Origin of the sequence: Massilia polaris (genome assembly GCF_012927275.1) — a bacterium.
GTDB lineage: Bacteria > Pseudomonadota > Gammaproteobacteria > Burkholderiales > Burkholderiaceae_D > Telluria_A > Telluria_A polaris.
On sequence record NZ_JABBGG010000005.1, the window covers coordinates 284,527 to 339,629 of the forward strand.

A 55,103-nucleotide genomic window follows, 5' to 3' on the forward strand; every position below is an offset into this window, starting at 1 on the left:
TCACCAGCAGCGACATGGCGATCGATAGCAGCACCAGCACGGCAAGCGTGAAACCGAAGGTGCGGAACTCGGCCTTCGCCGCCGCGTAAGCGCCTTCGCTCAGGCTCTTTTCCAGCGTGGCGAGTTGCGCCAGGTGGCCATTCAAGACTCCGAATTCCTTTTCCGCCTTCTGCATCGAATTGGTCGCGATCGACTGGTCGACCTGCGCCAGCTCGATGGTTTCGGCGACGCTCTTGCGGTAGGCTTCGAGCGCCCTGGCCGACGCGTCGACCAGCTTGCGCTCGGCCGGGTCGGACACCGCGGCCAGCGCGTTAAGCTGGCTCTTGATCGCGGCCTGCTTCTTGCCGATGTCGGCGGTGAGTGCATCGAGGCGGTTCTTGGCGAAGCTGCCGTTGATCCAGGCCAGCAGCTGGTAAATGTTGGCGTGTGCGTGCCTGGCGTCGCCCGAGACATCGGCCGCGGCCTTCAGGCGCGCCGCGCGTACCTGGACCATGTTCTCGAGCGATGCGTTCTGCCGCACCATCCCGTAATAGGCGGCCGCCGACAGCAGCAGCAGCAGGGTCAGTACCATGCCCGGGGCAAGCAGCAGCTTTGGGCCAATTCGCAGTTTGTTCAGCATGCACACACCCCCGGCAGGTCGTCAAGCGGGCAGCCGCGCTGCCCGCGCTTTGTGCGTCACTTCTTGTAGATGCCTGCTTCCAGCACGACGCCATCGACCAGCTGGATGTAGGTGGTCTTCGGCTCGATCTTGCCGCTGGTTGGATTCTTGTAGTGGTAGTCGACCCAGCCCTTGTTCGACCTGGCGGCCAGCTCGATGATCTCGCGGCGGTACTTCTTGCCGGTCGCGTCGGGGACGTCGGTCAGGTCCTTGCCGACGATCGACTGGTTGATCGGATGCGCCAGCACGATGCCGGTTTTGGCGTCGCGCATATCGATGTACAGCGAGCCCTGGACATAGTCGGGATCCTTGGCGTTGATGCGCTTGATCATTTCGTCCTTGCCCTTCGACTTGACCAGGGCGACGCCGCGTTCGACCATGGCAATCGCGTCTTTTTCGGTTGGCTCGGAAGCGGTGGCAGTGGCGGCGGCAAGGGCGAGGCACAGGGAAGTAGCGGTGATGAGCAGTTTCATGGCGGTTTCCTCTCGGTTGATGCGTTGGTTAAACATTGCTTAGGTGCATTGCGTAATCTACGCGCCCGACCATGCACCGATTTGCGCTACCGCAAGCGGCGCGCACCATGCAGCGCAAGGAGCCACATCAATTTCCCGAAGGTATTTGTGCCACTTGGAAACCTTCCCGCCATTCAATTGATACGCGGCAATTGCATTCCGGACGGCAAGCCTAAGATGACTTCTCTTCCAGTAATTCCCTAGTTCTGTAGGAATACCCCGACCCCGATTTCTAATAAAAGGAGACCGCCGTGACTACCGATACCGCGCCAGCAAGATTCAAGCCCTACACCCGCCAGACCATCAGCCAGGCGCGCCAGTGGCAGTGGATGCCGGCCGATTTGCAGGAAGCCGTGCAGGTCGTGTCGCATGTGCTGCCGTTCCGCGCCAACGAATATGTGATGGAGCAGCTGATCGACTGGTCGAACATCCCGGACGACCCGATCTACCGCCTGGTTTTTCCGCACCGCGACATGCTGCACGCCGGCGAGTACGAAACGCTGCGCGACCTGGTGCTGTTCAAAAAGGACGACGCCGCCATCGCGAAGGCGGTACACGCGATCCGCATGCGCATGAACCCGCACCCAGCCGGCCAGATGACGCACAACGTCCCGCGCGTGAACGACGCGCCGCTCAAGGGCCTGCAGCACAAGTACAAGGAGACCGTGCTGTTCTTCCCCAGTTCGGGCCAGACCTGCCACGCCTACTGCACCTTCTGCTTCCGCTGGCCGCAGTTCGTCGGCATGGACGACATGAAGTTCGATGCGCGCGAAACCACCGAGCTGGTGGCCTACCTGAAGACCCATCAGGACGTCACCGATGTCCTGATCACCGGCGGCGACCCGCTGATCATGAATACCCGCTCGCTGACCGAATTCATCGAGCCGCTGCTGGCGCCCGAACTGGCGCACATCCAGAACATCCGGCTCGGCACCAAGTCGGTCGCCTACTGGCCGCAGCGCTTCGTCAGCGACAAGGATTCGGACGACCTGCTGCGCCTGTTCGAGCGTGTCGTCAAGGCCGGCAAGAACCTGGCGATCATGGGCCACTACAGCCATGCGGTGGAGCTGCGCAACGAGATGGCACAGCGCGCGGTCAAGCGCATCGTCTCGACCGGCGCCACCTTGCGCATGCAGGGTCCCCTGATCCGCCACATCAATGAAGATCCCAGGAGCTGGGCCGAGCTGTGGACTACCGGCGTGCGCCTGGGCGCGATCCCGTACTACATGTTCGTCGAGCGCGACACCGGCCCGAGCGAATACTTCTCGCTGCCGCTGGCGCGCGCGCACGAGATCTTCCAGGCCGCCTACCAGATGGTGTCGGGCCTGTCGCGCACGGTGCGCGGTCCGTCGATGAGCGCCTTCCCGGGCAAGGTCGTCATCGATGGCGTGGTCAGCATCAATGGCGAAAAGCTGTTTGCGCTGCAGTTCCTGCAGGCCCGCAATCCGGACTGGGTACGCAAGCCGTTCTTCGCCAGGTTCGACCCGGATGCGACCTGGCTCGATCACCTGGTGCCGGCCTTCGGCAAGCAGAAGTTCTTCTTCGAATCCGACGAAGACGACGGCCATCACCCGCTGGCGGCCAAGGTGATCCCGATCTCGGTGGCGCAGCGCGCCCAGGGCAAGAGCTGCGACAACGCCCACACCGCGGCCTGACGGCGGAGCTGCGACCATGGGCGGCGACCAGCCAGCATTGCGCTTATCCGGCAAGGAAGTCTTCTTTTATGTATTCCTGCCGTTCGCACTGGGTCATTACCTGTCGGCGCTGCTGCGCACCGTGAACGCGGTGCTGGCGCCCGACCTGGTCGCCTCGCTCTCGCTTAGCCCGGCCCAGCTTGGCCTGCTCACCAGCGCGTTCTTCGTATCGTTCGCGCTGGTGCAGCTGCCGGTCGGGATTGCGCTGGACCGCTACGGTCCGCGCAAGGTGCAGCTGGTGCTCCTCGTCGTGGCCGCTGGCGGCGCGTTGATGTTCGCGTTTGGCGACAGCTTCCTCGAGCTGGTGCTGGCGCGTACCGTGATCGGCTTCGGGCTTGGCGGCTGCTTCATGGCGGCGGTCAAGGCCATTTCGACCTGGATCGATCCGGCGCGGCTGCCGTCGGTGCAGGGCTTCCTGATCGCCATCGGCGGCCTTGGCGCCGCGTCGGCAACGGCGCCGGTCCGCAAGGCCCTGGAGCATATGGACTGGCGCGGCTTGTTCGTGCTACTCGCGCTGCTGTTGGCGTGCACCGCCTTCCTGATCTGGTCGGCCACCCCGCGCGTGGCGCAGGCCCCGAAGCCGAAGGCCAACGTGCCGGTCCTCGAATCCATCGCCGCGGTCTACCGCGATGCCCGCTTCCGCAAGACGATCTCGCTGATCCTCATCCCGCATGCGGTGTTCTTCGGCATCCAGGGCCTGTGGATCGGCCGCTGGCTGGCCGATGTGGCGCGCTTTCCCGATCACGCGGTGGTCTACCTGCTGTACCTGTCGATGGCGGCGGTGATCTTCGGCGCCATCGCCGTGGGCATGATCACCGAGTGGGCGGGCAAGCGCGGCATCAAGCCGCTCGACGTCGCGGGTATCGGCATCGCGCTGTTCGTCGCCGTGCAGGTCGCGATCGTGTGCAACTGGAAGCCGAGTTTCCAGCTGCTGTCGGTGCTGTTCACGCTGATCGGAACCATCACCGGCATCGAATACGCGATCGTCGCCCAGAACATGCCGAAGTCGCTGACCGGGCGCGCAGCCACCTGCCTGAACCTGCTGATTTTCGTTGGCGCGTTTGTGGTGCAGGCGGGATTCGGGTTGATGATCGGCCTGTGGGAGCCCAATCACCTCGGGCACCATCCTGCCATCGCCTACCGCGTCGCGTTCGGGGTGCTGGTGCTGCTCCAGTTGCCCGGGCTGGTGTCGTTCGCGCGGCGGCGCCTGACTCAGACGCAGCCGTCCAGCATCAGCAGCGGCAGCGTGGTCCATGCCACTCCCATCAGTCCCAAAATGCCGGAACCGAGCGCTGCCCAGTCGTGCAGCGCCGGGTTTCCGTCCGCCGCGCGCACCGTGCGCAAGGCGCGCCAAAACAGCAGTCCGCAGATTCCCAGCGCCGCTGCCGACAAAGCGGACAGCATCCACACGCTCGGCGCACCTCGCGTAATGGCCGCAGGGCTGCATTGCCCGGCCACGAGGAAGTAGCTGACGAAGAAGTGCGCCGCCCACACGATCAGCGGCAGCGTGCCGTGCAGCGCGCGTACGAAGAAGCGGTCGCGCATGCTCATCCCATCACCATCGGCACGAAGTGGATCGCGGCTGCGGCGGCGATGCCCTGCAGCGTCGTGTAGTGCCACATCAGCGCGACGTTGTCGATGGTGGCGCGGCTTGCGTGGCCGACGTAGCCGCACCATCCGCGCGCGGCGAGGAACAGCCCGGACAGCGCCAGCACCACCACATGCAGCCCCTGGTAGGACACGATGGCGGCAATCGCCGCGCTCCAGGCATGTTCCTTCGGGTCGAGGCCGGCCAGGCGGTATCCGTTCAGGTCGAAACCGAATGCGGCCGCCACGCACGCCAGCGCGACGAGCACCAGCAGCGGCATCGGCCAGCTACCGATAAAGCGCTTCGACAGCGCGATCAGTGCCGAACCGGCCACCAGCAAGCCGCACGACAGCAGCGGCCACACAGGATCGGGCAGCGCGGCGCCTGGCGGCGGGCACACATTCAGGCGCATCGAAATGTGAATGTAGGCGAACACGAAGGACGCGAAAATGGTCGCGTCAACCACCAGCATGATCATCGTTCCCCACCACGATTGCGACGCGGAGCCGGTAGCGCCGACCGGAAGCACCAGCGAATCCGACACCCTGGCGCGCGCCATCGGCTGCTCGCGATCCAGCTGCCACAGCCAGGCCATGGTCGCCGCCACCGCTGTGATCCCGCAGATCCATGCGATCCCGATCATCTTGATCGTCAGGAGCAGGAAGAAGCCGGCGGTGCCCGCCGCCGCGATCAGCGGCCACCAGCTGTCGCCGGGCAGGATCATCAGGTAGCGCGGTTCCGCCGCGACCGGACTGGTGGCGATGGTCTCGCGGCGGCCGGTGGCGGTGAAGGGCAGGTAGTGCTGGCCCGCTTCGACTTCCGGCGACAGCGAAGGCTGCTCCCACAACGGGTCGTCACTGGTAATCATCGGGATGCTGCGGTTTCCATAGTCTTCCGACGGCAGCCATTCGAGCGTCGGCGCATTCCACGGGTTACCCGCTTCTTTTTCCGGCTTGCGCAGCGTGAGCGCCAGGTCGACGATAAACAGCAGCACGCCGGCGGCGAGGATGAAGGCGCCCACGGTCGACACCATGTTCAGCGCATTCCAACCGAGTCCCGCGTCGTACGTGTACACGCGGCGCGGCATGCCGAGCAGCCCGGTGATGTGCATCGTAAAAAAGGCGATATTGAAGCCGCCGAACATCAGCCCGAACACCCAGCGCGCGACGCGCTCCGACATTTTCTGGCCCTTGATCAGCGGGAGCCAGTAGTACAGCCCGGCGAACACCGGGAATACCATGCCGCCGATCAGGACGTAGTGCAGGTGCGCCACGATGAAGTAGGTGTCGTGCACCTGCCAGTCGAACGGCAGCACGGCCACCATCACGCCGGTCAGCCCGCCGAGCACAAAAATGAACATGAAACCGAGCAGGAACAGCGTCGGCGCGTTCACCCGCACTTTGCCGCGCCACAGCGTCGCGATCCAGGCGAACACCTGGATGCCGGTAGGTACCGCGACCGCCATGCTGGCGGCCGACACGAAGCTCATTTCCATCACGCCCAGGCCGGCGGTGAACATGTGGTGCGCCCACAGCGCGAAGCTGAAGAACCCGACCGCGACCAGCGCCACGATGATTGACTTGCGGCCCACCAGAGGCGTGCCGGCGATGGTCGGGATCATCGTCGACACCATGCCGGCGGCCGGCAGGAAGATGATGTACACCTCCGGGTGGCCGAAGAACCAGAACAGGTGCTGCCACAGGATCGGATCGCCGCCGCGGTCGGCGATGAAGAACGGCCAGTCGAATGCGCGCTCCATCTCCAGCAGCGCGGTGCCGGCGATAATGGCGGGGAAGGCGAACACGATCATCACGCCGACCACCAGCATCGCCCACGCGTACACGGGCATGCGCGACAGCGTCATTCCCGGCGCGCGGGTGAACAGGATGCCGACGATCAGTTCGATGGCCCCTGCGATGGCGGAGATTTCGATGAAGCCAATCCCAAGCAGCCAGAAGTCGGCGTTCAGTCCGGGCGAATACTCCATGCCGGTGAGCGGCGGGTACATGAACCAGCCGCCGTCCGGCGCAAGGCCGACAAACAAGGTGCAGAAGAAGGCCAGCCCGCCGATCGCGTAAGCCCAATAGGCGTAGGCGGACAGGCGTGGGAACGGCAGGTCGCGCGCGCCCAGCATATTGGGCAGCAGGTAGACGGCAAGCGCTTCGACCACCGGTATCGCAAACAGGAACATCATCACCGTGCCGTGCATGGTGAACACCTGGTTGTAGGTCGAGGCGCTGAGCAGCGTGTTGTCCGGCACCGCAAGCTGGGCGCGCATCATCAATCCCAAAATACCGGCCAGCACGAAGAACAGCAGCGCGGTGCCGATGTACAGCAGGCCGATATTGGTGTTGTTCACGCTCGAGAAGAAGCGCCATCCGGTCGGCGTTTTCCACACCGCGTCCAGGCGTTCCAGCTCGTCTTCCGGACGCGGCAGGGAACTGGGCAAGGTCTGGTGGTCGGTACTGGTCATTTCAGGTGCTCAAGGTAAGCGGCGAGCGCGCGCAGCGTCTCGCCGTCGATGTCGTTCGCCGCGGGCATGCGCGCTCCCGGCTTGATCGATTGCGGGTCGGCGATCCAGCCTGCCAGCGTGCCGCGGTGGTTGCGCAAGGTGCCAGCCGCGATGTGCAGGCGGCTGCCGACGTGGGTCAGGTCCGGCCCGAGCCGGGCGTCTCCTGCCACGCCACGGATGGTGTGGCAAGCGGCGCAGCGCTGGCCGATGAAGGCCTGGCGGCCGCGCTCGAGGAAAGCATCGCCTGGCGCGGCGGCATCCTGGCGTTCGCGCGCCAGCCACGCATCGAACGCGGCCGGGGTCTCGGCCACCACGTGCAGCGCCATGCGGGCGTGCTGCGCGCCGCAGTATTCGGCGCACTGGCCGCGGTAGACGCCCGGCTTGTCGGCGCGCAGCGTCAGCCCGGTCATCCGGCCGGGGACCATGTCGCGCTTGCCCGCCAGCGCCGGAACCCAGAGGCTGTGGATGACGTCCGTGGCGCTCAGGGCCACGTAGACGTCGCGGCCTGCGGGAATGCGGATCTCGTTGGCCGAGATGATTTCGCGGCCGGTAAGCGGATCGTGGTAACGCACCTCCCACCACCACATCTTGGCCGTCACGGAGATCACCAGCGAGGCCGTCGACGACTGCGGCGCCAGCTCCGCGCTGCGCCACGTGCTCCACACCAGCAGCGCGGACAGCACCACCAGCGGAAAGGCGATGCCGGCCCCGGCGATCCAGCGCAGCGGCCGCACCTGGCGCGGCGCGCGCTTCACGGCTAGGGCCAGCAGCACCATCACACCGATGAAGATCACGGTCCCCGCGCCAAACATCACCCAGGCGAACTGGCTGATGATGACAGCGTCCGGCCCGGCCGGGTGCAGCACCGACTGCAGCTTGTCCGTCATCGGAGGGTGTACAGGAAAGCGGCCATGTGGCGCGCGTCGTCCGGCGAGACGCCGAGGCCGGGCATCAGCGTGCCCGGCTTCATGGCGGGCGGATCGACCAGCCAACGCGTCAGCGCGCCGGCCTCATTGGGGAAGCGTCCGGCGATGTAGCTGCGCCGGCCGAAGCCTTCGAGGTTCGGGCCGGTGGCGCCGCGCGCGGCGGCGACATCGGGGATCGCATGGCAGGAACCGCACTGGTACTGCTCGACCAGCTTCTTGCCGACCCTGGCGTCGCCGCCTGCGATGCGCGGTGCGTCGTCCTGTTTACCGCACGCGGCAAGGGCGAAAATGCATACGGCGGCCACTACCGGCCTTGCGATCGACATCGAAAACACGCGCACGGTTGGATCCTGCGAAAGCCTGATGGATATATATAATACAAGAAAAAAATAATGGCATTTTTTCAACAGAACGCAGATCCGGCCGCCCTGAACATGCCCTCAAACCGCACCCGCCTTATCCTCAAAACTGCTGCCGCGACACTGCTTGCGGCCGCGGCGCTGGGGGCGGCGGGCGGCTACGTGGTGTTCATGGCCGGCTGGTACAACATCGGCGCGACCGCGCAGCATACGCAGCCCGTGCACGACCTGCTGGAGCAGGGAATGCGCGCGTCGGTCGAACGTCGTGCGCGCGGCATCGATGCGCCGCCAGGGCTGATGGCCGCGCCGCGCATCGCAGCCGGCGCGGTGGTTTACCGCGACAAGTGCGCCCAGTGCCACGGCGCGCCTGGTTTCGCCCAGTCCGACCATGGCAAGGCGATGCAGCCGGTGCCAGGCCCGCTGGTCGACGTCGCGCGCCGCTGGAAGCCGGGGGAGCTTTACTGGATTACGCGGAACGGCATCAAGATGAGCGGCATGCCGGCCTGGGAGTTCCACCTGGCCGATGACGAATTATGGGACGTGGTCGCGTTCATGCAGCAGATGCCGATGCTGACGCCGGCTGCCTACCGCAACATCACCGCCGCCAGCGCCGCGCGCCCCGCAACGCCGGCTGCCGGGCCATCGCTGCCGCCGGACGCGAAGCGCGGCCGCATCGCGCTGGCGCAGCATGCCTGCCAGTCCTGCCACATCGTTCCCGGAGTGACCGGGCCGCGGGTGTTCGTCGGACGTTCGCTCGATGGCCTGGCGAAGCGCAAGTTCATCGCCGGCACGCTGCCGAACACGCAGGACAACCTGGTGCGCTGGATCCGCGACCCGCATGGCGTCGACCCCCACACCCCGATGCCTGTGCTGGGCGTGTCCGAAAGGGACGCGCGCGACATGACCGCTTACTTGCTAACCCGGTGAAAAAACCATGAACGATCAAGACGACCAACGCCAGGCAAGCGAACGAAAATTCCTGCACCGGGTCGCACTGGTGGACGGCCTTGGCCTGGTGTTCATCCTGGTGCTGGCCGCGCTCTGGTTCGCCGCCGATGCGCTGCTGCTGATATTCGCCTGCATCCTGTTCGCCATCCTGCTATACGACGCCAGCCGCAGGCTGGTGAAGCTCGTTCCGATACCGCGCCAGGTCGCCCTTGGCATCGTGGTGTTCATCCTGCTGACGGTGATCGGCGGTGGCGGCTGGCTGATGGCGCCGGCGATTTCCGACCAGGCCGACAAGATGGCCGCGCTGGTGCCCAAGTCGATCGAGCAGCTACAGGAATCCCTGAAGCGCTACGACTTCCTCGAAAGCATACTGGGCGGGATGCCGACGGCGGCACAGATGCGCAGCACACTGGGCGACATGCTGCCGCGCGCCGGCCTGTTCTTCTCGGGCGTGTTCGGCGCGCTCGGCAACGTCTTGATCATCACCTTCATCGGCATCTACTTCGCCGCCCAGCCTTTCCTCTACATTAACGGCATCGTCACGCTGGTCCCGAAGGACAAGCGCGTCCGCGCCCGCGAGGTGCTGGACGAAATCGGCCTGACCCTGTCCAGGTGGCTGTTCGGGAAAATGTGCTCGATGCTGCTGGTGGGCGCAGCCACCGCCATCGGCCTGACCATGCTCGGCGTCCCGCTCGCCCTGATCCTCGGCATCATCGCCGGCCTGCTCGACTTCATTCCTTACCTCGGACCGCTGATGGCGGGCGTCCCTGGCGTGCTGATCGCACTGACCATCAGTCCCGAGCTGGCGATGTACACTGTCGGCCTGTTCATATTCATCCAGCTGGCCGAAGGCTACCTGCTGCAGCCGCTGGTCGAGAAAAGGACGGTGGCGCTGCCGCCGGCGCTGACGATCACCATGCAGGTGCTGCTCGGCGCCCTGTTCGGGCTCGCCGGCGCTGCGCTCGCGACGCCGCTGACGGCGGTGCTGGCGGTGCTGGTCTCGATGCTCTATGTGCAGGACGTGTTGGGTGATAATGTGATGACGCCCAGCGAACTTAGCGATCAAAAAAAGTAGGTAACAACAGATGAAATTAGTGCGATACGGCCGCCCGGGCAAAGAGAAGCCTGGCATGCTCGATGACGAAGGCCGCCTGCGCGACCTGTCCTCGCTCGTCGACGATATCGACGCTTCGGTCTTGTCCGACAAGGCGCTGCGCAAACTCGCCAAGGTCGATTACAAGACGCTGCCGCTGGTGCGCGGGAACCCCCGCTTCGGCGTGCCGGTGCGCGGCATCGGCAAGTACATCGGCATCGGCCTTAACTACGCCGACCATGCGGCGGAAGCCGGCCTGCCGGCGCCGAAGGAACCGATCGTGTTCATGAAGGCGACCAGCTGCCTGTCCGGGCCGGACGATGCGGTGATGCTGCCGCAGGGCTCGAAGAAAACCGACTGGGAAGTGGAGCTCGGCGTGGTGATCGGCACGCGCGCGCAGTATGTCAGCGAGGCCGACGCGCTCAAGTACGTGGCCGGCTACTGCGTGGTGAACGATGTGTCGGAGCGCGCCTACCAGTTTGAAGGCGGACCGCAGTGGGACAAGGGCAAGGGCTGCGATACGTTCGGGCCGGTGGGGCCGTGGCTGGTGACGCGCGATGAGATATTCGACGAGCAGGACCTCGACCTCTACCTGGAAGTGAACGGCAAGCGCATGCAGACCGGGAATACCGGAACGATGATCTTCACCGTCGCGCAGTTGGTCAGCTACGTGTCGCGCTACATGACCCTGGAGCCGGGTGACCTGATCGCGACCGGCACGCCGCCGGGAGTGGGGATGGCGCGCAAGCCGCAGCGGTTCCTCAAGCGTGGCGACACGATCAGGCTGGGGATTCCCGGCCTGGGCGAGCAGCAGCAGGAAGTGGTGGCGTCCGCAAAGCCATAAACCGGTTTGGGGTGGATGCGTGCTTCGCGCGCCATCCACCCGACCTCGTCACGCAAGCTTCAACGCCGCATCGACCGAGTCAACCAGGCGCGAAACAATCTCCGCCAGATCCTTGTCGGCCGCAATAAACGGCGGCGCAAGGAGGACATGGTCGCCGTACTGCCCATCGATCGTTCCTCCCATCGGATACACCATCAGCCCGTGCGCCATCGCCTGCGACTTGATCGCGGCGTGCAGCTTGCGCTCGGGCGCGAACGGCTGTTTGGTTTCGCGGTCCTGCACCAGCTCCAGCGCCAGCAGCAGCCCGCGTCCGCGGATGTCGCCCACATGTTCATGCCGGCCGAAGGCATCCCGCAGCATCGCCATCATCGACTCCCCGCGCATGCGCACCGCCGCCAGCAAGTCATCCTTCTCGATCACTTTCTGCACCGCCAGCGCGGCCGCCGCCGCCACCGGATGCCCGATATACGTATGCCCATGCTGGAAGATGCCGCTGCCGCGCCGCAGCCGGTCCACCAGCCAGCCCTGCGCCAGCACCGCGCCGATCGGCTGGTAGCCCGCGCCCAGTCCCTTGGCCACGGTGACGATGTCCGGCGCCACGCCATCCTGCTCGATCGAGTACATGGTGCCGGTGCGGCCCATCCCGCACATCACTTCGTCCGCGATGAACAGCACGCCGTACTTGTCGCAGATCGCGCGCACGCCACGGAAGTAGCCGGGCGTGGGCGGAATCGCACCGCCGGTAGCGCCCACCACCGGCTCGGCGCAGAACGCGATGACGTTTTCCGGCCCGGCTCCGAGGATCTTCGCTTCCAGCTCCTGCAGCAGCATCGCGGTGTAGTCGCCCTGCGCCTGGCCTGGCGCGCGGTCGCGGTATTCGTAGCAGGGCGCCACGCGCGGCACGTCCATCAGCAGCGGCGCGAACGGCTTGCGGCGCCACTCGTTGCCGCCGACCGCCAGCGCGCCCAGCGTATTGCCGTGATAGCTCTGGCGCCGCGCGATGAACACGCTGCGCCGGGGCTCGCCGGTTTCGACAGCGTACTGGCGCGCCAGCTTCATCGCGGTCTCCATCGCTTCCGATCCGCCCGACACGAAGTACACCTCCGACAACCCTTGCGGCGCGCTGGCCACCAGCCGCGCCGCCAGTTCCTCGGCCACGTCGGTGGTGAAGAATGCGGTGTGGGCGTAGGCGATGGTGTCGATCTGGCGGTGCATCGCCTCCAGCACGGCCGGGTGGGCGTGCCCCAGCGAGGACACGGCCGCGCCGCCGCTGGCGTCGATGTAGGTGTTGCCGCTGCTGTCGCGCACCAGCATGCCCTCGGCGCTGACGGCAACGGGCGGGGTGTGGCGGAGATTGCGGTGAACGATGTGGCTCATCGGGAATCCTCAAGGAAAGAAGATGGTTGATGAATGACAATAATCTTGAAGCGGGGCGATTCTTTTGATTTTTCCCCGAAGCTATGCGAATATTTTTTTCAGCACAACAGTGAAAGTCTCTCATGGCGCAGGACCGGCTCGGCCCCATCGCAACGTGGCACATGACGCCCGCCCAGCAGGCCGCGGCGCAAGCCATCATCGACGGTCCGCGCGGCGCGGTGTACGGCCCGTTCGTGCCGCTGCTGCGCAGTCCCGAACTGATGGGCCATGCCCAGCGAATGGGCGAGTACCTGCGCTACCGCAGCGCGATCGGCACGAAGCTGTCGGAACTGGCCATCCTGGTGACCGCGCGCCAATGGGACCAGCAAGTGGAATGGGCGATCCACGCGCCGATCGCGGCGCAGTCGGGCATCAGTGCGGCCGCCATCGAGGCGGTGGCGCACGGACGTCGGCCGGACGGCATGACCGACGAGGAAGCGGCGGTCCACGATTTTTCGCTGGAGCTCAACCGCGACAAGCGCGTGTCGGACCCCAGCTATGCCCGCGCGCTGGCGCTATTTGGCGAACGCGGCGTGGTCGACCTGATGGCCATCAACGGCTATTACACCTTCCTGGCCATGGTGATGAATGCAGCGCAGACCGCCGCGCCGGAGCCGCCGGCGGCAAGCATGCCAGAACGATAATATGTTGTTTTTTTTGTCGAGGCTTAGCCGCCACGCGCGACCAGTTGTAAACATCTTCCTTTTGCCGCATTGCAACAATGCAGCTTGAAATTGAGGCAGCGGGCGCCAACTGGCGCCCGGTTTTCGCCCTGCTTCCTCATTAGTCCTAGGAACAAGCAATGTCCTTCTCCAATCTCAAGATCGGCGCCCGCCTGGGCCTCGGTTTCGCTCTCGTGCTGGCGCTGCTGGCGCTGCTGGCCGCCGTGGCCGGTGTCGGCCTCGCGTCGATGGCGCGCATCGAAACGCGCCTGACGCAAATCGTCGATGACAACAACGTCAAGATTTTCTCAATAAGTAATGTCGCCGACAACTTCCGCGATATTTCGCTGGCCGTCTCGAACATGGTGGTGCAGGAAAATCCGGCCGAACTGCAGAAGCAGGTCGACGCACTGGCCGCGGCACGCGCCCGCTACGGCAAGGCGAAGAAGATATTCCTGGCCACTAACCTGAATGAACAGGAAAAGACTTTGCTGGCCAGGCTTGACGCCGCAATCGCGTTCGCCACGCCGAAGGTCGACAAGACAGTCGAACTGAGCGTGGCCGGTTCGCGCGTCGAAGCTGCCCAGAGCATGACGATGCATTCGGCCCCAGGTACAGCGGCGGCAATCGCTGTCATCGACGAGATCGTGCAACTCGAAAAAGACCAGGCAGGCCAGGCGGCGGCGGACGCCAAGACGGCCTACGCCAGCGCGCGCAACCAGGTGCTGCTGATCGCCCTGATTGCGGTGCTGGCCGGCGTGGCGGTCGCATGGTTCATTACCCGTTCGATCACCCGCCCGATCCGTGCCGCTGTCAAAGTAGCCGAGACGGTCGCCTCCGGCGATTTGAGCAGCACCATCGACGTCTCCGGACGCGACCAAACCGGCCAGCTGATGCCGGCCCTGAAGAACATGAACGACAGCCTTAACCGCATCGTCGGCGATGTCCGCGGCGGTACTGACTCGATCGCGCTCGGCTCCGATGAGATCGCCCGAGGCAACCTCGACCTGTCGGCCCGCACCGAACAGCAGGCCAGCGCGCTGGAAGAAACCGCGTCGTCGATGGAAGAACTGACCTCCACCGTCAAGCAGAACGCCGACAACGCGCGCCAGGCCAACCAGCTGGCCGTATCGGCGCAGGAAGTGGCGGTCGAAGGCGGCCAGGTGGTCTCGCAGGTGGTCGACACGATGGGCGCGATCAACGAGTCGGCGCGCAAGATCGTCGACATCATCGGGGTCATCGACGGCATCGCCTTCCAGACCAACATCCTCGCTCTGAACGCGGCGGTCGAAGCGGCGCGCGCGGGCGAGCAGGGACGCGGCTTTGCCGTCGTCGCGACCGAAGTGCGCAACCTGGCGCAGCGTTCGGCCGCGGCGGCGAAGGAAATCAAGGTCCTGATCGGCGACTCGGTCAACGCGGTGGAAACCGGCTCGCGCCTGGTCGACCAGGCCGGCACCACGATGGACAAGATCGTCGCCAGTGTCGAACGGGTAACCGACATCATGGGCGAGATCACCGCGGCCAGCCGCGAGCAGGAAGCCGGCATCGAACAGATCAACCAGGCGATCGGCGACATGGATTCGGTCACGCAGCAAAATGCCGCGCTGCTGGAAGAAGCCGCGGCGGCGGCGCAGTCGCTGCGCGAGCAAGCAGGTAACCTGACGCACGCGGTCAGCGTGTTCAAGCTCGATGTGCAGTCGGTGAAGGCGCCGGCCAGGATGGTGTCGGCGCCAGTGCGTGCGCCGGCGAAAAAGGCGGCGCCGGTGCGCCTCGCGGCAGCGGGAGCTGCGCGCGACGAGTCGGAAAGCTATTAAGCCAGCGCTTCTTTCGCCGCTTCTTCGGGAGTCAGCCCATCGTAGAACTGGTCGGTGAACCACTCGATCTGTTCTTCGATGTGCTCCTGGGCCTGATCGACGGTCGCGCCGCCGGCCACCAGGAATCCCTCGACCTCGATGCACCAGTTAATCAGTGCCATCGTCTCTTCGTCGAGTTCCTCAGGTTTTTTCTTTGCCATGCTGTCCTCCGGTCGGTCAGGCCGCAAGGCCCTTGGCGAGGAGTTCGGCCACCGTCTCATTCAGGTCGGTGCCGCGCTCTTTTGCCAGCGCCTGGATCTGCTGGACCAGGTCACCATTCAGCTTGACTGCAAACGGCACCAGGCCAAGCGCCTGGTCGCGTTTGCGCTGCTCGCGTCGGTCGACCACTGCCGTATCGGCATTGCCAAAACCGGCGGCTCCGGGAGCGCTCATCTGGCCCATCAATTTTTTGGCGTCGCTCTTTGCCATTCCGGTTTTTTTCATTTGCTGCTTTCAGTTGCTCAGGCCAGGACTTTTTTAAGCCAGGCGCCGATGTCGTTAATTTCTTCAAGACACAGCGAATGCTGCATCGGGTATTCGTGCCACTCGACCTGGTAGCCCAGGGCTTTGAGCAGGTCGCGCGACTGGTGGGCCCTGGCGACGGGAATTACGCCGTCATGGGTGCCATGGACCAGGAAGATCGGCATCTTCAGGCTGGCTTCACTGCGTTCGTTCGAGATCTTGTCGGCCAGCGGCACATAACCAGACAGGCACAGAAGGCCCGCCAGCTTTTCATCGTGGCGCAGCCCGGTCTGCAAGGTCATCGCGCAGCCTTGCGAGAAGCCGGCCAGGATGATGCGTTCGGCCGGGATGCCGCGCGACTTTTCGCGCGCGATCAGCGCTTCGACGTCGACCTGCGATGCACGCAGGCCGGCTTCGTCTTCACGGCGCGCGATGTCGGTGCCGACGATGTCGTACCAGGCGCGCATCACGTAGCCGTTATTGATCGTCACCGGCATCGTCTTCGCATGCGGGAAGATGAAGCGGATGCCCGGCAGTCCGGCCAGGTCAAGCTCGTCCACCAGCGGGACGAAGTCGTTGCCGTCAGCGCCCAGGCCGTGCATCCAGATCACCGCTACCGGTGGATTGGGAGCGGTTTCGATTTCGATATTCTCGAGCAGTTCGTTCATTGCGCGTTGTCTTTCGCAGCCGCGGGCGGGCGCTGCGCCGTCTTCGGGCGCCAGGCCTTGCATACCGCAGGGTCGGTTTCGATGTAGGGGCCGCCGATCAGGTCGAGGCAGTAAGGCACCGCCGCGAAGATGCCGGCGACCAGCTGCTGGCCGTCCGCGTCCTTCAGGCCTTCCAGCGTTTCCTTGATGGCCTTCGGCTGGCCGGGCAGGTTCATGATCAGCGCCGCGTGATCGTGCGTCTCGCGGATCACCGCCACCTGGCGCGACAGGATCGCGGTCGGCACGAACTGCAGGCTGACCTGGCGCATTTGCTCGCCGAAGCCAGGCATCTCCTTGGTGCCGACAGCCAGCGTGGCTTCGGGCGTGACGTCGCGCCGGGCAGGCCCGGTGCCGCCGGTGGTCAGCACCATGTGGCAGCGTGCGCCGTCGACCAGCTCGATCAGCGTCTTTTCGATCTGTTCGCGTTCGTCGGGGATCAGGCGCGGCTCGATGCGGTAAGGCGTGGTGAGGACCTGCGCCAGCCAGTCGGACAGCGCGGGAATCCCTTTGTCTTCATAGATGCCGCCGCTTGCGCGGTCGGACACCGACACCAGCCCGACGACCAGCATGTCCGGGTCAGTCGTCTTCTGGGTCTTCATCGGTGATGTAGTCTTCGTCGTCGTCATCCGGTTTGGCGGCAGCGCCTTTCTTGGACAGGTCCTTGAGGATCTGGAAGATCTCGCGGTAGGCCTTCGGCGGCTTGTTCTCGGCCTGCTCCTTGCGGGCGTTGCGGATCAAGGTGCGCAGCTGCTGCACGTCGAGCTCAGGATGCTCGGCCATCAGCACGGTCAGCGCGTTGTCGTCGGCCAGCAGCTTGTCGCGGCGGCGTTCCATCGCGTGCAGGAAGGCGGTGTCGGATTTCGACATACCTTTCCAGCTGTCGATGGTGCGACGGATGACGGCCAGTTCTTCCTCGTCGAGCGTGCGCATTTTTTTGCCGACGAACTGCATCTGGCGGCGACGGCCTTCGTGGTTGGTGATGGTCTGGCACATCAGGATCGCGTCCTTGACGTCGTCCGGCATTGGCACGCGCTTGACGCGGTCGCGCGGTTCGGCCACCAGTTCTTCGCCGAGCTTTTGCAGCTCGCTCATCTGGCGCTTCAGCTCGGACTTCGACGGGCGTTCGTACTCTTGTTCGAACTCATTGGACTGGAACCCGCAGGCACCGCGGTTTGGATTTGGCATGATAGGGAAATCCGGTACAGGCGCACGGCCTCCCGGTAAAAACAGTAAACGACTGCTATCATACCCGTTTAACCGGATAGCCGAGAAAAACACGACATGAACGACTCCGTCTTTATCCATACCCAGGACCAGCTCAAGCAGCTCGCCAGCGATGTGCTCGGCTTTGCAAAGGAGCAGGGCGGCTCCGATGCGTCGGTCGAGATCAGCGAGGGCAGCGGTTTATCCGTTTCAGTGCGCCGCGGCAAGATCGAGACGATCGAGCAGAACAAGGACAAGGGCATGGGCGTGACGGTCTACATCGGCCAGAAGCGCGGCAACGCCAGCACCTCCGACTTTTCGCCGGCCGCGCTGCGCGCCACGGTCGAAGCGGCCTACAACATCGCCCGCTTCACCGCCGACGACGACTGCGCCGGCCTGGCCGACGAGGACATGCTGGAGAAGAACCCGCGCGACCTGCGCCTGTGCTACCCGTGGCAGATATCGGCCGAAGAAGCAGTGGTCATCGCCCAGCGCGCCGAAGCGGCCGCGTTCGAAGTCGACCCGCGCATCACCAACAGCGAAGGCGCCAGCGTCTACGTGCAGCAGTCGCACTTCGTATCGGCCAACTCGCGCGGCTTCTCCGGCGGCTACCCGTTCTCGCGCCACACGCTGTCGGTCGCGCCGATCGCAGGCAAGGGCGCCAAGATGCAGCGCGACGACTGGTACACCTCGGTGCGCGATCCCAAGAACATGGCCAAGCCGGAAGCCGTCGGCCGCTACGCCGCCGAACGCGCACTGGCGCGCCTGAACGCGCGCAAGCTCGACACCCGCACCTGCCCGGTGCTGTTCGAAGCGCCGCTGGCCGCTGGCCTGCTCGGCTCCTTCGTGCAGGCCACGTCGGGCGGGGCGCTGTACCGCAAGTCGACCTTCCTGCTCGATTCGCTCGGCCAGTCGATCTTTCCGTCGCATATCCACGTGCTCGAAGACCCGCACGTGATCGGCGGCGTCGGCTCGGCGCCGTTCGATGAAGAAGGCGTGCGCACGGTGCGCCGCAATGTCGTCGAAAACGGCGTGCTGAAGGGGTATTTCCTGTCCTCGTACTCGGCGCGCAAGCTGGGCATGAAGACCACTGGCAATGCGGGCGGTTCGCACAACCTGTCGCTGACCTCGTCGCATACGAAAAAGGCCGACGACTTCGCCGGCATGCTGCGCAAGATGGACCGCGGCCTGCTGGTCACCGAACTGATGGGGCAGGGGACCAACTACGTCACCGGCGACTATTCGCGCGGCGCGTCGGGCTACTGGGTCGAGAACGGCGTGATCCAGTATCCGGTCGAGGAGATCACCATTGCCGGCAACATGAAGGACATGTTCCAGGCCATCGTCGCCATCGGCAATGACGTACTTACGCGCGGTAACAAGTCGACCGGGTCGATCCTGATCGAGAAGATGGTCATCGCCGGCAGCTAACTGCTGAGTTCGGCTCATATTTTCGTTGCAAGCTTGAGCAGTCGGCAATACACTAAGTCTCAGCTGGTGTATTGCCGGTTACACAAAAACTCAGGAGACAAAAATATGGAACGTCGTTCCTTTATCAAGAAGGCTGCGGTTGGCGCTTCGGCTGCCGCAGTTGCTGCACCGGCACTGGCGCAATCGCTGCCGACCATTAACTGGCGCCTCGCCAGCAGTTTCCCAAAGTCCCTCGACACCATCTTCGCTGCATCGGACACGCTGTCCAAGCGCGTATCGCAGCTGACCGGAGGCAAATTCAACATCCGCACCTTCGCCGCTGGCGAAATCGTGCCGGGCCTGCAGGTCATGGACGCGGTCCAGGCCGGCACGGTCGAAATGGGCCACAGCGCGTCGTACTACTACTTCGGCAAGGACCCTACCTTCGCGTTCGACTGCGCAGTGCCGTTCGGCCTGACCTCGCGCCAGCACACGGCCTGGTTCGACCAGGGCGGCGGCCGCGAACTGACCCGCGAATTCTTCCGCGGCTACGGCATCGTCAACTTCCTGGGCGGTAACTCCGGCACCCAGATGGGCGGATGGTACCGCAAGGAAATCAAGTCGGTTGCCGACCTGAAGGGCATGAAGATGCGCGTGGCAGGCTTCGCCGGCCAGGTGCTGACCCGCCTGGGCGTGGTGCCGCAGCAGCTGGCTGGCGGCGACATCTACCCGGCGCTGGAAAAGGGCACGATCGACGCGGCTGAGTGGGTTGGACCGTACGACGACGAGAAGCTGGGCTTCTTCAAGGTCGCACCGTTCTACTACGCACCGGGCTGGTGGGAATCGGGCGCGAACTTCTCGTTCTACGTCGGCGTCAAGGAATGGGAAAAGCTGCCGAAGGAATACCAGGCTGCGCTGGAAGTGGCGACTTACGAAGCGCACGTCGTCATGCAGGCCGAGTACGACACCAAGAACCCGGCAGCGCTGGCGCGCCTGCTGAAGAACGGCGTCAAGCTGCGCACCTTCTCGCGCGACATCATGGATGCCTGCTACAAGAATGCGCAGGCGGTGATGAACGAAGAAGCTGCGAAGAACGCCAAGTTCAAGAAGATCTACGAACCATGGAAGCGCTTCCAGCGTGACCAGAACATGTGGGCGTCGGTGTCCGAGGCCAGCATGCAGGACTTCCTGATCCGCGCGGGCCGCGCTAAGTAAACTGCTCTACAAGTAGAAATGCCGCCATGCTTGCCTGGCGGCATTTTTTTCACGTTCGCAGTTACCGGCATGCGATGTCGACGTTGTTTTGCCCCGCGTGTTCACCCTTGCGGTAGCTGACCTTGCATGTTGACGTTGTATTAGGTAGCCGCTTCGACAGGATGAGCTGGTTTAATGTCCCGTAACTGCATTCAAGCCATTTCCCTCGCGGGAAATCGCCTTCCAGGTTATAGGTGACCTTCCACGACGTTTTGCCTTCGGCGTACGTTGAGTTTTCCGGTTTTAACTGGCCGTGGCTATCGGGCGGCCCAGCCGCGGCCCCCGCACCGTGAAGGAAAATTGGTCGCGCGACGTGTGGAGTCCATTGGCCCGGAACGTCCACCAGCTTTAATGACGATTGCTGAATTTCAGAGGGACACGTTACATTGTCCGCTGCGACAGCAGCAAGTGGCGAAAACGCCAACGACGCTAGCGAATGGACTAGCCTTGTACAGATCGTTCGCATATTGAGGGCGCCCTATTTGATAACGCTGAACGCGTCTGCATTGTTGCTAGGGTTGATGAATTTCCCGCTTTCGTCCTTGCCGAGCCCGGGAATATATCGCTGAGAAATGTTTGGCTTCTGAACGGTGTCGCCTGGCCATTGGTCAACCACGTAAATTCCGTCGGAGACTTGGTAAAGGTAAAGCGCCGTGTGATTGCCGGTCTTTTTATTTGGATATCTCCCATCCTCGAAGGTTGCGATTCCAGTCCCGCTGACAATCGACGTATTGCCGATAACTGTTTCGCCCGCCCTCCAAGTGCTCGAGGGCGGTGCTTTCGTGAAGTGGCGCACGAGCGCAACGCATTGTTTGTCACCGACCTTTTCCTTGCCGTTCAGCAATCGGGCATGCGGGTAAATGTAGGGCATTGGACACCTCCGAGCAGTAGTGAAGACCGCTTGAATATGCCCGAGCTTGATGACTAAGCATTGCTTGAACGCAAAACCTTGCTTTTCGCGATGCAACGAATCAGCATTCAACGTGACAACGCCCCGGCACGCCAGGACGTTGTCAGGCGTGGACGAAAATTACTTCGCCGCGCGCAGTGACTGCAGTATTGGCTGCAGCACAGCCGCGCCAAGGCGCGCGCTGCGGGCGCCGTCCCAGCCGGTCTGTGCATCCGGATCGTTGGCGTTGTCCTTGAACGGCAGTTCCAGCGTCAGCGACAGGCAACCAAACGCGTGGGTGATGTGCGGCGAGCCCATGGTGATGGTCTCTTCGGTGTACGGCGATTCGCCGTAGCCGTGCTCGTCCTGGAAGTCCGGGCTGGCGATCTTGAAGTCGTCCGAGAACTTCTTCTCGGCAGCCGCCTGTTCGGCGGTAAAGGTCGGCAATGCGCCGCTGCCGGCCACGAACACGTACGGCAAACCTTCGTCGCCGTGCACGTCGAGGAACAGGTCGCAGCCGGTTTCCTTCATCTTGTTCTTGACCAGGAACACCTCAGGGCTGCGCTCCATCGTCGGCGTGTTCCACTCGCGGTTCAGGTTCGCGCCTGCCGCATTGGTGCGCAGGTTGCCGCGGAACGAGCCGTCCGGGTTCATGTTCGGCACGACGTACATCACGCATTCCTTCAGGACCTGGCGGCCGAAGGCGTCGGCCGGATCGAGGAGGGCGTCCAGCATGCCTTCGACGAACCACTCGGCCATCGTCTCGCCCGGGTGCTGGCGCGCGATGACCCAGACTTTCTTCTTCGCTTCAGGATCGCCGATGACCAGCATGTTCAGGTCGCGGCCGTCGACGGTGTTGCCCAGGTCGACCAGGCGGACGTGTTCGGACATCTGCGCGCGGTCCAGCAGCTCGAGGTGGCGCTCCCACGAATACGGCTCGAAGTAGGCGTAGTAGACGCTGTCCATGCCCGGCGTGTGGGTGATCGTCATGACCTGGCCGTCGAACTCGGTCGGCACGCGGAACCAGTTCACGCGGTCGTAGCTGGCCATCGCATCGTAGCCTTCCCAGCCGGCCGGGTAGGCGGCCTGGCCCGCGTTCAGGAAGCGGATCGTGCACGGCTCGCCCTGCGCGCCTTGGAGGCGGAAGTAGAACCACTGGGTGATGTCCGCGTGCGAATCCTGGCGGATGTTCAGGTCGATGGCGTTGGCGCTGGTGGCGCTGACGATGTCGATGGCGCCAGCGTCGAACTGGCTGCTGATCTTGATAGACATGGTAAGTCCTGTGAAGAAAATCGGGTAAAGAGGTCGATGATACTAAATTCCTTGCAGCAGGTCGGCGGAATCGCGCACGCTGCGGCTACAATTGACGTTCAGGCAAACTTCTAAAACCATCTGGAGACACCCCATCATGCAACGTCGGTCCTTCCTGAAGAACACAGCAGTCGGCGCCGCCGCTGGCGCTGTTGCAGCTCCCGCGCTGGCACAGGCAACCCAGCCGGCGATCACCTGGCGCCTGGCCTCGAGCTTCCCGAAAACGCTGGATGCGATCTACGGCCCGGCCGACGCGTTCACCAAGCGGGTGTCGCAGCTCACTGGCGGCAAGTTCACGATCCGCCAGTTTGCCGCCGGTGAAATCGTGCCGGGCCTGCAGGTGATGGATGCGGTCCAGGCCGGCACCGTGGAGATGGGTCATACGCCTTCCTACTATTACTACGGCAAGGACCCGACCTTCGCGTTCGACTGCGCGGTGCCGTTCGGCCTGACCTCGCGCCAGCAGACGGCGTGGTTCGACCAGGGCGGCGGGCGCGAATTGATGCGCGACTTCTTCAAAGACTACGGCATCATCAATTTCATGGCTGGTAATACCGGCACGCAAATGGGCGGCTGGTACCGCAAGGAGATCAAGACCCTGGCCGACGTCAAGGGCCTGAAGATCCGCATCGCCGGTTTCGCCGGACGGGTGATGGAGCGCATGGGCGCGGTGCCGCAGCAGATTCCTGCGGGCGACATCTATACGGCGCTGGAGAAGGGCACGATCGACGCTGCTGAATGGGTCGGCCCGTACGACGATGAAAAGCTGGGGCTGGCGCGCGTGGCGCCGCACTACTACGCACCGGGCTGGTGGGAAGCCGGGCCGCAGCTGTCCTTCTACATCAACATCAAGGAGTGGGAGAAGCTGCCGAAGCAGTACCAGGCGGCGATTGAGGCGGCGAGCTACGAGTGCCACGTCAGCATGCAGGCCGACTACGACGCCAAGAACCCGGCGGCACTGGCGCGCCTGATCAAGAACGGCGCCAAGATGCACTTCTTCTCGCGTCCGATCCTCGAGGCTGCGTACAAAATCTCGAACGAGGTGATGGAAGAGGAAGCGGCGAAGAACGCCAAATTCCGCAAGATCTACACGCCGTGGAAGCGCTTCCGCCAGGACCAGAACATGTGGGCGTCGGTGTCCGAAGCGAGCATGCAGAACTTCCTGATCGCGGCCGGACGGATCAAATAAGTCATCCGTGCTGTCTAAGGTAGATTCCAGCAGGCTTTCCGCCTGCTGGAAATCTCGCCCCGGCCGACCAACGCAGGAGCGGTTGCGATTCCGCTTCTGGGGGAAGGTCGATGCAGATCGAAATCAAGGACAGCGCTCTTGCCGGTTTCAATGACCTGGCAAAACGTGAGTTGACCAAGGCCACGCTCGTGTTTGCCGACGACCTTTTGAAGGAGTCTATCCGGATTGAGGCGTCGAACAACTCGGCGGGCAGCACCCGACAAATTACCAGCGGCATGGTTGTAGATGCTGCCATGGTGATTCGCCGTCACCTAGCCCGGCCAAGACAAAAGTTGGGAGTCAAGCTGGTGCGAATCGGCGCGGCGGTGCTGTCAATGGTGGTAGGCTTTACCTACAACGCCACGCGGTTGCAGGATGAACTCTATATGGTGATGTTCCTGGTCGTGGCGGCTATGGCTATTTTTTTGGTCATCCTTTCTACGATGCTGGAGTGAGGCATGAACATCGATAGACAACAGGACATGCGGGAGTTCAACGGCGATCTTTGGGAGGTGGAGGCCAGGCAGCGGGCGTCGAGGACCTTCCAGCAGGCAGTCGAAGTGACCGCGGCCGTCGGGGTGCTCACCGGGCTAAATGCACTGGCTTACTACGTCTTTCGACAGACGGAGGTTGATTTATGGGGCGCGGACAGATTTATTCTGGCGCTTGCATGGATGGGCTTCGAGCTGGCAACGATCGCGGCGCTATTCCTCTATTTTAAGAAACAATCCAACGTTGTTCGGCAGGAGCGGCGCCGCTACCTGGCCATCGCATCCGAATTTCTTGCTCAATGGACGCGGTTTGAAATCCTCGGACAAAGCAAGCTCAAATCCATGGCGATCGAGGTCTATCCTTGGTCTGTTCGCGAGATCATCCGGACGCTAGTGTCTGTGAACGCGATGGGCGCAGACGACATGGCGATGGTCGAGGAGGCCCTCCGCACGAGAGATGTCCTGGTGCACGTGCGAGCACAAATTGACGCGGCCGACTTGACGCGGATTTCCGACCGATTGCGCGAGCTCGCCACGCGTCTGGACTCAAAATGATGAGTGTCGGTCGCTCGACCCAATGCCAGCGGAAGTCGAGCGCCAGTTCCTTATTTAATCCTTGTGATGGATCTGGCCCGACAGCTTGACGTCGCCCATTCCCGTCATCATGTCCTGGCCGCCGGTCAGCGCGCCGCCGCCGCTAGCCTTATGATACTTGCCGCTGCCGCCGGTGATCTGGAAGGTCGCGCCGCTGAAGATGTATTTTGCGCCAACGCCGGTCGGAACGAACTGGCCGTTGTATTCAGCAAAAATCTGGTCGCCCGAGGTCGTCATGATGATGAAACGGCCCTGGCTGAAATTGAACAGCGGGCCCGCAGGGGTAATGCAGTCGGTCGCGACGAAGGCCACGCGGCCGATTTGGGCGCTGTTGCCGTGGCCGGTGATCGTGCCGCCAAATTGCGATGGGCAACGTGCGGCCGGTCCAGCCTGCTCCATGAGGACACCCGAAATTTCAAACGCCTTGGTCGTTGCCGGGGTCGCATAGGCACTGGCCGATGCAATCAAGATGGCGGCGCTCGTGGCGAGGCGCAGGATGGGTGGTGTCATGGGAACTTCTCCGAATTAAGTAAAATTAACTCAATAATATAATTTCTACATCACTCGCCGCGCACGGCTGAACAGGCGGCAAGAAATTCCCGTGTCACGTAATATTCGGCGATTGATCAGCCGTTTATTTCTTATGCACACAGCTCCGTTCCTCAAGCCCGTCGCCAGTTTTCTGGTCCTGTCCGCCGTCTCGCCGATCCTGTACGCCGCCCCGGCATCGCTCGCCGATTGCATGAAGGTGAGCGACAACAACGCGCGCCTGGCCTGCTTCGACCAGTTGGCCGCAGCCAGCGTTGCGCAGCCGACGCCCGTCGCGTTGTCGGACGCCGATGCTGAAGACATCGCGGACGCGCAGGCAACGGCGACGGCCCCGTCGCGGCTGGCGGACCATTGGGAACTGGGCGACCTCGACAACCGGGCGCTGCGCTTCCGTCCGCACCACGCGAGTTACCTGATCGCCACCTACAGCCACGCTCCGAACGGCGATCCTTACCTGCCGTTCCGTTCCTTGCTGAAGCAGGAGGAGGGCCTGTCGCACGCCGAGCTGGCGTATCAGCTGAGCTTCAAGATCAAGATGATCGAACAGGCGTTCAACAAGCCGCTCGATCTGTGGTTCGGCTACACGCAGAAGAGTTTCTGGCAGGCGGCCAACCACGCTGCGTCGAGCCCTTTCCGCGAGACGAACTATGAGCCGGAAGTGATGGCGGTGGTTCCGCTGAAGGGCTCGCTGTTCGGCGTGAATGCGCGCTTCGCCGGGCTCGGTTTCGTGCACCAGTCGAACGGCCAGGCAGGTTCGCTGTCGCGCAGCTGGAACCGCACCTATGCGCAGCTGGGCGTCGACAGTGGGAACTTCTCGCTGGTAGGGCGGGTCTGGAAGCGCGTCAACGAAGCGGCCGACGACGACAACAACCCGGACATCGTCGATTTCATGGGACGGGGCGACCTGATGGCCGCCTACCAGTGGGACAACGGCCAGGAACTGACCGCGAATGTGCGCTACAACACGTCGACCAGCAAGAGCGGCGTGCAGATCGGCTACACCTACCCGATCGCGGGCAAGGTGGGTGCTTATGTGCAGCTGTTTTCGGGATACGGCCAGAGCCTGATCGACTATAACTACTTCCAGCGCTCGATCGGAATCGGCTTCAAAGTGTCACCCTGACCGACTGTTGCTGCGCCACCTCAAGGCGCAGCGCTGCCATTTTGATACCTTCTTCGGGTCACTCCGATCACGAAGGAACCGCAATGACAGCCATCCGCATTTCGTGCGCACAGGTCACCAGCATCAACCAGCACGGCTTCTGGCTGCAGTGCAGCGGTGAAGAGTTATACCTGCCGTTTGTGGAGTTTCCCTGGTTCGAACACGCAACGATCGCCCAGATCTGCCGCGTGCAATGTCCGAGCGCCAGCCGGGTCTACTGGCCCGACCTCGACGTCGACCTTACGCTGGATGCGATCCGCTTCCCGATGGCGTTTTCGCACGCCGCCCTGAATTCCGACTGCTAGCCCGGCAAGCCGCCGAAGCGTTGGTAAAACGATTCTTCCGCCGGCTGCGCCTGCGTATCCGAGCGCAGCAGGGTCGTCATGATGTGTTCCTCGGCGGCGCGATACGTCGCCAGATATAGCGCGCGGGCCACGTTGTAGGCTTCCACTCCCGGCCATGGCTGCGGCAGCAGTTCCACCGGCAGCATCGGATCGTGCAGCTGCACGCGGCGGTAAGCGTGGATCAGCAATGTGCGGATCACGAAGGCCTGCTCCGGCACCACCCTTTCGGCCAGCAGCGCCTGCAACGGCGCGAATTCCTCGATGAAGTGGCGGTAGCCTTCGGCCACGTCGGACAGGTCCCAGCCTTCATCCACCAGCTCGCGCAGCGGGCGCGAACCCACCTGCGGCAGTTCAGCGGCACTGAACACATACAAGGTGTCGCGCACGCCTGCGCGGCCAAGGATTTCGTCAAGCACCGCCGGGTCGCCGGCCGGGTGGCCGAATACGCCGGAGCCGATCAGGGCGTAGCCTTCCCACAGCAGCTGCTTGCGCAGCGAGGCGCGCCCGGGCGCGTCCATCCCACCAGGGCCGGCCATCAGCAAGGTCCACGTGCCGTCCCAGTTCACCGCCGGCACATCGTAGATGCGGCGGTAGGCGCGCTCGAAGCGGGGCAGGGCTTCCGGCAGGATCGCGTACGAACTGCGGCGGCCGTCGCGGTTGGCGACCAGCCAGCCTTCCTGCGCCAGCCGGAACACGCTGGTGCGCAGCGCGCGGTCGTTGACGCCGAACGGCGCCAGCAATTCAATCAGGCTGCCGAGCCAGATCGCGCCGCCGTGCGGCACGATGCTGTCGCCAAAAATCGTCATCACCAGCGACTTCGAACGGGGCGGGTCGCTGGCGAGGAAATGGCTGATCCATTCTGTGCTGGTCAATTGTTTCATACGAGCATGGTCTGGTGCGGCTAGCCTGTTTGTCAAGGAAAGCCGGAGTTTACTTCGGGGTGCAATCGGCGCACGATTAATTTTTAACTATCGCGCGACGCAAAGAGATACAAATTCTAAATACGACACAAAAAAACTGTGTACTTCTATTTTTATGTATCGTATTATCGATTCACAAATCACGTGATGGAGAACCACCATGTATGCACAGATGGTAGAAACGGGCCTCAAGAAGGTCCAGACGGAAGCGGACATGGGCGCGGAAGAACTCGCCTTCCAGCAGCGCATCGACGAAGGCATCAAGATCGAAGCGAAGGACTGGATGCCGGATGCTTACCGCAAGACCTTGATCCGCCAGATCTCGCAGCACGCGCACTCGGAAATCGTCGGCCAGCTCCCGGAAGGTAACTGGGTCACGCGCGCGCCGACCCTGAAGCGCAAATCGATCCTGCTGGCCAAGATCCAGGACGAAGCAGGCCACGGCCTGTACCTGTACAGCGCCGCCGAAACGCTGGGCGTGTCGCGCGACGAACTGCTCGAAGCCCTCCACTCGGGCAAGGCAAAGTATTCAAGCATCTTCAATTACCCGACCCTGTCGTGGGCCGACATGGGCGCGATCGGCTGGCTGGTCGACGGCTCGGCGATCATCAACCAGATCCCGCTGTGCCGCTGCTCGTATGGCCCGTACTCGCGCGCGATGATCCGCGTCTGCAAGGAAGAGTCGTTCCACGCGCGCCAGGGCTACGACATCATGATGAGCCTCGCCAAAGGCACGCCGGAGCAAAAGGCGATGGCGCAGGATGCGCTGAACCGCTGGTGGTGGCCATCGCTGATGATGTTCGGCCCGTCGGATGCCGAATCGGTCAACAGCGCGCAGTCGAGCAAGTGGCGTATCAAGCTGTTCTCAAACGACGAACTGCGCCAGCGCATGGTCGACCAGACCGTGCCGCAGGCCGAGTACCTGGGCCTGACCGTGCCTGATCCCGACCTCAAGTTCAACGCCGAAACCGGCCACTATGAATTCGGCGAGATCGACTGGAGCGAGTTCCACAATGTCCTGAAGGGCAACGGCCCGTGCAACAAGGAGCGCCTGGCGACCCGCGTCAAGGCCTGGGACGACGGCGCATGGTTCCGCGAAGCGCTGGGCGCGCACGCCGATAAAAAAGCAGCAGCACGCGCCGCGGCGTAAGCGGCTCACACTATAAAACTGGAGCACCGAATGAGCAAAGAATGGCCACTGTGGGAAGTCTTCATCCGCAGCCAGCACGGACTCGCGCACAAGCATGTGGGCAGCCTGCATGCACCGGACGCCGAAATGGCGGTCAATAACGCGCGCGACGTCTACACCCGCCGCAACGAAGGCGTGTCGATCTGGGTTGTGCGCGCCACCGACATCGTCGCCAGCAGCCCTGGCGACAAGGCGGCGCTGTTCGAGCCGTCCAACAGCAAAGTCTATCGCCATCCGACCTTCTTCCCGATGCCGGAAGAAGTCAAGAACCTGTGAGCGCGCCCGTGGACGCTAAACTCGACTACCTGCTGCGCCAGGGCGACAATGCGCTGATCCTGTCGCAGCAGCTGTGCAAGCTGTGCGGCAAAGGCCCTGCGCTGGAAGAAGACATGGCGCTTGCCAACGTCGCCCTCGACCTGCTCGGTCAGACCCGCATGTGGCTGACCTATGCGGCCGAACTCGAAGGCCTCGGCCGCTCAGAAGATCACCTGGCCTACCTGCGCGACGCGCACCAGATGCGCTGCTGCCTGATCGTCGAACAGCCGAATGGCGACTACGGCTTCACGCTGATGCGCCAGTTCCTGTTCGATTCGTGGCACTACTTCCTGATGCAGGGCCTGACCAAATCGAGCGACCCGCGCATCGCGGAAATCGCCGAGAAGTCGCTCAAGGAAGTGACCTACCACCTGCGCCGCAGCGGCGACCTGGTGGTGCGCCTCGGCGACGGTACGCCTGACAGCCGCCAGCGCATGCAATCGGCGCTCGACGCGCTGTGGCCGTATTCCGGCGAGATGTTCATCTACGACGACATCGACAATCAGATGGTCGCACAGGGCGTGGCGCCCGCCGCCGCAGGCCTGCGCGCATCCTTCCTCGAGCACGTCAGCGAAATCCTCGCCGAAGCCACGCTGGCGATGCCACCGGCCGACGCCTGGATGCAGCAGGGCGGCAAAGTGGGCAAGCACAGCGAACACCTGGGCTACACCCTGGCCGAGATGCAGTTCCTGCAGCGCGCTTACCCTGGGGCGGACTGGTAATGAGCGCGACGCTGGCCAGCACCGAGCAGGTTTGGGCCTGGCTCGGCGAGGTTTCCGACCCCGAGATCCCGGTGATCTCGGTGGTGGACCTCGGCATCGTCCGCAACGTCGAATGGCAGGGCGACGAATGCGTCGTCACCATCACGCCGACTTACTCCGGCTGTCCGGCGATGCAAGTGATCGCCGAATCGGTCACCGAGGCGCTGCACCAGCATGGTGTCGAGAAGGTAAGGCTGGTCAACCAGCTGTCGCCCGCGTGGACCACGGACTGGATGAGCGACGCCGGCAAGGTGGCGCTCAAGGGCTACGGCATTGCACCGCCGGCGCAGCAGGTGATCGACATCAGCGGCCTGACCGCAGGCGTCAAGCGGCGCCCGATGCCGGAGCTGGTGATCACATGCCCGAACTGCGGCTCCACCCACACCCAGCTGACCAGCCAATTCGGTTCGACGCCATGCAAGGCGCTCTACAAATGCCTCGACTGCCGCGAACCCTTTGATTATTTCAAGTGCCATTAAGGCCGACCAATGAGCAAATTCTATCCACTGCATGTCGCTGGCGTGCGTAACGAAACGCGCGACACCATCGCTGTCACCTTCGACGTACCGCCTGAACTGGCGGACAGCTTCAGGTACCAGCAGGGCCAGCACCTGACCCTGCGCGCGCTGATCGGCGGCGACGATGTGCGCCGTTCGTATTCGATCTGCTCCGCGGTGCAGGACAACGTGCTGCGTGTTGCGATCAAGCGCACGCCGGGCGGCCTGTTCTCCACCTGGGCCAATGAAAACCTGAAGCCTGGCGATACGCTCGAAGTAATGCCGCCGATGGGCCACTTCAACGTGCCGCTGGTTCCGGAAACGAAGCGCCACTACGCAGCATTCGCAGCCGGCAGCGGCATCACGCCGATCCTGTCGATCATCAAGACCACCTTGCAGGCGGAGCCGAACAGCCAGTTCACGCTGTTCTACGGTAACCGCGCCTCGTCGACCGTCATCTTCAAGGACGAGTTGACGGACCTGAAAGATGTCTACATGGAGCGCCTCAACCTCGCCTACGTGATGAGCCGGGAGCAACAGGACATCGAACTGTTCAACGGCCGCATCACCAAGGAAAAGTGCGAGCAGTTCATGCGCCACTGGATCCGTGTCGAGGACGTCGATGTCGCCTTCATTTGCGGACCGGAAGACATGATGCTGGGCGTCTCGGCGGCGCTGCAGGAAGGCGGCATGCCGAAGCAGAATATCAAGATCGAGCTGTTCGCCGCCAGCATCCCAAAGCACGAACACAAGCCGCGCCATTTCGATCCGACTGTCTCGCACGAGACCCAAGTCACGGTGATCATGGACGGCAGCCATACCAGCTTCACGATGGACAAGGACAAGGAGTCGATCCTCGACGCCGGCCTGCGCGCCGGCATCGACATGCGCTACTCCTGCAAAGGCGGCGTATGCTCGACCTGCCGCTGCAAGATCATCGACGGCAAGGTCGACATGGACGTCAACTACGCGCTGGAAGACTACGAGATCGCGCGCGGCTTCGTTCTCTCCTGCCAAAGCTTCCCGGTGACGGACAAGGTTGTGGTCGACTTCGACCAGGCTGAGTAAATAAAAAAATAACGGAGACCGAATGAACTACGAAAACATCAAGTTCCAGATCAAGGATGGTATCGCGCTGCTGACGCTGAACCGCCCGGACAAGCTCAATAGCTTCACGCAGGCGATGCACCTCGAAGTGCGTTCCGCGCTCGACGCGGTGCAGGCCGATGCGAGCGTGCGCGTGCTGGTGCTGACAGGCGCCGGCCGCGGCTTCTGCGCCGGCCAGGACCTCGGCGACCGCGCGGTCGAACCGGGCGCCAAGGGCGTCGACCTGGGCGACTCGGTCGAAAAATTCTACGCACCGCTGATCAACACGCTGCGGACCTTGCCGATGCCGGTCATCTGCGCCGTCAACGGCGTGGCCGCCGGCGCGGGCGCCAACATCGCGCTGGCCTGCGACATCGTGCTGGCTGCGAAGTCCGCCAGCTTCGTCGAAGCGTTCTGCCGACTCGGCCTGATCCCGGACAGCGGCGGCACCTGGCACTTGCCGCGCCTGATCGGCCACGCGCGCGCCACCGGCCTTGCCATGCTGGGCGAAAAGCTCCACGCCGAGACGGCGGAGCAGTGGGGCCTGATCTGGAAGTGCGTGCCTGACGAAGCGCTGTTCGACGACGCCATGAAGATGGCCGAACACTTCGCCGTCGCGCCGACCAAGGGCCTGGCCTTCACCAAGAAGGCGCTGCAAGCCAGTTGGGACAACACCCTGCCCGAGCAGCTCAAGCTGGAAGGCGAGATGATGCGCGAACTCGGTTACAGCCATGACTACCGCGAAGGCGTCGCCGCCTTTATCGAAAAGCGCCCTGCGCACTTCAAGGGAGAATGACGATGGCACAGGTTCTCGACAAGGGAAGCATCGTTGCGGTCGTAGGCAGCGGCGCCATGGGCACCGGCATCGCCCAGGTGGCGGCCGCCGCCGGCTACAAGGTCGTGCTGTTCGATGCGCGCCCCGAGGCGGTAAAGGCATCGATCACCGGCATCTGCAACATGTACGGCAAGCTGGCTGAAAAAGGCAAGATGACCGACGAAGAAGTGCAGGCCGCGAGCGACCGCCTTTCTGGCGCATCGAACCTGTCGGAACTGAAGGACGCCGCCATCGTCATCGAAGCGATCGTCGAAAGCCTCGATGTCAAGCGCACTCTGTTCGCCGACCTCGAAGGCATCGTGCAGGACGGGTGCATCCTCGCCACCAACACCTCATCGATCTCGGTCACCGCGATCGCGGCGCGCCTGCGCCTGCCGCAGCGCCTGGTCGGCATGCACTTCTTTAATCCGGTGCCGTTGATGTCGCTGGTCGAAGTGATCAGCGGCCTGGCCACCAGCCGCGAAGTCGCCGACACGGTCTATGCGACCGCCGCAGCATGGGGCAAGAACCCGGTTCACGCGAAGTCGACGCCAGGCTTCATTGTCAACCGCGTGGCCCGTCCGTTCTACGCCGAAGCCCTGCGCCTGCTGAACGAGCAGGCCGCCGACGCCGCCACCCTCGACGCCGTGATGCGCGAGGCGGGCGGCTTCCGCATGGGCCCCTTCGAGCTGATGGACCTGATCGGCCACGACGTCAACTTCTCCGTCACGCAATCCGTGTTCCACGCCTACTTCAACGACCCGCGCTTTACGCCGTCGGTGCTGCAGCAGGAAATGGTCAACGCCGGTTACTTCGGCCGCAAGTCGGGCCGTGGCTTCTTCGACTACACCCCCGGCGCAGCGAAGGAAGAACCGCAGACCGAAACGCATCAGGAACGTCCGGACGCGGTCGGACTCAGCATGGAGCCTGGCGTGACTGGCGCCGTCACCGCGCCGCTCGAAGAACGGCTGCGCGCAGCAGGCTTCAAGGTATCGCACCGCAAGGCGCTGCCGCATTCCGGCGAAAACGAAGCGCCTGCCTTCCACTGCAACGGCGCGGCGCTATTCCTGACCGATGGCCGCAGCGCGACCGAACGCGCGGCCGCCAACAAGCATCGGGACACAGTGCTGTACGACCTGGTGCTGGACTACGGCAGCGCGAAGCGTGTTGCGCTGGCGCGCGCCGACCAGTGCAGCGATGCGGCCTGGAACTCGGTGGTTGGCCTGTTCCAGGCTGCCGGCTTCGCCGTGACCCGCCTTGACGACGTTCCAGGCATGGCTGTCATGCGTACCGTGGCGATGCTGGCCAACGAAGCCGCCGACGCGGTCAACCAGGGCGTATGCAGCGCGCAGGCGGTCGACATCGCGATGCAAAAGGGCGTCAACTATCCGCGCGGCCCGCTCGCCTGGGCGGACTCCGTCGGCGTCGCCCATGTGGCCACGGTGCTGTCGAACCTCTCATCCACCTATGGCGAAGACCGCTACCGCGTCTCGCCGCTACTGCGCCGCAAGGTCGCAGCATCAGGGAAATTCCATGCATAAGGATATTCATCACGACGCGCAGGCGCTGGCCGAACTGGCCGGCAGGACGATGTGGGACCGCGATCCCGCCAGCCAGGCGCTCGGCATGAAGCTGAGCGAGATCCGGCCCGGCTACGCGTTGATGACGATGCCGGTGCGGCGCGACATGCTGAACGGGCACCAGACCTGCCACGGCGGCTACATCTTCATGCTGGCTGACAGCGCCTTTGCGTTCGCCTGCAATTCGCACAACCACAACACCGTCGGCGCCGGCTGCTCGATCGATTACGTGGCGCCGGGCCGTGAAGGCGAGATGCTGGTGGCGGAAGCGATCGAGCAAACGCTGAGCGGCAAGACCGGCGTCTACGACGTCAAGGTAAGCAACCAGGATGGGCGCCTGATCGCGCTCTTCCGCGGCAAGTCGCACCGCGTGAGCGGTCCGGTTGCCGAAGTCGCGGCATAAGTTTTTTGGAGGAGTCGAAGATGGTCCAACGCATTCCCGCCCAGGGCGACCTGGAACCGATCGAACGTGCAAGCCGCGATGAGCTGCAGGCCTTGCAGCTGGAGCGCATGAAGTGGTCGCTGAAGCACGCCTATGAAAACGTCCCGCACTACCGCGCCGCATTCGATGCCGCCGGCGTGCATCCGGAAGACCTGAAGTCGCTTGCCGATCTCGCCAAATTCCCGTTCACCGAAAAGAAAACCCTGCGCGACAACTATCCGTTCGGGCTGTTCGCGGTTCCGCGCGAGCAGGTCGTGCGCATCCACGCATCGTCCGGCACCACCGGCAAGGCCACGGTGGTCGGCTACACGCAGAACGACATCAACACCTGGGCCGACGTGGTGGCGCGCTCGATCCGCGCAGCAGGCGGCCGCGCGGGCGACATCTGCCACATCTCCTACGGCTACGGCCTGTTCACCGGCGGCCTGGGCGCGCACTACGGCGCCGAACGCCTTGGCTGCACTGTCATCCCGATGTCAGGCGGCCAGACCGAGAAGCAGGTGCAGCTGATTTGCGACTTCAAGCCGGACATCATCATGGTGACGCCGTCGTATATGCTCAACATCGTCGAGGAATTCGAGCGCCAGGGCATGAGTCCGGCCGAGTGTTCGCTGAAGATCGGCATCTTCGGCGCCGAGCCGTGGACCGACGCGATGCGCACCGAGATCGAGCGCCGCGCCGGCATCGACGCGGTCGACATCTACGGCCTGTCCGAAGTGATGGGCCCCGGCGTCGCCAGCGAATGCATCGAGAGCAAGGACGGCCCGGTCATCTGGGAAGACCACTTCTACCCCGAGATCATCGACCCGGAAACCGGCGAAGTGCTGCCGGACGGCTCCGAAGGCGAACTGGTATTCACCTCGCTGACCAAGGAAGCGCTGCCGATCATCCGCTACCGCACGCGCGACCTCACGCGCCTGCTGCCGCCGACCTCGCGCGCCATGCGCCGCATGGGCAAGATCAACGGCCGCTCCGACGACATGCTGATCATCCGCGGCGTCAATGTATTCCCGAGCCAGATCGAAGAACTGATCCTCAAGATGCCTGCGCTGGCGCCGCACTACCAGCTGCAGGTCTCGCGCGACGGCCACCTGGACAAGCTCGACGTGCTGGGCGAGATGCGCGATACGTCGCTTTCCGCTGAAGCCGTTACGGCGCTGTGCCGCGACCTCGAGCACCGCATCAAGACCTTCGTTGGCGTGAGCACCCGCGTGACGCTGGTCCAGCCTGAAGGTATCGAACGCACGATGACCGGCAAGGCGCGGCGCGTGATCGACAAGCGTCCAAAGACTTAAACAGAGGAGCATTCACTTGAACACAGCAAACGACGCATTCATCTGCGACGCCATCCGCACCCCGTTCGGCCGTTACGGCGGCTCCCTGGCAAGCGTGCGCGCCGACGACCTGGCCGCGCTGCCCATCGCCGCGCTGATCGCCCGCAATCCCGGCGTGGACTGGACGATGGTCGACGACCTCCTGTACGGCTGCGCCAACCAGGCCGGCGAGGACAACCGCAACGTGGCGCGCATGGCGGGCCTGCTGGCAGGGCTGCCTCCCGCAGTCCCGGGCAGCACCATCAACCGCCTGTGCGGATCGAGCCTGGACGCGGTGGGCATGGCCGCACGCGCAATCAAGGCTGGCGAAGCGAACCTGATCATCGCCGGCGGCGTCGAGCATATGACGCGCGCGCCTTTCGTGATGGGAAAGGCGGACAGCGCGTTCTCGCGCGCCGCGAAAATCGAAGACACCACGATGGGCTGGCGCTTCGTCAATCCGCTGATGAAGGCGAAGTACGGCATCGACTCGATGCCGGAAACCGCGGAAAACGTGGCGAAGGAATTCAACGTCAGCCGCGCCGACCAGGACGCGTTCGCGCTGCGCAGCCAGCAGCGCTGGGCGAAAGCCAATGCGGCCGGTTTGTTCAAGGACGAAATCGTCCCGGTAACGATTCACCTGAAAAAAGGCGAATCGCGCGTATTCGACACCGACGAGCATCCACGCCCGGACACCAGCATCGAGATGCTGGCCAAGCTGCGCGGCGTGGTGACGCCGGAAGGTACTGTCACCGCTGGTAACGCATCGGGAATTAACGATGGCGCCTGCGCGTTGCTGATCGCCTCGGGCGGCGCTGCCGAACGCTTCGGCCTGAAGCCGCGTGCCCGTGTTGTCGGCATGGCGCTGGCAGGTCTGGAGCCGCGTATTATGGGCTTCGGCCCGTCGCCGGCGACGCGCAAGGTGCTGGCGATGACTGGCCTGACCATCGGCGAGATGGACGTCATCGAGCTGAATGAAGCGTTTGCCGCGCAAGGGCTGGCGGTAACGCGTGACCTCGGATTGCCGGATGATGCGGAGCATGTGAACCCGAACGGCGGCGCGATCGCGCTCGGGCATCCGCTGGGCGCATCGGGCGCGCGGCTGGTGACGGCGGCGGTAAACCAGTTGCACCGGACCGGCGGGCGGTACGCGCTATGCACGATGTGCATCGGGGTAGGGCAAGGCATTGCATTGATCGTAGAACGAGTATAGGTATCCGCAGGGCGGGTAAGCGTGGCTGCCGCCGAGGCCGCACCCGCCCTACAAATTGAGAACGCCAACGATTCTAATAATGGAGACAACCATGTTCAAGAAAACCGCACTTTTCGCAGCACTCGCCCTGGCAGCAGCCACCTCCTTCGCTGCCGAGACCATCAAGATCGGCTCCGTCCTGTCGGTAACCGGCCCCGCCGCCTTCCTCGGCGACCCGGAACTGAAAACCCTGCAGCTGTACGTTGAAAAAATCAACGCAGCCGGCGGTGTCCTCGGCCGCAAGCTCGAACTGGTCCACTACGACGACGGCAGCGATGCGGCCAAGGCCAACAGCTTCACCAAGCGCCTGATCGAGTCCGACAAGGTCAACGTCCTGATCGGCGGCACCACCACCGGTGCGACGATGGCCATGGCCCCGCTGGTCGAACGCGCCAAGGTGCCGTTCATCTCGCTGGCAGGCGCAGTGGTCGTCATCGATCCGGTCAAGAAGTGGGTCTTCAAAACCCCGCACACCGACCGCATGGCCGCCGAGAAGGTGTTCGAGGACATGAAGAAGCGCGGCATCTCCAAAGTCGGCCTGCTGTCCGAAACCAGCGGCTTCGGCGCTTCCGGCCGCAAGGAGACCCAGGCCGTCGCCGCCAAATACGGCATCACCCTGGTCGCCGATGAAACCTACGGCCCGAAAGACACCGACACCACCGCCCAGCTGACCCGCATCAAGAGCGCGCCTGGCGTACAGGCGGTCTTCGTGTTCGGCCTCGGCCAGGGTCCGGCCATCGTCACCAAGAACTACGGCCAGCTCGGCATGTCGGCTGTGCCGATGTACCAGTCGCACGGCGTCGCATCGGATGAATACCTGAAGCTGTCGGGCAAAGTGGCCGAAGGCGTACGCCTGCCTACACCAGCGCTGCTGATCGCAAAAGCGCTGCCAGCCAGCGATGCGCAGAAGGCCATCGTCACCAGCTACGACAAGGACTACCGCGACCGTTACAAGGCCGAGCCATCGACCTTCGGCGGCTACGCACTGGACGCGCTGAACCTGTCGGTCGACGCGATCAAGCGCGCCGGTTCCACCGACGGCGAGAAAGTGCGCGCCGCGCTGGAAACCACCAAGGGCTTCGTCGGCACCACCGGCGTATTCAACATGTCGCCGAAAGACCATATGGGCCTGGACCTGTCCGCGTTCCGCATGGTCGAAGTCAAGAACGGCGACTGGCAGTTGCTGAAGTAAGGCTGGCATGCTCGCTCAATTTCTCCAGTTCCTGTATTCGGGAATGACGGTCGGCTCGGCGTACGCGCTTGCGGCGCTGGGTTTCACGATCATTTACAACACCAGCGGCGTGATTAACTTCGCCCAGGGCGAGTTCATCATGCTCGGCGGGATGCTGGCGGCCTTGCTGTCGGCCGGCGGCGTGCCGTTGCCGCTCGCGATCATCATCGCGGTGGTGGTCACCGGCGCGGTCGGGGTGCTGATGGAAAAGGTGGTCATTGAGCCGGCGCGCGATGCGCAGGTGGTCACGCTGATCATCATCACCATCGGCGCATCGCTCACCATACGCGGCCTGGTCCAGATCTTCCTCGGCAAAGGCACGCACGCACTTGCGCCTTTTTCGGGCGATACGCCGATCCAGTTCCTCGGCGCCAGCCTGCTGCCGCAAAGCCTGTGGGTACTAGGCGTCACGCTGCTGGTCGTCGGCGCGCTGGCCTGGTTCTTCGGACGAACCATGCTGGGCAAGGCGATGCTGGCCACGTCCAACAACCGCCTCGCGGCGCAGCTTGTCGGCATCGACACGCGCCGCGTGCTGCTGCTCTCGTTCGGCCTCGCGGCTTTGCTCGGCGCGGTCGGCGGCATCCTGGTCGCGCCGATCACCTATACATCGTATGACGCGGGCATCATGCTCGGGCTGAAAGGCTTCGTCGCAGCGGTGCTCGGCGGTCTTGGCGGCGGCGTTGGCGCAGTCGTCGGTGGACTGATCCTCGGCGTCGCGGAATCGATGACGGCCGGGTACATCTCGTCCTCGTATAAGGATGCGGTGCCGTTCGTGCTGATCCTGCTGATCCTGTTCTTCATGCCGCGCGGCCTGTTCGGCGCCAAGATATCGGAGCGTGTATGAAGTCATTGAATCAACGCTACGCGGGCTTGCTGGTGCTCGCCGTGATCCTGGCCCTGCTGCCGGTCGTGCTGACCAACCCGTTCTACATCGACGTCGCTATCCGCATCGCGCTCAACGCCGTGGTGGTCATCGCGCTCAACCTGTTGATGGGCTATACCGGCCAGATCAGCCTTGGGCACGCCGGCTTTTACGGCATGGGCGCGTATGCCTCGGCGGCGCTGACCACGCACATGAACTGGCCGCCGATCCTGGCGCTGGTCGTCGGCGCCGCCGCCACCGGCGTGCTGGCCTTCGTCGTCGCCCGTCCGATCCTGAAGCTCAAGGGGCATACCCTGGCGATGGCGACGCTGGGCCTCGGCATCATCATCTCGATCGCGATCAACAACGAATCGCAGTGGACTGGCGGGCCGGACGGCATCGGCGTCCCGGCTTTCACGCTGTTCGATTTCACGATCGAAGGCGAAAAGGCGTGGTACGCCGTCAGCGCTGCGCTGCTGCTCCTGATGACGTGGTTCGCGCTGAACCTGATCGATTCCCCGGTCGGCCGCGCGCTGCAGGCGATCCACGGATCCGAAGTCGCTTCGCGCGTCGCCGGCGTCGATACCGCCAAGTTCAAGGCGCGCGTGTTCGTGCTGTCGGCCGTGGTTGCGAGTATCGCGGGCAGCATCAGCGCCCACTACATCGGCTTCATCACGCCGGGAATGGCAGGCTTCTTCCATTCCATCGAGCTGGTGACGATGGTGGTGGTGGGCGGCATGGCATCGGTGTTCGGTTCGATCATCGGCGCCGCGCTGCTGACCGTCCTGCCGCAACTGCTGCAGACCTTCGAAGGCTGGGAGGTTGTCGTGTTCGGCGTGATCCTGATGGTCACCATGATCTTCATGCCGAAGGGCCTGGTGCCGAGCATCGCCCAGCGCCTGCGTTCGCGCAAACCGAAGGAGGTATAAGATGCTGTCGATTGAAAACCTCAGCAAGAGCTTCGGCGGCGTGCACGCGGTGCAGGATGTCAGCTTCAACGTGAAGCAGGGCTCGATCCACTCCGTGATCGGTCCCAACGGCGCCGGCAAGACAACGCTGTTCAATCTCGTCACCGGCGTCTACACGCCGACCTCGGGCCGCATCATGTTCAACGGCGAAAACGTCGCCGGCATGGCGCCGGATGCGCTGGCGCGGCGCGGCATGAGCCGCACCTTTCAGAACCTCCAGGTGTGCATGAACATGAGCGCGCTCGACAACGTAATGGTCGGCTCGCACCTGCGCCTGAATCAGAACCTCTTTGCATCGATGCTGCGGCTTCCCGCGGTGCGCCGCGCCGATGAGGCTTGCCGCCACGAGGCAGCGGAGCTGATGCGCTTCTGCGGCGTTGGCAAGTACGTCTACTCCGACGCAGGGCAGATGTCGTACGGCGCGCTGAAACGCCTGGAGATCGCCCGCGCACTCGCCGCCAAGCCGAAGGTCATCCTGCTCGACGAACCCGCCGCTGGCCTGAACCACACCGAAACCGGCGAGATCGAGGAGCTGGTGCGCAAGGTGGCGCAGTCCGGTATCACGGTGGTGCTGGTCGAGCATGACATGAAGCTGGTGATGAACCTGTCCGACCACATCCTGGTGCTCGACTACGGCAAGAAGCTGGCCGAGGGCACTGCTGCCGAAGTGCGCGCCAACCCGGACGTCATCGCAGCCTATCTCGGCGCGGCCGCTTAAGGAATCACGATGCAAGACACAACGACCAAACAGCCGATCCTGCAGGTGTCGGGGCTGGACAGCCACTACGGCCCGATCAAGGCGCTGCACGGCATCGACATCCAGATCGGCGAAGGCCAGCTGGTCGCACTTGTCGGCGCGAATGGCGCCGGCAAAACCACGCTGCTGCGGGCGATCTCCGGTGTCCAGCCTTCGAGTGCCGGCAGCATTCGCTTCGCGGGACAGGAAATCGGCAGCATGAGCGCCGACAAGCGCGTGCGCGCCGGGATCTGCCAGGTGCCGGAAGGGCGCCAGGTATTCGGCCCGATGACGGTTGAAGACAACCTGCGCCTGGGCGCCTACACGCGCCCGAAACAGGACTTCGCGGGCGACCTCGAACGCATGTATGCGCTGTTCCCGGTACTGAAGGAAAAGCGCCACCTGCTCGCGGGGATGCTGTCCGGCGGCCAGCAGCAAATGCTGGCGATGGCGCGCGCACTGATGGGACGCCCGAAACTGCTGCTGCTCGACGAACCGAGCATGGGCCTCGCACCGCTGCTGATCCGCGAGATCTTCCGCATCGTCGAGGAACTGCGCTCGCAGGGCATCACGATCTTCCTGGTCGAGCAAAACGCCCATGCGGCGCTGGCCATCGCCGACGTCGGCTACGTCATCGAAACCGGCTCGATCACCTTAACGGGGCCTGGCCCCGAGCTGTTGGCCAACGAGCAGGTGCAAAGCGCCTACCTGGGCATGTAAAGGAAACCAGCATGGTCAAAGTGTATGAAATCAATGGCGTGCGCCCGGTGGTTCATCCGAGCGCCTACGTCCACCCGAGTGCGGTGCTGATCGGCGATGTGATCGTCGGCCCGCGCTGCTACATCGGCCCGCTGGCCTCGATGCGCGGCGACTTCGGCCGCCTGATCCTGGAAGAGGGCGCGAACCTGCAGGACACCTGCGTGATGCACGGGTTCCCGGGCGACGACACGGTAGTCGAAGTGGATGGCCACATCGGCCACGGCGCAGTGCTGCACGGCTGCCGCATCAAGCGCAACGCGATGGTCGGCATGAACGCGGTCGTGATGGACAAGGCGGTCGTCGGCGAGGAGTCGATTGTGGCCGCGATGAGCTTCGTCAAGGCCGGCATGGTCATCCCGCCGCGCAGCATGGTGATGGGCGCGCCTGCGAAAGTGATGCGCGAACTGAGCGATAAGGACGTGGCCTGGAAGAGCTTCGGCACGAAACAGTATCACGACCTGACGATTCGCTCGATGCAGACCATGCGCGAAGTCGATGCGCTGCAGGAGATTGAACCCAACCGCGCACGCATCGACCTTGGTCCCGATATGCACGCCCCTAAAGACACGAAATAAGCCAACACGTCGTTCCCGCGAAGGCGGGAACCCATGCTGACTGTCCGTAGCCGGCTCAGCATAGGTCCCCATATCCGCGGGAACGACGGACACTCCTGGAGAATTCAGAATGCAAAACGTCTCAACCCTTCAAAGCCTGATCGCCGGCCGCTGGCTCGGTTCTGAAGCCTTGACTCCGCTGCACAGCGCGGTCAACAACAAGCTGATTTATCACACCCACGCCGAGAAGATCGACTTCGACGAAGCGGTGACCTACGCGCGCAAGACCGGTGTGCCGGCGCTGATGAAGCTCGACTTTCAGAAGCGCGCGGGCGTATTGAAAGCCCTGGCGCTGTACCTGATGGAGCGCAAGGAAGAGCTGTACAAGATTTCGCAGCTGACCGGCGCGACCCGCCCTGACAGCTGGGTCGACATCGAAGGCGGCATCGGCACCCTGTTCGCCTACGCCAGCATGGGCAGCCGCGAACTGCCGTCGTCGAACGTGCTGCACGAAGGCCCGGCCATGGCGCTCGGTAAAAAAGGCGGCTTCGCCGGCACCCACATCCTGGTTCCGCGCGGCGGCCTGGCGGTGCATATCAACGCCTTCAACTTCCCGATTTGGGGCATGCTCGAAAAATTCGCGCCGAGCTTCCTCGCCGCGATGCCCTGCATCGGCAAGCCGGCTTCGGCCACCAGCTACCTGACCGAAGCAGTCGTACGGATGATGCACGAGTCGGGCCTTCTGCCGGAAGGCAGCTTCCAGCTCGTGATCGGCAGCACCGGCGACCTGCTCGACCGCCTGAGCGGCGCCGACGCGGTCACCTTCACCGGCTCCGCGGACACCGCCGCCAAACTGCGCGTCAACAAGAACCTGATCGCCAACTCGGTGCCGTTCACCGCCGAAGCCGACTCGCTCAACTGCGCGATCCTCGCGCCGGACGTCACGCCTGACGATCCTGAATTCGACCTGTTCGTCAAAGAGGTCGCGCGCGAAATGACCGGCAAGGCCGGCCAGAAATGTACCGCGATCCGCCGCATCATCGTGCCGAAGCAGCACGTCGATGCCGTCGCCGAGCGCCTGCGCGACCGCCTGGCCAAGGTGGTCGTCGGCGATCCATCGGTGGAAGGCGTGCGCATGGGTGCACTGGCATCGATGGACCAGCACCGCGACGTCAGCGAACGCGTCGAGATGCTCGCACGCGGCAACGAGATCGTCTTCGGCGCGCGCGACGGCTTCAAGCCTGTGGGTGACGGCGTCGCCAACGGTGCGTTCTTCTCGCCGACCTTGCTGCTGTGCCGCGACGCGATGAACAACGACGCCGTGCATGACGTCGAGGCCTTCGGCCCGGTCAGCACCATGATGACCTACGAAGGCATCGACGAAGCGCTGGCGCTGGCCGCACGCGGCAAGGGAAGCCTGGTGTCGACGCTGGTGACCAGGGAGCCTGCCATCGCCGCCTACGCGGTGCCGATCGCCGCCGCCTCGCACGGCCGCGTGCACATCCTCGACCGCGAAGCCGCAGTCGAGTCGACCGGCCACGGATCGCCGCTGCCTCAGCTGAAGCACGGCGGCCCTGGCCGCGCGGGTGGCGGCGAGGAACTGGGCGGCATTCGCGCGGTGCGCCACTTCCTGCAGCGCGCCGCGGTACAGGGCTCGCCGACAATGCTGGCGGCTGTCACCGGCGAATACGTCCGTGGTGCGGCCGTACGCGAAAGCGAGCTGCACCCGTTCCGTAAATATTTCGAAGACCTGCAGATGGGCGACTCGCTGCTGACCCACCGCCGCACCGTGAGCGAAGCCGACATCGTGAACTTCGGCGGCATCTCGGGCGACTTCTTCTACATGCACTTCGACGAGATTGCGGCGAAGGATTCGCAGTTCGGCAAGCGCATCGCGCACGGCTACTTCGTGCTGTCGGCTGCCGCGGGCCTGTTCGTCTCGCCGGCGCCGGGTCCTGTGCTGGCCAACTACGGCCTCGACAACCTGCGCTTCATCACCCCGGTGGGGATCGGCGACACGATCCGCGCGCGCCTGACCTGCAAGCGCAAGGTCGATCGCAACCGTACCGATGAACGTGGCGTCGGCCAGGGCGTGGTGGCGTGGGATGTCCAGGTGACCAACCAGAACGAGGAACTGGTGGCAAGCTACGATATCCTGACGCTGGTGATGAAGCGTTCCTGATAAAATCGCGGCTTACTCCCTGAAGTTGAGAGGCGCCGCGATGATCGAAATCCGTCCAGTCCCAGCCACCGAGGCGCTCGCGATCGCCGAACGTCTTGCCTGTTCCGGCTGCCGGGGCGAGGACACCGTCACATTTGAATTCGACTACGCTTACCAGCCGATCGTCAACGTAAAGACGCGCACCATCTACGCCCATGAAGCGCTGGTGCGCGGCCCGAACGGGGAGTCGGCCGCCAGCGTGCTTGCGCAGGTCAACGACGGTAACCGCTATCGCTTCGACCAGGCCTGCCGCGTCAAGGCAGTCGCCGGCGCCAGCCGCCTGGGAATGCTCGAGTACCTGTCGATTAACTTCCTGCCCAACGCCGTCTACCGCCCTGACATCTGCATTCGCAGCACCTTCGAGGCCGCGCGCGAATACGGCTTCCCGATCGACCGGATCATCTTCGAGGTGACCGAAGGCGAGCAAGTGCAGGACCGCGACCACCTCGTCAACATCTTCCGCGAATACCAGCGCTTCGACTTCCGCACCGCGATCGACGATTTCGGCGCCGGCTACGCGGGCCTGAACCTGCTGGCCGAATACCAGCCGCACATCGTCAAGATCGACATGGACCTGGTGCGCGACATCGATAGCAGCGTATCGCGCCAGGCGATCGTGCGTGGTATCGTCGGCATCTGCCGCGACTTATCGATCACCGTGCTGGCCGAAGGGATTGAAACGCGCGCCGAGCGCGACTTCCTCGCCGGACTCGGCATCGAACTGATGCAGGGCTACTGGTTCAGCAAGCCGGTGTTCCGCGGCCTGGGCGCGATCCCGGATTCGGCCTGGGAATAAGCCGCGGCTCAGATGTGGTAATGCACGCCCGATTCCGGCGGGGGCAGAGCGGCGCCGTTCTTTAGCATCTCTTCAAACACGTCGGGCATGACTGGCCGGCTGAAATAATATCCCTGGATCTCATCGCAGTGCAGCGAGCGCAGGACGTCAAGCTGCCCGCGCGTTTCCACGCCTTCGGCCACCACGCGCAGGTGCAGGCTGTGCGCCATGGCGATGATCGCCGCCGCGATAACAGCGTCCTCCGGATTGGTGTCCACTCCGGCGATGAACGAACGGTCGATCTTCACGAAGTCGAACGGGAAGCGCTTGAGCTGGGCCAGCGACGAATAGCCGGTACCGAAATCGTCGAGCGACAGGTGCACGCCGAGTTGTTTCAGCTCCGCCAGGTTGCGCGCCGCTTCGTCGGGATTGTTCATCACGGCCGTTTCGGTCAGTTCGAATTCAAGATATTTTTCCTCGACCCGGTGCGTCGCGATCGCGCTGCGGATGGTCGGCAGCAGGTCGGGCTGGGCGCTTTGAACCGCGGACAGGTTGATCGACACCGGCACCATCGGGGCGCCGTTGGTGCGCCATGCGGCCTGCTGCGCGCATACCGCGTCGATGACCCAGGCGCCGATCGGCCGGATCAGCCCCGTCTCTTCGGCCAGCGGGATGAACGATACCGGGCCGACCAGGCCCTGTTCCGGATGGTTCCAGCGGATCAGCGCTTCGGCGCTGACGATAGCACCGGTGTCGAGGTTGACGCGCGGCTGGTAATGAAGCTCGAACTGATGCGCCTCCAGCGCGGCCTGCAATTCGTTTTCGAGCGCCAGGCGGGCCGCCAGCGCGGCGTTCATGCGCGGCGCGTAGAACAGGTAACGCTCGCCCGTCGAACGGGCATTCTTGAGCGCAGCCTCCGCATGCTTGAACAAGGTGTCGGCATCGGCGCCGTCGGCCGGCCACAGGGCCAGTCCCGCGCGCGACGAGATCCGGACGGTCTGGCCGTCGAGGCGGAACGGCTCGTCGAGGGCGCGGAAGACCCTCTCGCGCAGCACCCCGGCCGCGTCCTCGCCGCGCTCCAGCTCGACGAAGGTCAGCCCGAAGGTATCGCCGCCAATGCGCGACAGGGTGAAGGCTTCGGGCAGGCGCTCGCCCAGCCGCGCCGCGATCTGCACCAGCAGGGCGTCGCCGGCATGGCGGCCGAGCGCATCGTTGAGCTGCGCGAAGCGGTCGAGATTAATCAGCGCCACCACCAGCGCATGGTGCGCGCCGTCGAGGTGGACCAGCTGGGCCAGGCGGTCGAGGAACAGGCGCCGGTTGGGCAGCGCGGTCATCACGTCGTAGTAGGCCAGGTAGCTGATGTGCTCCTCGCGTTCGAAGAACAGCAGGGCGAAGGCGAGGTCGCCGGCCAGTTCGTTAAGCACCTTCATCTCGTCGGCATCGAACACGCCCTCGATGTTGGCGTACAAGGTCAGCACGGCTTCGATGCGCTCGCCCACCGCAAGGGGGAACGCCGCCAGCGAGCGCACATCGCGCGCGTGCATGCGCTCGGCCAGCAGGGCGAACGCCGGATCGGCGGCGACGTTGTTGCAGATAACCTGGCGCCGTTCGCGCATCACCCGCTCGGCCGGGCACAGTTCCACCAGGTCCGGCGGGACCGGCGGCAGCCCGCGCCCGCTGTCGGCGACGACGGTCAGCTCTGCGCTGCCCGCCTGCGGGACCGCGATCGCAGCGCTCAGGAAGCCGCCTTCGACGGTGGCCAGGCGGCAGGCCTCCTTGAACAGCGCGTCGCGGTCGCGGATCCGCACGATGGCCGAGTTGATCCCGCTGAGCACCGCGTAAACACGGTTCAGGCGCGCGATCTTGAGGTCGGCCTGGACCCGCTCGGTAACATCGTGGGCCAGCACGAACCGGCAGGCGCGGCCATCGAACTCGATCGCGTGCGAGGTGATTTCGACGTCGATCACGGCGCCGTCTTTTCTGCGGTGGACCCAGAGTCCGGATTTCTGGAGGGTGATGTGGGCCGAGTTTTTGAGGTTTTGACGCAGGCGTATGGCCTCTTCGGGCGGGCGCAGGTCGACGATGGTCAGCGCCAGGAACTCGGCTTCGCTGTAGCCGTAATGCGCGATAGCGGCGTTGTTCACCGCCCGGAATTCCAGCGTCTCCAGGTCGTAGATCCACATTGGCATGGGATGCGCCCGGAACAACTGGTTAAACGACCTATCGTTCGCTTCCGTCATGGGGGAGTTCGCCGCAAGGCGCTTTGTCCATCGCGTATGAATTTAACCGACTGTCCGTAGTGCCGAAGGACCTGCCGGCGCTCCAGGAGCGGGCTGGTCCGGCTTATGATTCGATTATAGACCTTCGGTGAGAAGCGCGGCTCGCGTTCAGCGATCGCGCCCTGTGCCGCTAGCCGAACGGCTGCTCGATCGACTGCGACGGCTCGGTGAACCAGCGCGGGCCATGCCCGGTCATGTAGAAATGGTCTTCGTGGCGGATGCCGAACTCCCCAGGAATGCAGATCATCGGTTCGTTCGAGAAGCACATGCCGACGTCGAGCGGCGTATCGTCGCTGCCGACCAGGTAGGGCCATTCGTGGATGTCCATGCCGATGCCGTGACCGGTGCGGTGCGGCAGGCCGGGCAGCTTGTAGCCGGGACCGAAACCGTGCGCTTCCAGCGACGCGCGCGCGGCCTCGTCGACCCGGCGGCAAGGCACGCCCAGCTGGGCCGCTTCAAACGCCGCCTGCTGCGCCGCCTTTTCGGCGTTCCAGACCAAGCGCTGGCGCTCGCTGGCCTCGCCGAACACGTAGCTGCGCGTGATGTCCGAGATGTAGTCCATGACCTTGCAGCCGGTGTCGATCAGTACCATGTCTCCCGCACGCAGCGTCTGCACGTAGTTGACCCCGTGCGGATACGCGGTCGCCTCGCCGAACAGCACGATGCAGAAGTAGGAGCCGGGCGCGCCGACCTGGCGGTGGGCGCGCGCGATGAAGTCCGCTACCTCGACGGTGGTGATGCCCTCGACAAGTATGCTGGCCGCGGCCTTGTGCACTTCGAGCGTCATGTCCTTCACCCGCTGCATCAGCGCGATCTCGGCCCCGGACTTGCGCGAACGGCAGAACGCGGTGACCGCGCTGGCGTTATCGAGCGTATAGCCGGCGGCGAGCCTGCGCACGCCGTCGGCGATGAACCACGGCGCGCTCTCGCACATGCCGATGCGCGGCGGCGCCGCCTCGCTGGCTGTGATGCCCATGCGTCCCAGCACATTGACGAACAGTTGGCAGGGGCTCTCGTGCTCCTCCCAGCAGTTGACCGGGCCTTCGACCTGCATGAAGCCTTGCAGCGTGCATTCCTCGAATGCCGGGGCGATGTATTCCAGCGCGCCGCTGGCCGGCAGGATCGCGCCCACCATGCGTTCGCTCGGGTGCCATTTGGTGCCGGTGAAGTAGGTGAGGTTGGTCCCGGCGTTCAGCCAGATGGCCGCCACGCCCAGCTCGCGCATGCGTGCCTGCGCTGTGGCGATGCGCTGCAGGTGTTCGTCGCGGCCGATCGCCACCATCGCGCCGGTCATGTCGTGAAGGGCGCCGAGCGCCTCGTCGAAAGTTTTGCCGCCTATGCTCATCGCTTGTATTTCCAGGTTAGTAAAAAGCCACCCGCGCCAGGTTGGCGCGGGTGGCTTTCGGTGAAGCCGTGCTTGTTTTGCAGGCGCCGCTTATTTTTTCTCGGGTTCGGTGGAGAAGTCCAGTTGCGGCGTCTGGTCTTCCTCCTGCGCCGGGGTCTCCGGCACAGGCTGTTCCTGCTCGATGCCAGGCGCTTCGATACGCAGCTCCAGCTCTTCCTTCATGTCGATCTTTTCTTCGATCGACACGATTTGCGGGAAGGCGATGATCAGCGTGACCATGATGACCTGGATAACCACAAACGGTATCGCGCCCCAGTAAATGTCGGATGTCTTGACCTCTTTCGGTGCCACCGACCGCAAATAGAACAGCGCAAAGCCGAACGGCGGGTGCATGAAGGAGGTCTGCATGTTCACGCCCAGCAGCACGCCGAACCAGATCAGGTCGATGCCGAGCTTTTCCGCCACCGGACCGACCAGCGGCACCAGGATGAAGGCCAGCTCGAAAAAGTCGAGGAAGAAGGCGAGCACGAAGAACATGATGTTGACGACGATCAGGAAGCCCAGCACGCCGCCCGGCAGGCCGGTCAGCAGGTGCTCGACCCACAGGTCGCCGTTCACCGCGCGGAACACCAGTGCGAATACGGTCGACCCGACCAGGATGAACATCACGAAGCAGGCCAGCCGCGTGGTCGAGTTCATCGCCTGCTTCAGGAGGCTGAACGACAGGCGGCCGTTCAGCATCGCCAGGATCAGCGCACCCATCGCGCCCATGCCGCCGCCTTCGGTCGGCGTGGCGATGCCCACAAAAATGGTGCCGAGGACCAGGAAGATCAGCGCGAGCGGCGGTACCAGCACGAACACGACTTTTTCAGCCATGCGCGACAGCAGGCCGAGCTTGAAGTAGCGGTTTGCCAGCGCCAGCAGGAAGGCGGCCGTGATGCCGGCCGCAGCCGAATAGATGCCCAGTTCGTCCGGCGCCAGGTTCGGGTGGCTCGCGCCCCAGGCGGCCGCGAATGCAAATGCGATGCCGATGGCAGCTGCCACCAGCACCATCAGCGAGCGCACGCCGCTGTCGCCGTTCGGCTCGCGCAGGTTGCGCGCTTCGAGCGGCAGCGCCGGCACGTGGTGCGGCTTGAAGATCGATACCGCCAGCACGTAGCCGGCGTACATCGCGGTCAGCATCAGGCCAGGGATGAAGGCGGCCTTGTACATGTCGCCGACCGAACGTCCCAGCTGGTCGGCCATCACGATCAGCACCAGCGACGGCGGGATGATCTGGGCCAGCGTGCCGGAAGCGGCGATCACGCCGCTGGCCAGCTTCTTGTCGTAGCCGTAGCGCAGCATGACAGGCAGCGAAATCAGGCCCATCGAAATGACCGATGCCGCCACCACGCCGGTGGTCGCGGCCAGCAGCGCGCCGACAAAGATCACCGCATAGGCGACGCCGCCGCGGATCGGCCCGAACAGCTGGCCGATCGTATCAAGCAGGTCCTCCGCCATCCCCGACCTTTCCAGGATCAGGCCCATGAAGGTGAAGAAGGGGATCGCCAGCAGCGTGTCGCTGGCCATGATGCCGAAGATCCGGTTAGGCAGCGCCTGCAGCAGTTCGGGGCGCAGCAGGCCCAGTTCGATGCCCACCAGGCCGAAGAACAGGCCATTCGCGGCCAGCGAAAACGCCACCGGGAAGCCCGACAGCAGGAAGACGACAAGTGCGCCGAACATGATTGGCGCCATGTTCGCAATGAGGAATTGTTCCATGTGTCTCTTAGTTAGTTATTGTTGTGGGTGAGATCAGTTCAGCTTGTTCGCTGTCTTGATGGCCTCGATCTCTTCTTCCGGCGTGGTGACGTGCTTGGCGAACTCGTGGCCGTCGATTTTCCCGGCCAGGAAGGCGATCCGCTTGATGATCTCGGAGATACCCTGGAGGATCAGCAGCAGGAAGCCGAGCGGCACCAGCAGCTTGGCCGGCCACACGATCAGGCCGCCCGCGTTGCTCGACATTTCCTGGCTGGCGATCGACACCTGGGCAAACGGGATCGCGTCGTACAGGATTAGCAGGCAGACCGGCAGCAGAAACAGCAGGAAACCGAACAGGTCGATCCAGACCTGGGTGCGCTTCGAGAAGCGCCCGACGACGACGTCGATGCGGACGTGCTCGTCGCGCTTGAGGGTATGTGAAGCGGCCAGCAGGAACATGGCGCCGTACAGGTACCACTGGATCTCCAGCCAGGCGTTGGAGCTGGCATTGAAGATGTAGCGGATCAGCGCGTTGCCGGCGCAGATGATGACCGCGGCCAGCAGCGCCCAGCTGACCGTGTTGGCGATTTTCTCATTGAGGCTGTCAATGAAGCGCGAAAGTGACATGAACATGGTGCTTATCTCCGTTATTGTGTTTTTATCGCGCCTCGCCGGGCGCTGATTAATTGCCCGGCTGCGTTGCCAGCTGTGCCCGGACCCGCGCGATCGCCGCGCGCACCTGGTTTGGTGCGGTGCCGCCCACATGGTCGCGGGCAGCTACCGATCCTTCGAGGGTCAGCACGGCAAAGACGTCGTCGCCGACCAGCGGCGAAAAGGCCCGCAGCTGGTCCAGCGACATCTCGGCCAGGTCGCAGCGCGCGTCGTCGCAGGCGCGCACCGCGCGCGCCACCGCTTCATGCGCATCGCGGAACGGCAGGCCCTTCTTGACCAGGTAGTCGGCCAGGTCGGTCGCGGTGGCGTAGCCCTGCAGCGCCGCCGAGCGCATCGCGTCCGGCTTGACGGTGATACCGCCGGCCATGTCGGCGAAGATGCGCAAGGTATCGACCACTGTGTCGACGGTGTCGAACAGCGGTTCCTTGTCTTCCTGGTTGTCCTTGTTGTAGGCCAGCGGCTGGCCTTTCATCAGGGTGAGCAGGGCGGTCAGGTGGCCATACACGCGGCCGGTCTTGCCGCGCGCGAGTTCCGGCACGTCCGGGTTTTTCTTTTGCGGCATGATCGACGAACCGGTGCAGAAGCGGTCGGCGATGTCGATGAAACCGACCCGTGGGCTCATCCAGATGATCAGTTCTTCCGACATGCGCGAGATGTGGGTCATCACGAGCGCGCTGGCGGCGCAGAATTCGATCGCGAAGTCGCGGTCGGACACGGCGTCGAGCGAGTTGTGGCAGACGTCGTCGAAGCCCAGGGTGCGCGCGACGCGCTCGCGGTCGATCGGGAAGGTGGTGCCGGCCAGCGCCGCGGCGCCCAATGGCAGGCGGTTGACCCGGCGGCGCGCATCCTGCATGCGCTCGGCGTCGCGGCCGAACATCTCGACGTAGGCCAGCATGTGGTGGCCGAAGGTGATCGGCTGGGCCACCTGCATGTGGGTAAAGCCCGGCATGATGGTGTCGGCATGGCGCTCGGCCAGGTCGACCAGCGCGCCGCGCAGGCCGTGCAGCAGCTTGGTGATGTCGTCGATCGCGGCCCGTACATACAGGCGGATGTCGGTGGCCACCTGGTCGTTGCGCGAGCGGCCGGTATGCAGGCGCTTGCCGGCGTCGCCAACCAGCTCGGTCAGGCGTTTTTCGATATTCAGGTGGACGTCTTCGAGGTCGAGCAGCCATTCGAAACTGCCGGCTTCGATCTCGCCCTTGATCTGGGCCATGCCGCGCTGGATCTCGGCGTGGTCGGCGGCGCTGATGATGCCCTGCGCCTGCAGCATCTCGGCGTGCGCGAGCGAGCCCTGGATGTCGAACAGCGCCAGGCGGTTATCGAAAAAGACCGAAGCGGTATAGCGCTTGACGAGGTCGGAGACGGGTTCGGAGAAGCGGGCCGACCAGGCCTCGCCTTTTTGGGACAGTTGTGAAGTCATGTTTTGTGGATCCTGTTGATACCTGATTATAAACAGGTTGGCCGGGCTGCTGGGGATTTATGCCGCCTTGCGGCCGGCTCGTATAGATGACTTTCCGGCGAAAATCGGGGATAGTGCGATAGCTGCCGATTTACGAGGGAGAACACATGTGGACGACTACATCGGCCGCAACGCCAGGCGCTGGTGGATCGTCAGCGTGCTGTGGCGCGCCGAGGACGCCAAGCTGGCCCTGCCGGAGCGCTATCTCAAAAGTCACTGAGCCAGATCGATTGTTGGCCCGGTGCGTGTCGAACGCGAACGTCGCTTTCCGGGATTCGACGGTAGAATTGAATTTTTTCGTCAGGTGCCCTTGCCATGTCCGCCTTGCAGATCAGTACCGACCGGTCGGAACTCGACGTTCCGCTCATCTACCGTTTCCTGAGCGAGCAGTCGACTTGGGCGGTCGGCATTCCGCGCACGGTCGTTGACCGCGCGATCGAGAACTCGCTGTGTTTCGGCGCCTACGTCGATGGCCGCCAGGTCGCGTTCGCGCGCGTGGTGACCGACTACGCGACCTACGGCAGCATCGACGACCTGTTCGTCGTGCCGGAGTACCGCGGCCGCGGCTATGCCAAGGCGCTGCTGGAAACACTGCTGGCCCATCCGAGCCTGCAGGGCTTGCGCCGACTTGTAGTGGCCACCGGCAACGGACGCGCGCTGTTCGAACAGTTCGAGTTCGTCGCGCCGCAACATCCCGACACGGTGCTCGAGCGCTATTTCCCGAACATCTACGTGTCCTGACCTACTGGCTCAGCAATGAGCCAGAACGGAACGCGACCGGGCCGGCCACCTTGCCGATAGTCATCCCGCGCAGCACGTGGCGGTGCACGCTGCGCGCGAAGAATACGCCTGCGACCTTGCAGCGCAGCGTCGTCGTCGCGCCGCTGACCGGGGCGACCAGGTCGGCGATCGCCTCGCCAGCCTCCACCCTGTCTCCCGGCGTTTTCAGGAACACCAGCACGCCCGCGTGCGGCGCGTCGACCGGCTCGACCCCTTCGAGCGGCGTCGGCGCGCACAATGGCTGCGGCAGCGGATCGACCGGATTGTCGATCACGCCTTCATGGGCCAGGTATTGCAGCAGGGCGCGCGCATCCTGTTCCGCCAGCGCGTAGCTGACGTCGGCCTCGCCGCGCAACTCCACCGTCGTCGCCACGCATGACGGCGGCAGCGGGAAGGCCGGGCCGAAATGGGCCGCCAGGTCCCACCACAGCCGGCTGCACGCTTCGTCGAACGGCTCGCCGCCCGCCTGCAGCGCCAGCAGCACCGCGTGGGCGCCCATGAGCGCCGCCAGCGGGCGCACCGCATCGGCCAGCGGCGTGCCGGTGTAAATGTGCACCACCGACTCGGTATCGCAATGCAGGTCGAGGACGATGTCCGCGTCGATCGCCATCGTGCATGCCCGGCACCTCGTCGGCATGCAGCGCCGCCTGGATGTACACCTTCTTGCCCTGGCCCGGCGTGCCGAAGTGAAAGCTCGTGAGCCGGAAGTACGCGCTGCTGTCCTGGACGGAAATTGAATGGGTTTTTGCGTGCATTGTCGTGCCTGATTGTGTTGTACCTAACAGTCCCCGCGCTAATTATCTATTAATCTTATATAAACACCTCGCCCGGCTGCATGCGGCCCGGATTGTGTTGATGGTCAGCAATATCTTCAAGTTGCATGCGGGTATTCTGTGTGTGTGAACCAGCCCGCCGGAAAGGTAGCAGATGTTTTATCGCGTGTTCAGGGATGCAGTGCTGCTGATCGCGCTCCTGGTGGGCGCACAGTGCCATGCGGCGCAGGTCGCGGCGCCGAAAGGCTCGCTGGTGATCATCGGCGGCGGGCTGCGTGGCGATAACGCAGCCGTCTGGACGCGCATCGTGAAACTGGCCGGCGGCGACGGCGCGCGCATCGCGGTCTTCGGCGCCGCATCGTCCAATCCAAAAAACGCCGGCGACGTCAATGTCGCCCGCCTCAACACCTACGGCGCCAAAGCGTTCGCGGTGCCGGTCGCCAGCGACGCGCCGGCCGCGGCCGACGATCCCGAACTGGCGGAAGCGATCCGCAAGGCCGGCGGCGCCTACTTCGCCGGCGGCGACCAGGCCCGCATCACGCGCGCGCTGCGCCGTCCCGACGGCAGCAACACCCGCGTGCTCGACGCGCTGTGGGACATGTACCGGCGCGGCGGCGTCATCGCCGGCACCAGCGCCGGCGCGGCGATCATGAGCAGCACCATGTTCTACAAGGCCGACACGGTGCTCTCCACGCTCAGGCAGGGCGTGGCCGAGGGCAGCGAGATCGCGCCGGGCCTCGGCTTCATCGGCGACGACGTCTTCATCGACCAGCACCTGCTGATACGCGGCCGCTTCGCGCGCATGCTGCCGGCCATGCTCAACAAAGGCTACAAGCTTGGGCTGGGCATCGACGAAAACACGGCGATGGTGGTCGGCGCCGACCGCGAGGTCGAAGTGCTGGGCTACCGCGGCGCGCTGCTGCTCGACATGACCGAAGCCACGGCGCAGCAGGGCGAATTCAACGTCAGCAACGTCAAGCTCAGCTACCTCGACAACGGCGACCGCTTCCACCTCGCCACCGGCGCCATCACGCCGGCGCGCGACAAGGCCGAGGGCAAGCTCAATTCCTCGCGGCCTTACTACAAGGGCCCGCTGTTCACCGCCGACATCCTC

56 protein-coding genes (2 of these 56 only partly in view) are annotated in these 55,103 nt (G+C 64.0%); 34 read left to right on the forward strand and 22 right to left on the reverse strand.

Features of this window, described 5'->3' with window-relative positions:
* Positions 1–619, reverse strand: partial view of a methyl-accepting chemotaxis protein gene (locus HHL21_RS11040; protein WP_169465674.1) — the start only. The gene continues 1,061 nt to the left of window position 1, outside the view; only the first 619 of its 1,680 coding nucleotides appear in the window; its start codon is at positions 617–619; its stop codon lies beyond the left edge, outside the window.
* A 56-nt stretch (positions 620–675) separates the two neighbouring features.
* Entirely contained in the window at positions 676–1,131 is a 456-nt protein-coding gene (locus HHL21_RS11045; protein ID WP_169465676.1) for a cache domain-containing protein, read from the reverse strand.
* 290 nt (positions 1,132–1,421) lie between these two features.
* Here HHL21_RS11045 and HHL21_RS11050 point away from each other — a divergent pair, with 290 nt between their 5' ends.
* Positions 1,422–2,825 carry a KamA family radical SAM protein gene (locus tag HHL21_RS11050; protein WP_370659704.1) on the forward strand — a complete coding sequence of 468 codons (1,404 nt, stop codon included), beginning with the start codon at positions 1,422–1,424 and terminating at the stop codon, positions 2,823–2,825.
* Between the two features lie 16 nt (positions 2,826–2,841).
* Positions 2,842–4,332: an MFS transporter gene (locus tag HHL21_RS11055; protein WP_169465678.1), complete on the forward strand. Its 1,491-nt coding sequence runs from the start codon at positions 2,842–2,844 to the stop codon at positions 4,330–4,332.
* Positions 4,333–4,411: 79 nt separating this feature from the next.
* On the opposite strand, the gene ctaD is transcribed toward HHL21_RS11055, so the two are convergent.
* Genes ctaD through HHL21_RS11070 form a run of 3 tightly spaced genes read right to left on the reverse strand, consistent with a single transcriptional unit; the run spans position 4,412 to position 8,231 of the window.
* Positions 4,412–6,925: a cytochrome c oxidase subunit I gene (ctaD, locus tag HHL21_RS11060; RefSeq protein ID WP_169465681.1), complete on the reverse strand. Its 2,514-nt coding sequence runs from the start codon at positions 6,923–6,925 to the stop codon at positions 4,412–4,414.
* Entirely contained in the window at positions 6,922–7,851 is a 930-nt protein-coding gene (locus HHL21_RS11065; protein WP_169465683.1) for a cytochrome c oxidase subunit II, read from the reverse strand. Before HHL21_RS11065 ends, ctaD begins: the two co-directional genes overlap by 4 nt.
* A complete protein-coding gene (locus HHL21_RS11070; RefSeq protein WP_370659705.1) occupies positions 7,848–8,231 on the reverse strand; it encodes a c-type cytochrome in 384 nt (127 codons plus the stop codon). The genes HHL21_RS11065 and HHL21_RS11070 overlap by 4 nt, the downstream gene beginning before the upstream one ends.
* Before the next feature lie 51 nt (positions 8,232–8,282).
* Between HHL21_RS11070 and HHL21_RS11075 the strand changes: the two genes are divergently transcribed.
* From HHL21_RS11075 to HHL21_RS11085, 3 genes are read left to right on the forward strand one after another with little or no spacing between them, the layout of a single operon-like run.
* The gene (locus HHL21_RS11075; protein WP_229496313.1) at positions 8,283–9,176 is read left to right on the forward strand and encodes a c-type cytochrome; all 894 of its coding nucleotides are present in this window, start codon (positions 8,283–8,285) and stop codon (positions 9,174–9,176) included.
* Positions 9,177–9,183: 7 nt separating this feature from the next.
* Complete coding sequence (locus HHL21_RS11080; RefSeq protein WP_169465685.1) at positions 9,184–10,272, forward strand: AI-2E family transporter; 1,089 nt, start codon at positions 9,184–9,186, stop codon at positions 10,270–10,272.
* A 10-nt stretch (positions 10,273–10,282) separates the two neighbouring features.
* On the forward strand, positions 10,283–11,134 hold the full coding sequence (locus HHL21_RS11085) for a fumarylacetoacetate hydrolase family protein (protein WP_169465687.1): 852 nt from the start codon (positions 10,283–10,285) through the stop codon (positions 11,132–11,134).
* Positions 11,135–11,182: 48 nt separating this feature from the next.
* Here the strand turns inward: HHL21_RS11085 and HHL21_RS11090 are convergent, their stop codons facing one another.
* On the reverse strand, positions 11,183–12,511 hold the full coding sequence (locus HHL21_RS11090) for an aspartate aminotransferase family protein (protein ID WP_169465689.1): 1,329 nt from the start codon (positions 12,509–12,511) through the stop codon (positions 11,183–11,185).
* 122 nt (positions 12,512–12,633) lie between these two features.
* Between HHL21_RS11090 and HHL21_RS11095 the strand changes: the two genes are divergently transcribed.
* On the forward strand, positions 12,634–13,194 hold the full coding sequence (locus HHL21_RS11095; RefSeq protein ID WP_169465691.1) for a carboxymuconolactone decarboxylase family protein: 561 nt from the start codon (positions 12,634–12,636) through the stop codon (positions 13,192–13,194).
* Positions 13,195–13,352: 158 nt separating this feature from the next.
* Entirely contained in the window at positions 13,353–15,026 is a 1,674-nt protein-coding gene (locus HHL21_RS11100; protein WP_169465693.1) for a methyl-accepting chemotaxis protein, read from the forward strand.
* Here HHL21_RS11100 and HHL21_RS11105 read toward each other — a convergent pair.
* Genes HHL21_RS11105 through yjgA form a run of 5 tightly spaced genes read right to left on the reverse strand, consistent with a single transcriptional unit; the run spans position 15,023 to position 17,419 of the window.
* Positions 15,023–15,226 carry a hypothetical protein gene (locus HHL21_RS11105; RefSeq protein WP_169465695.1) on the reverse strand — a complete coding sequence of 68 codons (204 nt, stop codon included), beginning with the start codon at positions 15,224–15,226 and terminating at the stop codon, positions 15,023–15,025. The two genes, HHL21_RS11100 and HHL21_RS11105, sit on opposite strands and share 4 nt — an antisense overlap.
* Before the next feature lie 16 nt (positions 15,227–15,242).
* Complete coding sequence (locus tag HHL21_RS11110) at positions 15,243–15,509, reverse strand: hypothetical protein (protein ID WP_169465697.1); 267 nt, start codon at positions 15,507–15,509, stop codon at positions 15,243–15,245.
* A gap of 17 nt (positions 15,510–15,526) precedes the next feature.
* Complete coding sequence (locus HHL21_RS11115) at positions 15,527–16,195, reverse strand: alpha/beta hydrolase (protein ID WP_169465700.1); 669 nt, start codon at positions 16,193–16,195, stop codon at positions 15,527–15,529.
* Positions 16,192–16,833 carry a molybdopterin adenylyltransferase gene (mog, locus tag HHL21_RS11120; protein ID WP_169465702.1) on the reverse strand — a complete coding sequence of 214 codons (642 nt, stop codon included), beginning with the start codon at positions 16,831–16,833 and terminating at the stop codon, positions 16,192–16,194. Before mog ends, HHL21_RS11115 begins: the two co-directional genes overlap by 4 nt.
* Positions 16,811–17,419: a ribosome biogenesis factor YjgA gene (yjgA, locus tag HHL21_RS11125; protein WP_169465704.1), complete on the reverse strand. Its 609-nt coding sequence runs from the start codon at positions 17,417–17,419 to the stop codon at positions 16,811–16,813. The genes mog and yjgA overlap by 23 nt, the downstream gene beginning before the upstream one ends.
* Positions 17,420–17,515: 96 nt before the next feature.
* Between yjgA and pmbA the strand changes: the two genes are divergently transcribed.
* The gene (gene pmbA, locus HHL21_RS11130) at positions 17,516–18,868 is read left to right on the forward strand and encodes a metalloprotease PmbA (protein WP_169465706.1); all 1,353 of its coding nucleotides are present in this window, start codon (positions 17,516–17,518) and stop codon (positions 18,866–18,868) included.
* A 105-nt stretch (positions 18,869–18,973) separates the two neighbouring features.
* The gene (locus HHL21_RS11135) at positions 18,974–20,062 is read left to right on the forward strand and encodes a TRAP transporter substrate-binding protein (protein WP_169465708.1); all 1,089 of its coding nucleotides are present in this window, start codon (positions 18,974–18,976) and stop codon (positions 20,060–20,062) included.
* A gap of 61 nt (positions 20,063–20,123) precedes the next feature.
* On the opposite strand, the gene HHL21_RS22155 is transcribed toward HHL21_RS11135, so the two are convergent.
* The 3 genes from HHL21_RS22155 to HHL21_RS11145 form a co-directional block, all read right to left on the reverse strand.
* Positions 20,124–20,567, reverse strand: coding sequence for an STY0301 family protein (locus HHL21_RS22155; RefSeq protein WP_370659706.1), 444 nt, complete (start codon positions 20,565–20,567; stop codon positions 20,124–20,126).
* A gap of 12 nt (positions 20,568–20,579) precedes the next feature.
* A complete protein-coding gene (locus HHL21_RS11140) occupies positions 20,580–20,972 on the reverse strand; it encodes a BPSL0067 family protein (RefSeq protein ID WP_169465710.1) in 393 nt (130 codons plus the stop codon).
* Between the two features lie 159 nt (positions 20,973–21,131).
* The gene (locus HHL21_RS11145; RefSeq protein ID WP_169465713.1) at positions 21,132–22,262 is read right to left on the reverse strand and encodes a M14 family metallopeptidase; all 1,131 of its coding nucleotides are present in this window, start codon (positions 22,260–22,262) and stop codon (positions 21,132–21,134) included.
* 136 nt (positions 22,263–22,398) lie between these two features.
* Here HHL21_RS11145 and HHL21_RS11150 point away from each other — a divergent pair, with 136 nt between their 5' ends.
* From HHL21_RS11150 to HHL21_RS11160, 3 genes are all read left to right on the forward strand, one after another.
* On the forward strand, positions 22,399–23,490 hold the full coding sequence (locus HHL21_RS11150; protein ID WP_169465715.1) for a TRAP transporter substrate-binding protein: 1,092 nt from the start codon (positions 22,399–22,401) through the stop codon (positions 23,488–23,490).
* A gap of 110 nt (positions 23,491–23,600) precedes the next feature.
* Entirely contained in the window at positions 23,601–23,984 is a 384-nt protein-coding gene (locus HHL21_RS11155; RefSeq protein ID WP_169465717.1) for a hypothetical protein, read from the forward strand.
* A gap of 3 nt (positions 23,985–23,987) precedes the next feature.
* On the forward strand, positions 23,988–24,575 hold the full coding sequence (locus HHL21_RS11160) for a hypothetical protein (protein WP_169465720.1): 588 nt from the start codon (positions 23,988–23,990) through the stop codon (positions 24,573–24,575).
* A 54-nt stretch (positions 24,576–24,629) separates the two neighbouring features.
* Here the strand turns inward: HHL21_RS11160 and HHL21_RS11165 are convergent, their stop codons facing one another.
* Entirely contained in the window at positions 24,630–25,124 is a 495-nt protein-coding gene (locus HHL21_RS11165) for a hypothetical protein (RefSeq protein ID WP_169465722.1), read from the reverse strand.
* 133 nt (positions 25,125–25,257) lie between these two features.
* Between HHL21_RS11165 and HHL21_RS11170 the strand changes: the two genes are divergently transcribed.
* Positions 25,258–26,286 carry a phospholipase A gene (locus tag HHL21_RS11170; RefSeq protein ID WP_229496315.1) on the forward strand — a complete coding sequence of 343 codons (1,029 nt, stop codon included), beginning with the start codon at positions 25,258–25,260 and terminating at the stop codon, positions 26,284–26,286.
* Between the two features lie 83 nt (positions 26,287–26,369).
* Entirely contained in the window at positions 26,370–26,630 is a 261-nt protein-coding gene (locus tag HHL21_RS11175; RefSeq protein ID WP_169465724.1) for a DUF2442 domain-containing protein, read from the forward strand.
* Here HHL21_RS11175 and paaX read toward each other — a convergent pair.
* A complete protein-coding gene (gene paaX, locus HHL21_RS11180; RefSeq protein WP_169465727.1) occupies positions 26,627–27,550 on the reverse strand; it encodes a phenylacetic acid degradation operon negative regulatory protein PaaX in 924 nt (307 codons plus the stop codon). The genes HHL21_RS11175 and paaX overlap by 4 nt on opposite strands.
* 199 nt (positions 27,551–27,749) lie before the next feature.
* On the opposite strand from paaX, the gene paaA reads away from it, so the two are divergent.
* From paaA to HHL21_RS11270, 18 genes are all read left to right on the forward strand, one after another.
* Positions 27,750–28,739: a 1,2-phenylacetyl-CoA epoxidase subunit PaaA gene (gene paaA / locus HHL21_RS11185; RefSeq protein WP_169465730.1), complete on the forward strand. Its 990-nt coding sequence runs from the start codon at positions 27,750–27,752 to the stop codon at positions 28,737–28,739.
* 30 nt (positions 28,740–28,769) lie between these two features.
* Complete coding sequence (paaB, locus tag HHL21_RS11190; protein ID WP_169465732.1) at positions 28,770–29,054, forward strand: 1,2-phenylacetyl-CoA epoxidase subunit PaaB; 285 nt, start codon at positions 28,770–28,772, stop codon at positions 29,052–29,054.
* A gap of 8 nt (positions 29,055–29,062) precedes the next feature.
* Entirely contained in the window at positions 29,063–29,815 is a 753-nt protein-coding gene (gene paaC, locus HHL21_RS11195) for a 1,2-phenylacetyl-CoA epoxidase subunit PaaC (RefSeq protein WP_169465734.1), read from the forward strand.
* Entirely contained in the window at positions 29,815–30,333 is a 519-nt protein-coding gene (paaD, locus tag HHL21_RS11200) for a 1,2-phenylacetyl-CoA epoxidase subunit PaaD (protein WP_169465736.1), read from the forward strand. Before paaC ends, paaD begins: the two co-directional genes overlap by 1 nt.
* Before the next feature lie 9 nt (positions 30,334–30,342).
* Positions 30,343–31,419, forward strand: a complete 1,077-nt coding sequence (paaE, locus tag HHL21_RS11205) for a 1,2-phenylacetyl-CoA epoxidase subunit PaaE (protein ID WP_169465738.1) — start codon at positions 30,343–30,345, stop codon at positions 31,417–31,419.
* 22 nt (positions 31,420–31,441) lie between these two features.
* Entirely contained in the window at positions 31,442–32,233 is a 792-nt protein-coding gene (gene paaG / locus HHL21_RS11210; RefSeq protein WP_169465741.1) for a 2-(1,2-epoxy-1,2-dihydrophenyl)acetyl-CoA isomerase PaaG, read from the forward strand.
* Positions 32,234–32,235: 2 nt separating this feature from the next.
* Positions 32,236–33,792 carry a 3-hydroxyacyl-CoA dehydrogenase PaaH gene (gene paaH, locus HHL21_RS11215; protein WP_370659707.1) on the forward strand — a complete coding sequence of 519 codons (1,557 nt, stop codon included), beginning with the start codon at positions 32,236–32,238 and terminating at the stop codon, positions 33,790–33,792.
* On the forward strand, positions 33,785–34,234 hold the full coding sequence (paaI, locus tag HHL21_RS11220; RefSeq protein ID WP_169465745.1) for a hydroxyphenylacetyl-CoA thioesterase PaaI: 450 nt from the start codon (positions 33,785–33,787) through the stop codon (positions 34,232–34,234). The genes paaH and paaI overlap by 8 nt, the downstream gene beginning before the upstream one ends.
* 20 nt (positions 34,235–34,254) lie before the next feature.
* Entirely contained in the window at positions 34,255–35,568 is a 1,314-nt protein-coding gene (gene paaK, locus HHL21_RS11225; protein ID WP_169465747.1) for a phenylacetate--CoA ligase PaaK, read from the forward strand.
* A 16-nt stretch (positions 35,569–35,584) separates the two neighbouring features.
* Positions 35,585–36,799, forward strand: coding sequence for a 3-oxoadipyl-CoA thiolase (gene pcaF, locus HHL21_RS11230; protein WP_169465750.1), 1,215 nt, complete (start codon positions 35,585–35,587; stop codon positions 36,797–36,799).
* A 91-nt stretch (positions 36,800–36,890) separates the two neighbouring features.
* Positions 36,891–38,030 (forward strand): ABC transporter substrate-binding protein, encoded by a 1,140-nt coding sequence (locus HHL21_RS11235; protein ID WP_229496317.1) that lies wholly within the window; start codon positions 36,891–36,893, stop codon positions 38,028–38,030.
* A gap of 7 nt (positions 38,031–38,037) precedes the next feature.
* Positions 38,038–38,913, forward strand: a complete 876-nt coding sequence (locus HHL21_RS11240) for a branched-chain amino acid ABC transporter permease (RefSeq protein ID WP_169465755.1) — start codon at positions 38,038–38,040, stop codon at positions 38,911–38,913.
* Positions 38,910–39,860, forward strand: coding sequence for a branched-chain amino acid ABC transporter permease (locus HHL21_RS11245; protein WP_169465757.1), 951 nt, complete (start codon positions 38,910–38,912; stop codon positions 39,858–39,860). Before HHL21_RS11240 ends, HHL21_RS11245 begins: the two co-directional genes overlap by 4 nt.
* A 1-nt stretch (position 39,861) precedes the next feature.
* Complete coding sequence (locus tag HHL21_RS11250) at positions 39,862–40,617, forward strand: ABC transporter ATP-binding protein (RefSeq protein WP_169465759.1); 756 nt, start codon at positions 39,862–39,864, stop codon at positions 40,615–40,617.
* Between the two features lie 9 nt (positions 40,618–40,626).
* Entirely contained in the window at positions 40,627–41,355 is a 729-nt protein-coding gene (locus tag HHL21_RS11255) for an ABC transporter ATP-binding protein (RefSeq protein ID WP_169465761.1), read from the forward strand.
* Between the two features lie 11 nt (positions 41,356–41,366).
* The gene (paaY, locus tag HHL21_RS11260; RefSeq protein WP_169465763.1) at positions 41,367–41,969 is read left to right on the forward strand and encodes a phenylacetic acid degradation protein PaaY; all 603 of its coding nucleotides are present in this window, start codon (positions 41,367–41,369) and stop codon (positions 41,967–41,969) included.
* Positions 41,970–42,078: 109 nt separating this feature from the next.
* Positions 42,079–44,130: a phenylacetic acid degradation bifunctional protein PaaZ gene (gene paaZ, locus HHL21_RS11265; RefSeq protein WP_169465765.1), complete on the forward strand. Its 2,052-nt coding sequence runs from the start codon at positions 42,079–42,081 to the stop codon at positions 44,128–44,130.
* Positions 44,131–44,170: 40 nt separating this feature from the next.
* Complete coding sequence (locus tag HHL21_RS11270) at positions 44,171–44,965, forward strand: EAL domain-containing protein (RefSeq protein WP_169465767.1); 795 nt, start codon at positions 44,171–44,173, stop codon at positions 44,963–44,965.
* A gap of 8 nt (positions 44,966–44,973) precedes the next feature.
* Here the strand turns inward: HHL21_RS11270 and HHL21_RS11275 are convergent, their stop codons facing one another.
* The 5 genes from HHL21_RS11275 to argH all read right to left on the reverse strand — a co-directional run bounded on the left by HHL21_RS11275 (position 44,974) and on the right by argH (position 52,397).
* Positions 44,974–47,184 (reverse strand): sensor domain-containing protein, encoded by a 2,211-nt coding sequence (locus tag HHL21_RS11275; protein ID WP_267874069.1) that lies wholly within the window; start codon positions 47,182–47,184, stop codon positions 44,974–44,976.
* 169 nt (positions 47,185–47,353) lie between these two features.
* The gene (locus HHL21_RS11280) at positions 47,354–48,568 is read right to left on the reverse strand and encodes a M24 family metallopeptidase (RefSeq protein WP_169465771.1); all 1,215 of its coding nucleotides are present in this window, start codon (positions 48,566–48,568) and stop codon (positions 47,354–47,356) included.
* Positions 48,569–48,658: 90 nt separating this feature from the next.
* On the reverse strand, positions 48,659–50,326 hold the full coding sequence (locus HHL21_RS11285) for a TRAP transporter large permease (RefSeq protein ID WP_169465773.1): 1,668 nt from the start codon (positions 50,324–50,326) through the stop codon (positions 48,659–48,661).
* A 33-nt stretch (positions 50,327–50,359) separates the two neighbouring features.
* Complete coding sequence (locus HHL21_RS11290) at positions 50,360–50,932, reverse strand: TRAP transporter small permease subunit (protein ID WP_169465836.1); 573 nt, start codon at positions 50,930–50,932, stop codon at positions 50,360–50,362.
* Positions 50,933–50,987: 55 nt separating this feature from the next.
* Positions 50,988–52,397: an argininosuccinate lyase gene (argH, locus tag HHL21_RS11295; RefSeq protein ID WP_169465775.1), complete on the reverse strand. Its 1,410-nt coding sequence runs from the start codon at positions 52,395–52,397 to the stop codon at positions 50,988–50,990.
* A gap of 354 nt (positions 52,398–52,751) precedes the next feature.
* Between argH and HHL21_RS11300 the strand changes: the two genes are divergently transcribed.
* Positions 52,752–53,177: a GNAT family N-acetyltransferase gene (locus HHL21_RS11300; protein ID WP_169465777.1), complete on the forward strand. Its 426-nt coding sequence runs from the start codon at positions 52,752–52,754 to the stop codon at positions 53,175–53,177.
* A 1-nt stretch (position 53,178) separates the two neighbouring features.
* Here the strand turns inward: HHL21_RS11300 and HHL21_RS11305 are convergent, their stop codons facing one another.
* Positions 53,179–53,826 (reverse strand): M14 family metallopeptidase, encoded by a 648-nt coding sequence (locus HHL21_RS11305; RefSeq protein ID WP_370659708.1) that lies wholly within the window; start codon positions 53,824–53,826, stop codon positions 53,179–53,181.
* Between the two features lie 317 nt (positions 53,827–54,143).
* On the opposite strand from HHL21_RS11305, the gene HHL21_RS11310 reads away from it, so the two are divergent.
* A protein-coding gene (locus HHL21_RS11310; protein ID WP_169465779.1) for a cyanophycinase crosses the window boundary here: on the forward strand, positions 54,144–55,103 show its 5' portion. It continues 288 nt past the right edge of the window; the window shows 960 of its 1,248 coding nt (coding positions 1–960); it begins with the start codon at positions 54,144–54,146; its stop codon lies off the right edge, out of view.

What these genes read in the sequence shown, in the direction of transcription:
- HHL21_RS11045 (WP_169465676.1), bottom strand. Translation starts at nt 1,131, where the DNA reads ATGAAACTGCTCATCACCGCTACTTCCCTGTGCCTCGCCCTTGCCGCC.
- HHL21_RS11055 (WP_169465678.1), top strand. Translation starts at nt 2,842, where the DNA reads ATGGGCGGCGACCAGCCAGCATTGCGCTTATCCGGCAAGGAAGTCTTC.
- ctaD (WP_169465681.1), bottom strand. Translation starts at nt 6,925, where the DNA reads ATGACCAGTACCGACCACCAGACCTTGCCCAGTTCCCTGCCGCGTCCG.
- HHL21_RS11065 (WP_169465683.1), bottom strand. Translation starts at nt 7,851, where the DNA reads ATGACGGACAAGCTGCAGTCGGTGCTGCACCCGGCCGGGCCGGACGCT.
- HHL21_RS11075 (WP_229496313.1), top strand. Translation starts at nt 8,283, where the DNA reads ATGGCATTTTTTCAACAGAACGCAGATCCGGCCGCCCTGAACATGCCC.
- HHL21_RS11080 (WP_169465685.1), top strand. Translation starts at nt 9,184, where the DNA reads ATGAACGATCAAGACGACCAACGCCAGGCAAGCGAACGAAAATTCCTG.
- HHL21_RS11085 (WP_169465687.1), top strand. Translation starts at nt 10,283, where the DNA reads ATGAAATTAGTGCGATACGGCCGCCCGGGCAAAGAGAAGCCTGGCATG.
- HHL21_RS11090 (WP_169465689.1), bottom strand. Translation starts at nt 12,511, where the DNA reads ATGAGCCACATCGTTCACCGCAATCTCCGCCACACCCCGCCCGTTGCC.
- HHL21_RS11095 (WP_169465691.1), top strand. Translation starts at nt 12,634, where the DNA reads ATGGCGCAGGACCGGCTCGGCCCCATCGCAACGTGGCACATGACGCCC.
- HHL21_RS11100 (WP_169465693.1), top strand. Translation starts at nt 13,353, where the DNA reads ATGTCCTTCTCCAATCTCAAGATCGGCGCCCGCCTGGGCCTCGGTTTC.
- HHL21_RS11105 (WP_169465695.1), bottom strand. Translation starts at nt 15,226, where the DNA reads ATGGCAAAGAAAAAACCTGAGGAACTCGACGAAGAGACGATGGCACTG.
- HHL21_RS11110 (WP_169465697.1), bottom strand. Translation starts at nt 15,509, where the DNA reads ATGAAAAAAACCGGAATGGCAAAGAGCGACGCCAAAAAATTGATGGGC.
- HHL21_RS11115 (WP_169465700.1), bottom strand. Translation starts at nt 16,195, where the DNA reads ATGAACGAACTGCTCGAGAATATCGAAATCGAAACCGCTCCCAATCCA.
- mog (WP_169465702.1), bottom strand. Translation starts at nt 16,833, where the DNA reads ATGAAGACCCAGAAGACGACTGACCCGGACATGCTGGTCGTCGGGCTG.
- yjgA (WP_169465704.1), bottom strand. Translation starts at nt 17,419, where the DNA reads ATGCCAAATCCAAACCGCGGTGCCTGCGGGTTCCAGTCCAATGAGTTC.
- pmbA (WP_169465706.1), top strand. Translation starts at nt 17,516, where the DNA reads ATGAACGACTCCGTCTTTATCCATACCCAGGACCAGCTCAAGCAGCTC.
- HHL21_RS11135 (WP_169465708.1), top strand. Translation starts at nt 18,974, where the DNA reads ATGGAACGTCGTTCCTTTATCAAGAAGGCTGCGGTTGGCGCTTCGGCT.
- HHL21_RS22155 (WP_370659706.1), bottom strand. Translation starts at nt 20,567, where the DNA reads ATGCGAACGATCTGTACAAGGCTAGTCCATTCGCTAGCGTCGTTGGCG.
- HHL21_RS11140 (WP_169465710.1), bottom strand. Translation starts at nt 20,972, where the DNA reads ATGCCCTACATTTACCCGCATGCCCGATTGCTGAACGGCAAGGAAAAG.
- HHL21_RS11145 (WP_169465713.1), bottom strand. Translation starts at nt 22,262, where the DNA reads ATGTCTATCAAGATCAGCAGCCAGTTCGACGCTGGCGCCATCGACATC.
- HHL21_RS11150 (WP_169465715.1), top strand. Translation starts at nt 22,399, where the DNA reads ATGCAACGTCGGTCCTTCCTGAAGAACACAGCAGTCGGCGCCGCCGCT.
- HHL21_RS11155 (WP_169465717.1), top strand. Translation starts at nt 23,601, where the DNA reads ATGCAGATCGAAATCAAGGACAGCGCTCTTGCCGGTTTCAATGACCTG.
- HHL21_RS11160 (WP_169465720.1), top strand. Translation starts at nt 23,988, where the DNA reads ATGAACATCGATAGACAACAGGACATGCGGGAGTTCAACGGCGATCTT.
- HHL21_RS11165 (WP_169465722.1), bottom strand. Translation starts at nt 25,124, where the DNA reads ATGACACCACCCATCCTGCGCCTCGCCACGAGCGCCGCCATCTTGATT.
- HHL21_RS11170 (WP_229496315.1), top strand. Translation starts at nt 25,258, where the DNA reads ATGCACACAGCTCCGTTCCTCAAGCCCGTCGCCAGTTTTCTGGTCCTG.
- HHL21_RS11175 (WP_169465724.1), top strand. Translation starts at nt 26,370, where the DNA reads ATGACAGCCATCCGCATTTCGTGCGCACAGGTCACCAGCATCAACCAG.
- paaX (WP_169465727.1), bottom strand. Translation starts at nt 27,550, where the DNA reads ATGAAACAATTGACCAGCACAGAATGGATCAGCCATTTCCTCGCCAGC.
- paaA (WP_169465730.1), top strand. Translation starts at nt 27,750, where the DNA reads ATGTATGCACAGATGGTAGAAACGGGCCTCAAGAAGGTCCAGACGGAA.
- paaB (WP_169465732.1), top strand. Translation starts at nt 28,770, where the DNA reads ATGAGCAAAGAATGGCCACTGTGGGAAGTCTTCATCCGCAGCCAGCAC.
- paaD (WP_169465736.1), top strand. Translation starts at nt 29,815, where the DNA reads ATGAGCGCGACGCTGGCCAGCACCGAGCAGGTTTGGGCCTGGCTCGGC.
- paaE (WP_169465738.1), top strand. Translation starts at nt 30,343, where the DNA reads ATGAGCAAATTCTATCCACTGCATGTCGCTGGCGTGCGTAACGAAACG.
- paaG (WP_169465741.1), top strand. Translation starts at nt 31,442, where the DNA reads ATGAACTACGAAAACATCAAGTTCCAGATCAAGGATGGTATCGCGCTG.
- paaH (WP_370659707.1), top strand. Translation starts at nt 32,236, where the DNA reads ATGGCACAGGTTCTCGACAAGGGAAGCATCGTTGCGGTCGTAGGCAGC.
- paaI (WP_169465745.1), top strand. Translation starts at nt 33,785, where the DNA reads ATGCATAAGGATATTCATCACGACGCGCAGGCGCTGGCCGAACTGGCC.
- paaK (WP_169465747.1), top strand. Translation starts at nt 34,255, where the DNA reads ATGGTCCAACGCATTCCCGCCCAGGGCGACCTGGAACCGATCGAACGT.
- HHL21_RS11235 (WP_229496317.1), top strand. Translation starts at nt 36,891, where the DNA reads ATGTTCAAGAAAACCGCACTTTTCGCAGCACTCGCCCTGGCAGCAGCC.
- HHL21_RS11240 (WP_169465755.1), top strand. Translation starts at nt 38,038, where the DNA reads ATGCTCGCTCAATTTCTCCAGTTCCTGTATTCGGGAATGACGGTCGGC.
- HHL21_RS11245 (WP_169465757.1), top strand. Translation starts at nt 38,910, where the DNA reads ATGAAGTCATTGAATCAACGCTACGCGGGCTTGCTGGTGCTCGCCGTG.
- HHL21_RS11250 (WP_169465759.1), top strand. Translation starts at nt 39,862, where the DNA reads ATGCTGTCGATTGAAAACCTCAGCAAGAGCTTCGGCGGCGTGCACGCG.
- HHL21_RS11255 (WP_169465761.1), top strand. Translation starts at nt 40,627, where the DNA reads ATGCAAGACACAACGACCAAACAGCCGATCCTGCAGGTGTCGGGGCTG.
- paaY (WP_169465763.1), top strand. Translation starts at nt 41,367, where the DNA reads ATGGTCAAAGTGTATGAAATCAATGGCGTGCGCCCGGTGGTTCATCCG.
- paaZ (WP_169465765.1), top strand. Translation starts at nt 42,079, where the DNA reads ATGCAAAACGTCTCAACCCTTCAAAGCCTGATCGCCGGCCGCTGGCTC.
- HHL21_RS11270 (WP_169465767.1), top strand. Translation starts at nt 44,171, where the DNA reads ATGATCGAAATCCGTCCAGTCCCAGCCACCGAGGCGCTCGCGATCGCC.
- HHL21_RS11275 (WP_267874069.1), bottom strand. Translation starts at nt 47,184, where the DNA reads ATGACGGAAGCGAACGATAGGTCGTTTAACCAGTTGTTCCGGGCGCAT.
- HHL21_RS11280 (WP_169465771.1), bottom strand. Translation starts at nt 48,568, where the DNA reads ATGAGCATAGGCGGCAAAACTTTCGACGAGGCGCTCGGCGCCCTTCAC.
- HHL21_RS11285 (WP_169465773.1), bottom strand. Translation starts at nt 50,326, where the DNA reads ATGGAACAATTCCTCATTGCGAACATGGCGCCAATCATGTTCGGCGCA.
- HHL21_RS11290 (WP_169465836.1), bottom strand. Translation starts at nt 50,932, where the DNA reads ATGTCACTTTCGCGCTTCATTGACAGCCTCAATGAGAAAATCGCCAAC.
- argH (WP_169465775.1), bottom strand. Translation starts at nt 52,397, where the DNA reads ATGACTTCACAACTGTCCCAAAAAGGCGAGGCCTGGTCGGCCCGCTTC.
- HHL21_RS11300 (WP_169465777.1), top strand. Translation starts at nt 52,752, where the DNA reads ATGTCCGCCTTGCAGATCAGTACCGACCGGTCGGAACTCGACGTTCCG.
- HHL21_RS11305 (WP_370659708.1), bottom strand. Translation starts at nt 53,826, where the DNA reads ATGGCGATCGACGCGGACATCGTCCTCGACCTGCATTGCGATACCGAG.